54 protein-coding genes and 1 riboswitch (1 of these 55 running past the window's edge) are annotated in these 57,671 nt (G+C 53.5%); of the genes, 31 read left to right on the forward strand and 23 right to left on the reverse strand.

Annotated features, from left to right (window positions below; genetic code table 11):
• Nucleotides 1-548 precede the first annotated feature (548 nt).
• A complete protein-coding gene (locus AB1598_08960; GenBank protein MEW6145131.1) occupies nucleotides 549-1,016 on the reverse strand; it encodes a hypothetical protein in 468 nt (155 codons plus the stop codon).
• A gap of 572 nt (nucleotides 1,017-1,588) precedes the next feature.
• On the opposite strand from AB1598_08960, the gene AB1598_08965 reads away from it, so the two are divergent.
• Nucleotides 1,589-2,914, forward strand: a complete 1,326-nt coding sequence (locus tag AB1598_08965) for a deaminase (protein MEW6145132.1) — start codon at nucleotides 1,589-1,591, stop codon at nucleotides 2,912-2,914.
• A gap of 490 nt (nucleotides 2,915-3,404) precedes the next feature.
• Entirely contained in the window at nucleotides 3,405-4,373 is a 969-nt protein-coding gene (locus AB1598_08970) for a DUF4238 domain-containing protein (GenBank protein ID MEW6145133.1), read from the forward strand.
• A 37-nt stretch (nucleotides 4,374-4,410) separates the two neighbouring features.
• Here AB1598_08970 and AB1598_08975 read toward each other — a convergent pair whose 3' ends face one another.
• From AB1598_08975 to AB1598_08990, 4 genes are all read right to left on the reverse strand, one after another.
• Nucleotides 4,411-5,067: an endonuclease III domain-containing protein gene (locus AB1598_08975; GenBank protein MEW6145134.1), complete on the reverse strand. Its 657-nt coding sequence runs from the start codon at nucleotides 5,065-5,067 to the stop codon at nucleotides 4,411-4,413.
• Nucleotides 5,068-5,131: 64 nt separating this feature from the next.
• A complete protein-coding gene (locus AB1598_08980) occupies nucleotides 5,132-5,977 on the reverse strand; it encodes a M48 family metallopeptidase (protein ID MEW6145135.1) in 846 nt (281 codons plus the stop codon).
• Nucleotides 5,978-6,127: 150 nt separating this feature from the next.
• Nucleotides 6,128-7,312, reverse strand: coding sequence for an aminotransferase class I/II-fold pyridoxal phosphate-dependent enzyme (locus AB1598_08985; protein ID MEW6145136.1), 1,185 nt, complete (start codon nucleotides 7,310-7,312; stop codon nucleotides 6,128-6,130).
• A gap of 41 nt (nucleotides 7,313-7,353) precedes the next feature.
• Nucleotides 7,354-8,010: a TetR/AcrR family transcriptional regulator gene (locus tag AB1598_08990; protein ID MEW6145137.1), complete on the reverse strand. Its 657-nt coding sequence runs from the start codon at nucleotides 8,008-8,010 to the stop codon at nucleotides 7,354-7,356.
• 291 nt (nucleotides 8,011-8,301) lie between these two features.
• Here AB1598_08990 and AB1598_08995 point away from each other — a divergent pair, with 291 nt between their 5' ends.
• Together AB1598_08995 and AB1598_09000 are read left to right on the forward strand one after the other, a co-directional pair.
• A complete protein-coding gene (locus AB1598_08995) occupies nucleotides 8,302-8,886 on the forward strand; it encodes a hypothetical protein (GenBank protein MEW6145138.1) in 585 nt (194 codons plus the stop codon).
• A 348-nt stretch (nucleotides 8,887-9,234) separates the two neighbouring features.
• Nucleotides 9,235-10,950 (forward strand): ABC transporter ATP-binding protein, encoded by a 1,716-nt coding sequence (locus tag AB1598_09000; protein MEW6145139.1) that lies wholly within the window; start codon nucleotides 9,235-9,237, stop codon nucleotides 10,948-10,950.
• Nucleotides 10,951-10,961: 11 nt separating this feature from the next.
• Here the strand turns inward: AB1598_09000 and AB1598_09005 are convergent, their stop codons facing one another.
• Together AB1598_09005 and AB1598_09010 are read right to left on the reverse strand one after the other, a co-directional pair.
• Complete coding sequence (locus tag AB1598_09005; GenBank protein MEW6145140.1) at nucleotides 10,962-11,687, reverse strand: haloacid dehalogenase type II; 726 nt, start codon at nucleotides 11,685-11,687, stop codon at nucleotides 10,962-10,964.
• A gap of 25 nt (nucleotides 11,688-11,712) precedes the next feature.
• Complete coding sequence (locus AB1598_09010; GenBank protein MEW6145141.1) at nucleotides 11,713-12,135, reverse strand: thioesterase family protein; 423 nt, start codon at nucleotides 12,133-12,135, stop codon at nucleotides 11,713-11,715.
• 205 nt (nucleotides 12,136-12,340) lie between these two features.
• On the opposite strand from AB1598_09010, the gene AB1598_09015 reads away from it, so the two are divergent.
• The 6 genes from AB1598_09015 (at nucleotide 12,341) to AB1598_09040 (ending at nucleotide 18,059) form a co-directional block, all read left to right on the forward strand.
• A complete protein-coding gene (locus AB1598_09015) occupies nucleotides 12,341-12,544 on the forward strand; it encodes a PspC domain-containing protein (protein ID MEW6145142.1) in 204 nt (67 codons plus the stop codon).
• Nucleotides 12,545-12,668: 124 nt separating this feature from the next.
• Nucleotides 12,669-13,445, forward strand: coding sequence for an inositol monophosphatase family protein (locus tag AB1598_09020; GenBank protein MEW6145143.1), 777 nt, complete (start codon nucleotides 12,669-12,671; stop codon nucleotides 13,443-13,445).
• Between the two features lie 446 nt (nucleotides 13,446-13,891).
• Nucleotides 13,892-14,941, forward strand: a complete 1,050-nt coding sequence (locus AB1598_09025) for a DUF3298 and DUF4163 domain-containing protein (GenBank protein ID MEW6145144.1) — start codon at nucleotides 13,892-13,894, stop codon at nucleotides 14,939-14,941.
• Nucleotides 14,938-15,504: a hypothetical protein gene (locus AB1598_09030; protein ID MEW6145145.1), complete on the forward strand. Its 567-nt coding sequence runs from the start codon at nucleotides 14,938-14,940 to the stop codon at nucleotides 15,502-15,504. The genes AB1598_09025 and AB1598_09030 overlap by 4 nt, the downstream gene beginning before the upstream one ends.
• Before the next feature lie 82 nt (nucleotides 15,505-15,586).
• A complete protein-coding gene (locus AB1598_09035; protein MEW6145146.1) occupies nucleotides 15,587-17,251 on the forward strand; it encodes an FAD-dependent monooxygenase in 1,665 nt (554 codons plus the stop codon).
• Nucleotides 17,252-17,306: 55 nt separating this feature from the next.
• Complete coding sequence (locus AB1598_09040; protein ID MEW6145147.1) at nucleotides 17,307-18,059, forward strand: Mut7-C RNAse domain-containing protein; 753 nt, start codon at nucleotides 17,307-17,309, stop codon at nucleotides 18,057-18,059.
• A gap of 326 nt (nucleotides 18,060-18,385) precedes the next feature.
• Here the strand turns inward: AB1598_09040 and folK are convergent, their stop codons facing one another.
• From folK to AB1598_09055, 3 genes are read right to left on the reverse strand one after another with little or no spacing between them, the layout of a single operon-like run.
• Entirely contained in the window at nucleotides 18,386-18,781 is a 396-nt protein-coding gene (gene folK, locus AB1598_09045; GenBank protein MEW6145148.1) for a 2-amino-4-hydroxy-6-hydroxymethyldihydropteridine diphosphokinase, read from the reverse strand.
• Nucleotides 18,782-18,799: 18 nt separating this feature from the next.
• Entirely contained in the window at nucleotides 18,800-19,147 is a 348-nt protein-coding gene (gene folB / locus AB1598_09050) for a dihydroneopterin aldolase (GenBank protein ID MEW6145149.1), read from the reverse strand.
• A 12-nt stretch (nucleotides 19,148-19,159) separates the two neighbouring features.
• Nucleotides 19,160-19,873, reverse strand: coding sequence for an SDR family oxidoreductase (locus AB1598_09055; GenBank protein ID MEW6145150.1), 714 nt, complete (start codon nucleotides 19,871-19,873; stop codon nucleotides 19,160-19,162).
• A 247-nt stretch (nucleotides 19,874-20,120) separates the two neighbouring features.
• On the opposite strand from AB1598_09055, the gene ppgK reads away from it, so the two are divergent.
• The 8 genes from ppgK to pgl all read left to right on the forward strand — a co-directional run bounded on the left by ppgK (nucleotide 20,121) and on the right by pgl (nucleotide 30,716).
• Entirely contained in the window at nucleotides 20,121-20,891 is a 771-nt protein-coding gene (gene ppgK / locus AB1598_09060) for a polyphosphate--glucose phosphotransferase (protein MEW6145151.1), read from the forward strand.
• Between the two features lie 297 nt (nucleotides 20,892-21,188).
• Nucleotides 21,189-23,249: a transketolase gene (gene tkt, locus AB1598_09065; GenBank protein MEW6145152.1), complete on the forward strand. Its 2,061-nt coding sequence runs from the start codon at nucleotides 21,189-21,191 to the stop codon at nucleotides 23,247-23,249.
• A 70-nt stretch (nucleotides 23,250-23,319) separates the two neighbouring features.
• The gene (locus AB1598_09070) at nucleotides 23,320-26,145 is read left to right on the forward strand and encodes a bifunctional transaldolase/phosoglucose isomerase (protein MEW6145153.1); all 2,826 of its coding nucleotides are present in this window, start codon (nucleotides 23,320-23,322) and stop codon (nucleotides 26,143-26,145) included.
• A gap of 9 nt (nucleotides 26,146-26,154) precedes the next feature.
• Nucleotides 26,155-26,910 (forward strand): HAD family phosphatase, encoded by a 756-nt coding sequence (locus AB1598_09075; protein ID MEW6145154.1) that lies wholly within the window; start codon nucleotides 26,155-26,157, stop codon nucleotides 26,908-26,910.
• Between the two features lie 26 nt (nucleotides 26,911-26,936).
• Complete coding sequence (rpiA, locus tag AB1598_09080) at nucleotides 26,937-27,632, forward strand: ribose-5-phosphate isomerase RpiA (protein MEW6145155.1); 696 nt, start codon at nucleotides 26,937-26,939, stop codon at nucleotides 27,630-27,632.
• A gap of 31 nt (nucleotides 27,633-27,663) precedes the next feature.
• Entirely contained in the window at nucleotides 27,664-28,320 is a 657-nt protein-coding gene (gene rpe, locus AB1598_09085) for a ribulose-phosphate 3-epimerase (protein MEW6145156.1), read from the forward strand.
• A gap of 79 nt (nucleotides 28,321-28,399) precedes the next feature.
• A complete protein-coding gene (zwf, locus tag AB1598_09090) occupies nucleotides 28,400-29,938 on the forward strand; it encodes a glucose-6-phosphate dehydrogenase (GenBank protein MEW6145157.1) in 1,539 nt (512 codons plus the stop codon).
• 43 nt (nucleotides 29,939-29,981) lie between these two features.
• The gene (gene pgl / locus AB1598_09095) at nucleotides 29,982-30,716 is read left to right on the forward strand and encodes a 6-phosphogluconolactonase (protein ID MEW6145158.1); all 735 of its coding nucleotides are present in this window, start codon (nucleotides 29,982-29,984) and stop codon (nucleotides 30,714-30,716) included.
• Between the two features lie 25 nt (nucleotides 30,717-30,741).
• On the opposite strand, the gene AB1598_09100 is transcribed toward pgl, so the two are convergent.
• From AB1598_09100 to AB1598_09115, 4 genes are all read right to left on the reverse strand, one after another.
• Nucleotides 30,742-31,770, reverse strand: coding sequence for a deoxyhypusine synthase (locus AB1598_09100; GenBank protein ID MEW6145159.1), 1,029 nt, complete (start codon nucleotides 31,768-31,770; stop codon nucleotides 30,742-30,744).
• Nucleotides 31,771-31,948: 178 nt separating this feature from the next.
• A complete protein-coding gene (locus AB1598_09105) occupies nucleotides 31,949-32,980 on the reverse strand; it encodes an agmatine deiminase family protein (protein MEW6145160.1) in 1,032 nt (343 codons plus the stop codon).
• Nucleotides 32,981-32,990: 10 nt separating this feature from the next.
• Complete coding sequence (locus AB1598_09110; GenBank protein ID MEW6145161.1) at nucleotides 32,991-33,911, reverse strand: carbon-nitrogen hydrolase; 921 nt, start codon at nucleotides 33,909-33,911, stop codon at nucleotides 32,991-32,993.
• Nucleotides 33,912-33,989: 78 nt separating this feature from the next.
• The gene (locus AB1598_09115; protein MEW6145162.1) at nucleotides 33,990-35,312 is read right to left on the reverse strand and encodes an NCS2 family permease; all 1,323 of its coding nucleotides are present in this window, start codon (nucleotides 35,310-35,312) and stop codon (nucleotides 33,990-33,992) included.
• A 154-nt stretch (nucleotides 35,313-35,466) separates the two neighbouring features.
• Between AB1598_09115 and AB1598_09120 the strand changes: the two genes are divergently transcribed.
• Entirely contained in the window at nucleotides 35,467-36,213 is a 747-nt protein-coding gene (locus AB1598_09120) for a sulfite exporter TauE/SafE family protein (GenBank protein ID MEW6145163.1), read from the forward strand.
• 18 nt (nucleotides 36,214-36,231) lie between these two features.
• Entirely contained in the window at nucleotides 36,232-36,828 is a 597-nt protein-coding gene (locus AB1598_09125) for a hypothetical protein (protein MEW6145164.1), read from the forward strand.
• Between the two features lie 7 nt (nucleotides 36,829-36,835).
• Here AB1598_09125 and AB1598_09130 read toward each other — a convergent pair whose 3' ends face one another.
• Complete coding sequence (locus tag AB1598_09130) at nucleotides 36,836-37,621, reverse strand: glucose 1-dehydrogenase (protein MEW6145165.1); 786 nt, start codon at nucleotides 37,619-37,621, stop codon at nucleotides 36,836-36,838.
• 198 nt (nucleotides 37,622-37,819) lie between these two features.
• On the opposite strand from AB1598_09130, the gene AB1598_09135 reads away from it, so the two are divergent.
• Together AB1598_09135 and ispH are read left to right on the forward strand one after the other, a co-directional pair.
• The gene (locus AB1598_09135) at nucleotides 37,820-38,647 is read left to right on the forward strand and encodes an alpha/beta hydrolase (protein MEW6145166.1); all 828 of its coding nucleotides are present in this window, start codon (nucleotides 37,820-37,822) and stop codon (nucleotides 38,645-38,647) included.
• A gap of 139 nt (nucleotides 38,648-38,786) precedes the next feature.
• Nucleotides 38,787-39,737, forward strand: coding sequence for a 4-hydroxy-3-methylbut-2-enyl diphosphate reductase (ispH, locus tag AB1598_09140; protein ID MEW6145167.1), 951 nt, complete (start codon nucleotides 38,787-38,789; stop codon nucleotides 39,735-39,737).
• Between the two features lie 71 nt (nucleotides 39,738-39,808).
• On the opposite strand, the gene AB1598_09145 is transcribed toward ispH, so the two are convergent.
• The 6 genes from AB1598_09145 to AB1598_09170 all read right to left on the reverse strand — a co-directional run bounded on the left by AB1598_09145 (nucleotide 39,809) and on the right by AB1598_09170 (nucleotide 46,366).
• Nucleotides 39,809-40,318 carry a carbonic anhydrase gene (locus AB1598_09145; protein ID MEW6145168.1) on the reverse strand — a complete coding sequence of 170 codons (510 nt, stop codon included), beginning with the start codon at nucleotides 40,316-40,318 and terminating at the stop codon, nucleotides 39,809-39,811.
• Nucleotides 40,319-40,398: 80 nt separating this feature from the next.
• Complete coding sequence (locus tag AB1598_09150; GenBank protein ID MEW6145169.1) at nucleotides 40,399-41,517, reverse strand: RNA polymerase sigma factor RpoD/SigA; 1,119 nt, start codon at nucleotides 41,515-41,517, stop codon at nucleotides 40,399-40,401.
• 86 nt (nucleotides 41,518-41,603) lie between these two features.
• Nucleotides 41,604-42,221 carry a MarR family transcriptional regulator gene (locus AB1598_09155; protein ID MEW6145170.1) on the reverse strand — a complete coding sequence of 206 codons (618 nt, stop codon included), beginning with the start codon at nucleotides 42,219-42,221 and terminating at the stop codon, nucleotides 41,604-41,606.
• A 97-nt stretch (nucleotides 42,222-42,318) separates the two neighbouring features.
• The gene (locus tag AB1598_09160) at nucleotides 42,319-43,083 is read right to left on the reverse strand and encodes a nucleotidyltransferase family protein (protein ID MEW6145171.1); all 765 of its coding nucleotides are present in this window, start codon (nucleotides 43,081-43,083) and stop codon (nucleotides 42,319-42,321) included.
• Nucleotides 43,080-44,279, reverse strand: a complete 1,200-nt coding sequence (locus AB1598_09165; GenBank protein MEW6145172.1) for a galactokinase family protein — start codon at nucleotides 44,277-44,279, stop codon at nucleotides 43,080-43,082. Before AB1598_09165 ends, AB1598_09160 begins: the two co-directional genes overlap by 4 nt.
• Before the next feature lie 26 nt (nucleotides 44,280-44,305).
• Nucleotides 44,306-46,366, reverse strand: coding sequence for an ABC transporter ATP-binding protein (locus tag AB1598_09170; GenBank protein ID MEW6145173.1), 2,061 nt, complete (start codon nucleotides 46,364-46,366; stop codon nucleotides 44,306-44,308).
• Between the two features lie 228 nt (nucleotides 46,367-46,594).
• Between AB1598_09170 and AB1598_09175 the strand changes: the two genes are divergently transcribed.
• Nucleotides 46,595-46,897 (forward strand): Dabb family protein, encoded by a 303-nt coding sequence (locus AB1598_09175; GenBank protein ID MEW6145174.1) that lies wholly within the window; start codon nucleotides 46,595-46,597, stop codon nucleotides 46,895-46,897.
• Between the two features lie 12 nt (nucleotides 46,898-46,909).
• Here AB1598_09175 and tsaD read toward each other — a convergent pair whose 3' ends face one another.
• Nucleotides 46,910-47,947 (reverse strand): tRNA (adenosine(37)-N6)-threonylcarbamoyltransferase complex transferase subunit TsaD, encoded by a 1,038-nt coding sequence (gene tsaD / locus AB1598_09180; protein MEW6145175.1) that lies wholly within the window; start codon nucleotides 47,945-47,947, stop codon nucleotides 46,910-46,912.
• Between the two features lie 135 nt (nucleotides 47,948-48,082).
• Here tsaD and thiC point away from each other — a divergent pair, with 135 nt between their 5' ends.
• Nucleotides 48,083-49,984: a phosphomethylpyrimidine synthase ThiC gene (thiC, locus tag AB1598_09185; GenBank protein MEW6145176.1), complete on the forward strand. Its 1,902-nt coding sequence runs from the start codon at nucleotides 48,083-48,085 to the stop codon at nucleotides 49,982-49,984.
• A 114-nt stretch (nucleotides 49,985-50,098) separates the two neighbouring features.
• Here thiC and AB1598_09190 read toward each other — a convergent pair whose 3' ends face one another.
• Nucleotides 50,099-51,730, reverse strand: a complete 1,632-nt coding sequence (locus AB1598_09190) for a PQQ-dependent sugar dehydrogenase (GenBank protein MEW6145177.1) — start codon at nucleotides 51,728-51,730, stop codon at nucleotides 50,099-50,101.
• 77 nt (nucleotides 51,731-51,807) lie between these two features.
• Nucleotides 51,808-51,896: riboswitch (cyclic di-GMP riboswitch) on the reverse strand.
• A gap of 191 nt (nucleotides 51,897-52,087) precedes the next feature.
• On the opposite strand from AB1598_09190, the gene AB1598_09195 reads away from it, so the two are divergent.
• From AB1598_09195 to AB1598_09225, 7 genes are all read left to right on the forward strand, one after another.
• Entirely contained in the window at nucleotides 52,088-53,089 is a 1,002-nt protein-coding gene (locus AB1598_09195; GenBank protein MEW6145178.1) for a YhdH/YhfP family quinone oxidoreductase, read from the forward strand.
• A 351-nt stretch (nucleotides 53,090-53,440) separates the two neighbouring features.
• Nucleotides 53,441-54,826, forward strand: a complete 1,386-nt coding sequence (locus AB1598_09200; protein MEW6145179.1) for an ammonium transporter — start codon at nucleotides 53,441-53,443, stop codon at nucleotides 54,824-54,826.
• Nucleotides 54,827-55,021: 195 nt separating this feature from the next.
• Complete coding sequence (gene arfB / locus AB1598_09205) at nucleotides 55,022-55,447, forward strand: alternative ribosome rescue aminoacyl-tRNA hydrolase ArfB (GenBank protein ID MEW6145180.1); 426 nt, start codon at nucleotides 55,022-55,024, stop codon at nucleotides 55,445-55,447.
• A 170-nt stretch (nucleotides 55,448-55,617) separates the two neighbouring features.
• On the forward strand, nucleotides 55,618-55,839 hold the full coding sequence (locus tag AB1598_09210) for a hypothetical protein (GenBank protein MEW6145181.1): 222 nt from the start codon (nucleotides 55,618-55,620) through the stop codon (nucleotides 55,837-55,839).
• A gap of 101 nt (nucleotides 55,840-55,940) precedes the next feature.
• The gene (locus AB1598_09215; protein ID MEW6145182.1) at nucleotides 55,941-56,873 is read left to right on the forward strand and encodes a hypothetical protein; all 933 of its coding nucleotides are present in this window, start codon (nucleotides 55,941-55,943) and stop codon (nucleotides 56,871-56,873) included.
• 124 nt (nucleotides 56,874-56,997) lie between these two features.
• A complete protein-coding gene (ruvX, locus tag AB1598_09220) occupies nucleotides 56,998-57,429 on the forward strand; it encodes a Holliday junction resolvase RuvX (protein MEW6145183.1) in 432 nt (143 codons plus the stop codon).
• 3 nt (nucleotides 57,430-57,432) lie between these two features.
• Nucleotides 57,433-57,671 carry the 5' portion of an alpha/beta fold hydrolase gene (locus tag AB1598_09225; protein MEW6145184.1) on the forward strand. It continues 553 nt past the right edge of the window, so the window shows 239 of its 792 coding nt (coding positions 1-239); it begins with the start codon at nucleotides 57,433-57,435; its stop codon lies beyond the right edge, outside the window.

Genomic DNA, 57,671 nt, shown 5'->3' on the forward strand with positions numbered 1-57,671 from the left:
ATAGGAGCTGCAATGAGAAAACTGGTTCATATAATTTACGGCGTGCTTAAAAACAAGGTACCTTTCGATCCAAATTACTCTCTCAAATCCTCTTGACTTCCAAGACGGTATCTGAACTCGTTTCAGGATCTCATTTTTAAAATCCGTAGGAGCGGCTTCCAGCCGCGATCCCTTTGAAGCCTGCCAATCCCGACACTAATCAAGGATATGACATTTTCTGTTTATTCTCCTCTCCCTGGAGGTGGGGGGATTAAGGTGGGGGTGTACCTTAATTTAATAAATCAAACCATACTTGTTCGTAGCGGGTTCAATCGAAGGGCGGAATCTTTTATGAAAATAATCTTCGCCGGGAACTTCGCATCTAGGCACGGATACTCACACTCCATGCTAGTAATAGAAATATTAACTGAATTAATGTTCATGTCAGGTGTTGTGAAATTGAAAAGTCTAAATTTTGCACGTTTGTTAGGCCTCTTCATATCAGGGCTTAAATTACTTTGTATCTTTTCATTTATGATTAATATACCATTTCTAAAACTGAGTATAATTCAACCCGTACAAACCTCTCCAGTTGTACCGTCAGGTCGTTTACACCAAGCTCTACCACATACTCTATATGGAGTCTGCCCGGGCCACGGGAAATTGTTCTGTAACATTGTATTTGTTATGACACTAGACGAATTTCGGACAGTTTTTTGTGTAGTACGATTACCATCATTCCAAAAACCTGACATCCAGGCTGTTATTTCACCAGCATTATAGGGATTCCCGCCCCCATCCTGTTGATCGGACAACCATGCTTTACATTCTTGTTCTTGTTTATATGTATCCCACCACCTTCTTACTTGGCAATGTAGCCAAATAGTTTTTTCGGCGGTAGGATCGTAGAAAGGCATTCTATTTGTTATTATTTCTTCTCGAACAGGTTTTAAATGAACTCCCAACTTTTCTAGTTCTTTTTCAATGTTAAAATAACTTTCTGCTATTTGATCTAATGTTAGGGCTTTTTTCCTCATAACAAGTCCTCCTATTCGTGTTTAATTTATAATACGTTTTATACAAAAAATAGATTTTGTAGTATGATCTTGTATATTTTAATTTCTTAAGATACTAACTTGGTTTAGAGAAATTGTCAAGATTTGAGGACGGTTCTATAATACGTCTATTGTAAATGAGAGTTCTACATAATAATCCAGCCGTGACAGGAAATTGTATAAGTGGAGGTACTTATAGATAACCTAGCAAATGTTTTTCCACTATGGGAGTGTATACGACAAAATCAACATGGCGGAATTCAGGCCAGGTTATTAAAATGCAGATGCTGTACTTTTAAATAATAACAAGGTGCTTTATCTGTAAATATAATGATAATCTTGTTCAAACCTTTAAGATTTTCATGCGAAATTGTCTAGCTAGCATTAGTGAGCAAAAAGATAGCTATAATACTATTGCAGACTGCTATCATTTTAACTTACACATAAACTGTCATATTTATTAGTTTCCTGTAAAATGGCAAAAAAGTTGATTTAGAATTATATAGTTGCTGGTTTAATTTTTTGTCCTAATATTCTAATATGCAGAGTCAATAATGTGGACAAAATCTGATGATAAATACATGCAAATGGCGATGATCCTTGCCAATGAATGTAAGTCGGAAATACGAGCCGACCCTGCTCCAAAGGTTGGAGTGATAATCGTGAAAAATGATGTGACATTAGCAGAGGCATACCGCGGACAAGATAGTACTGGAGACCATGCCGAATTCGTTGCATTACACATGCTAAATGAGAAGCAAAGGAGGGGTGCTACTCTATATACTACTCTGGAGCCATGTGTAGGCCCTCGGACAGAAGGTAAGAAACCTTGTGCTCAGTGGATTGTAGAACAGGGAATAATAAGGGTTGTTATTGGTACTCTAGATAGGAATCCATATGTGCTAGGAAAAGGTTGGTGTCATTTGATCGATAATAAAGTGGAAGTTGAATTTGCACCTTCCATAATACAATTGGAAATTGAGAACAAAATTAATAGTGAGTACGTCAAGGCATACCGACGAAATTGGATCACCATTGCACCCAGACTCGATATGCAAGATTTTTTTAGCGCAACTGCACTTGCAATACGCATCGATAATCCAGCGGAACTAAGGGGAACTTTAAACGCTTTTCTTAGAGGCCCTAAAGCGACCAATGTCGGACTAATACGTGATGTCCTTGGTTCGATATCTGGGCAAGCGGAAAGAAGTGATAAGCCACAAAAAGTCATAGACGAAGCAACACAAGTTTGGCTTGATGCCTTGGATAGTAATCGAGAGGAAGCGGTTACGGCGGCAATATATCTTCGTGATATGATGATGTATTTTCGCCGATTCCCATCACAATTGACTAAAAGGCTAACTGCTCCGCGCCCACTAACGATGAGACTTATTTCTGCTCTCGCTCAACTTTCTTATGACCATAACACGCCGGTTCCGAGTGAAGATGCATGGCACGTTTTAACCGATCGTACCCAACCTTTGGCATTACGAATGATATCTGCTTGGATCATTGGCTTTAATCGTGGTTCTGCTGGTTCTGACCGGCATGGAGTATTCATAATCGGTACCAAGGTCCTATTAGGACTCACGGAAGAATTTGATAAACAACCACTCCCTCTCCAACAGGCTCTCTTCGAAGCCTTGGATATAATTCCACGTATTGGCGGGGGTGATACGGAGGTGCTTCGGGGTCTACGCAATATATTCGAAGGCGCTCAAGAAGAGGGGGCTTATAGACTGAAGATGCTCGCAGCACGTAGTTATCTTGATCACTATCCTGTACTGAGGAAATCTTTGGGCAAATCAAATGAACAATATGCCCAATATGAAAAACGTGCAAGGAAGATAGTCGAAGAAGATAAGATGCACGATGTGTAAGAAATATACATAACTTGCTCTGAACTTTATTTGGCTGCGGAGCTTCCCTAACCTCAACAGAATTTTCAAAGACATACTGCTTATAGAAGCTGAACCATGTGAAGGTTTCAAATTCTTTACTTCACACCCCATGCGGATCATACTCCAATGGGCACCCCGCGCATAGCGGTTCCCTCTTCCTGCAGTGCTCCTTCCCGAGCTTCACGAGAAGCGCATGGTATTCGTTGAACATCCCCGCGTCTTCCGTCAACGAATCTGTAAACAACTCGTGGATTTCACAGTGAGTTGTTTCCTCGTTCTCGCCCCCTTAGTTCAAGTATGTTGAGCTTTATTGTTATGATATATTGTTGTTGGATACTGTTTTTTCTTGGATATCTGCGTCCGGCTCGTCCCTCTGGGGATGACGGAGGCGTCGTATGAAAGCGATGATCTAAGAGTTTCCATAGTGGTCTAATGGTGAGATAGTCAAAACTATAGGATTAATCTATATATGAGCTCAAAACCAACCAAAAGAAGTCACTACTTACCACAGTCATATTTAAGGCCATTTTTGACCTATGATGTATTTTGGGTTTATTACAAAGGTAAAAATGAACCGATAGCTCAAACTCCTATAAACACTGGTGTCAAGAATAATATATATAATTTCAAAAAACCGGATGGATCAATTGATGATTCACTAGAAAAGGTGTTAAGTGGTATCGAGAATGATTACAAAATGATAAGCGATAAATTGCTACAGCCTAAATCTAGGCTAGATTCGTCTGATATTGAGAAGTTGGCAATTTTCTTTTCCTTTATAGCTACGAGAGTTCCAAGAAGTATCGAGCTTTCAAGAGAAATATATAAGGAACTCGTAATTCACAGGCTTAAAAAACTCTCAAAGAAAAGAGAAGAAATCGAGAGAGCAATTGAACATCTCAAACTGATGGAAGATGATGTGATATTATCAGTTGATCAATTTGAAGAATTTTGTAAGGATCCGGAAAAGAATTACAGATTGTCAGTTAATAAGACGCTGGCAATGGCATCTAGCATAGAACTATCAAGGGATATCTACCTTCAATTGATGGATATGAATTGGTGTCTATGTAGGTCACAATCTGATATTTTGTATGTAACCTCTGATGCGCCTTTGGTACCTCTTGCTTCACGTTACGATGGTTTGCCCCAAATCGGAGTAGGTTATGGACTTAGAGATGTTGAAGTTACTATGCCAATATCACCAACTTTATGTATTCATATGAGTCGTAAGCCATTACAAAAATACAGAGCGGTAAACAAGGATTTCGTCAAAGAGATTAATCGCCGGACATCTTGGAATGCCGAGAAAATGATTATTTCCTCAATAAGATCAAATAATGTCTATAAACTTAATTCTTGGGCATCCAACTCATTAACCCAACCAAAAATCGACAGGAATTGGTTTAGGCATATGCTAGAATTTTCGGATGTGTGATAATACTTTCTCTCATTGCCGATTCACTACACACTGTTCACACCCCATGCGGATCATACTCGAGCGGACACCCCGCGCAGAGCGGCTCCCTCTTCCTGCAGTGCTCCTTCCCCAGCTTCACCAAGAGCGCGTGGTATTCGTTGAACACCCCTGCGTCTTTCTCAAGCGAATCCGTAAACAGCTCCTGGATTTCATCGTACGAAGTCTCTACGGGCACGATCCCGTGCCTCGTGAGCACCCTCCACGTATACGCGTCCACGACGAATACAGGTATCGCCCCCGCATAGAGCAGTATGCTGTCCGCAGTCTCGGGCCCTATGCCTTTTATCGAGAGGAGCTTTTCTCTGAGGATGGATTTATCGACGGCGAACATCTTGTCGAGACTGCCTGAGAATTCATTCACCAGCATCGATACGAAGTTCTTTATCTTGACGGCTTTCTGGTTGTAGTATCCGGAAGGGCGAATGAGCCCGGCCAGTTGGTCCGTTTTAATCAGGCTCAGGTCCTCGACCGAGATCAGGTTCTCGCGTTTCAGGTTACCGATCGCCTTCTCCACGTTCTTCCACGAAGTGTTCTGGGTCAGTATGGCCCCGAGTATGCACTCGAGCGCACTCTCCCCGGGCCACCAGCCCTGCGGGCCGAATTTTCTGTGCAGCTCTTCGTAGAATTTCTTTATCCGTGCGCTCTTGGTCATTGTTTTTATCCGGGACAAACTATGCCGCAGTGAATAATATACACCGGGCACATCTGGAAGCGGGCTACTTCGTGATCGGGTTGTTCGGCGCTTTCTGGGACTGCTCGTAATATGGCAGCGCTTCCGGCAGCCATTTCTTGAGGTTGTTTATCCTGGTCCCGTATCCGGGATGCGTGGACAGGAATTCAGGGGGCTGCGGCTTCCCCTTAACGGCCGCGTCCATCCTTTCCCAGAACACTATCGCCTCTCTCGGGTCGTACCCGGCCTTGGCCATGTATATGAGCCCGATGTGATCGGCTTCGGCTTCCTGTGTCCTGCTGAAGGGCAGTATGCCTCCCACGGTCACCCCTATGCCGTAAGCCTGCATGATAGCCTCTGAAACCCAGGGGTCGCTCCCGCCGAGAGCCGCGCTCACTCCCACTGCACCTATCTGTGCGAGCACGTCCGTCGACACCCGCTCCCCTCCGTGGCGCGCCGCGACGTGCGCTACTTCATGGGCCATCACGGTCGCGAGGCCCGCGTCGTTCTGAGCCACGGGGAGAATGCCCGTATACACCCCGACCTTCCCTCCCGGGAGCGCGAACGCGTTTATCTGCTCGTCGTCGTTAAGCACCTTGAAGTCCCAGTTGTACTGCGGAGTGTCGGCTACGGCCACGATTCTCATTCCTACGGTGGTCACGGCCTCGTTGTACTGCGCGTTTGTCGAGACCTGCTCTTCCTTGAGCACTTCCTGAAACGCCGCAACGCCCATCTGGTTCTCTTCCGACTGCGACAGGATGATGAATTGGGATCTGCCCGTTACGGGTGCTTTGTAGCAGGCGATAACGATCGCGCCCGATATGATCATGACGAGCACGATCAGAAGCGGCTTGATTAATCTCCACGCGGGTTTTCCGGGAATCGGTTTCATATTATTTTAGTTTTATCGATTTGGGGACGATTTGCAATGCTGAATTATTATAAGCGTATAGCGGGAAAAAAAGAAGGCAGGCTTTTATCCCCCGTACCCGAATGTGTTGGAACGCCGGGGGATAAAGGCCCGCCCAAGTTTGATGCAGGTTTATGCGGTCTTTTTCAGGTCCGCTTTCTTCATCCTTCTTATGCCTTCGTCTATGTCCTCGTCCGAGCAGGCGTAGGTGACCCTCACGTAACCTTCGCCCTGGCTCCCGAACGCGGTTCCCGCGACTACGGCGACGCCTACCGTCTCGACGAGCCTGTCGGTGAATTCCTGCGAGGTCAGGCCCGTCCCGGTGATGTCCGGGAAGGCGTAGAACGCGCCGTCGGGCGTGTCGCACTGTATCCCGGGTATGGAGTTGAGCCCGGCGACCATCCGGTCCCTCTTCTTCTTGAGCAGCTCTCTCTTCTCGATAGTCCAGTCCTGGGGGCCCGCCATCGCGGCATAAGCGGCCTTCTGAATGAAAGCGGCCACGTTCGTAATCGAGTCCTGGAGGAATATCGAAAGCTTGTCGATGACAGGCACAGGCGCCACGGCCCAGCCTATCCTCCATCCGGTCATGGCGTACGTCTTGGAGAAAGTGTCTATAACGATCGTCCTTTCCTCCATTCCTGGGACTGCGGATATCGTCTTGTGCGGCTTGTCGTAAGTCACATGAGAGAATATCTCGTCCGATATGACCATCAGATTCGGGAATTTAAAGCAAAGCTCGGCAATTTCTTCGGGGTTCTCTACGAGGTGTCCGTTCGGTCTCTGCGGGGTATTGATGATGAGGAGTTTCGTCTTCGGCGTTATCATGCTTTCGAGCTTTTCCAGGTCGAACTGCCAGTCGGGCTTCGTAAGCGGCGTATGGTTGATCTTAGCCCTTACGTACTTCGCCCATACCTCGTCAGGCGGATAACCCGGATTAGGGAAAATCACCTCGTCCCCCTCTTCGAGGAACGTGAGTAGAGACATGGTCAGGGCGTGCTTGGCGCCTGCGGTCACGATCACTTCCTCGGGCTTGGTCTTTCTCCCCTCCCTCGTCATCTCGGCGGCTATGGCTTCCCTGAGCTCGGGCAGTCCCGGACCCGGATCGTACCTGACGTAACCGTCCTTGAGCGCCTGCACGGTAGCTTCCAGAACGTGATCCGGCGTGTAGAAATCAGGACCCTGATAGTCTCCTTTCTCGAAATGGATTATCTTCTGCCCGGTCTTTTTCTCCAGCTCCCGGGCTACCCGCATGCTGGCCCATTGCTTCGGGGGAACGAAATGGCTGATCTTGGAACTGAATGGATATGAGACTGCCATTTGTAATACCTCCTTGTTGATGAATGATTTGTGAATACCTGCTACTGCATCCTCGCGGCTTCGGCCTTTTCGTAACCGGGGGCCAGGATTCCCTCGGAAATCATAGAAAAAACCTCTTCCGCGATACTTTCCGCGCTTTTTTCACTTTTGTAGTAAAACATTACCGACCTCACGAGCCCGAATATTATGAGGGCCGTAAGCTCGGTGTTCGAAGGCCTGAAAGACCCTTCGTTTATCCCTTTCTCGAGTATCTTCTGATAGAGCTTTATTCTTCTGAGCCTCCAGTGCTCGGTAAACTCGTAGTGCTCCCTTATGAGGTGCGTTTCGTCCCTGCTGAGGATCCTCAGCACGTCCAGGTTCTGCAGGTAGAACTTGAATATAAGTCCGAGGAGCTTCTTGAGCTTCACAGGCGCGGGGTCGCTCTTGGCCGTTTCCTTCTCCAGTATCGACTCGATCTCCTCGTACGTTTCTTCCATTATTTCGAGATAGAGCTTTTCCTTGGAATCGAAGTAGAGGTATATGGTCCCCTTGGCGACGCCCACTTTCTCAGCAATGTCGTCCATGGTCACGTCGTGGTAGCTCTTCTTTGAGAAGAGGTTGGCCGCGGCCCTTATTATCTCCTCTTTCCGGCCTGTCTGCCTCACCTGCCTTGACTGCGCTCGCGCGTGTTCTTTAATCGATTTATGCGGTTTCGCCATTTTTACCCGTCACCCCGTGCTGAACTGACTAGTCAGTCATCAGATATTAGTATATCTAAAAATTTTTGTCAAGTGGTTTTTTACGGGGGTTCGGGTCCCTCCATGCCGGTCTGCAAATTTGCGATTCCGGCGTACTTCCGGTGAGCTTCCGGACTCCTTCCGGGCCCCTCCGGCCGGTCCCGGTCCCGGGTTTATCGGTTTACTGCATCCCATTACGGGCGGACAATTAATCTTGGATTTTTGATATTCGTGATGATAGAATTATCACTCAAAAAAAGAACGGAGGATTTCATGAGGGCTTCGAATTTGCTTTTGGTTCTGCTGTTCGCTTTTGGTTTAATCTGTGCCGGCTGCGAAAAATCCGAAGATAAATCCGATACCGGAACCGGAACTGCCGCGACCGGGCAGGCGGAGAGCGCGGGGGAAAAGGTCGAGGAGGCGGTTGAAGGGGTTGTGGAAAAGAGCGAAGAAATGCACGAGGCCCAGGTGGCGGAGCTCAGCAAAAAATCCCCCGGAGAGATAGCGACCGAGCTATGGACCCTTATTAATACGGAACAGTATCAGCAGTGGAAAGTGATGCCGGGCCCTAGCTCCTTCTACAAAAAAGACGACGATAAAAAGAAAACGTCCGTGAAGACATATGTTAATACCATAGCCTACGAGGCTATGGAGGAAAAAAACAAATCCCTTCCTCCGGGCTCGATCATGGTCAAGGAAAGGTATGACGACCAGGATCAGCTTCAAACGATTTCAGCGACGATAAACCTGGGCGGGAACGATCCCAAGGACATAAACTGGTTCTGGGCTCAATACTCCCCCGACGGAAAGGTGTTGAAATCCGGCCATACGGGGCCGGGCGTGAAATCGGCTCAATAACAATCAGAGCGTTTCTTTATTCGGGTAATTCCGCGCCGTTCGTATTCTTTAATTCCTTCCCCCTAAAAAGACGGTTCTGAGTGTGCGTAAGAACCGGTCGGACGTGCAACGAAGCTTATGTAGACAATTAACTTCAGCCTCAATGCCGCTTAAACCAAATTAGGCAAGGATGGGGGTGTCAACCTTTTATTCGGGCGGTTATTATCGTTTCATCAGATGGTCTCTGCATTCGGGGGTGGAGATTTTGTACCGTAGCCCTTCAGAATCCGGTCATTCCCTTCAGGTATACTAAGAGTCTCGCGGGCCTGCCTTTAGCTACATTCCGGGTCCGACGTATGACCTTGATTGATGAAAAAGAAGACCCTTTTTTCTCTGCTCCTTAAATATAAATATTCTTTTCTAGCGGGTCTCCTGGCGCTCTCCCTGGTAGATATCTGCCAGCTTTCCATACCATTGATCATCGAAAGAGTAGTCGACGCACTCACCCTCGAGGGCGCGGGAGTGAGCGATATCTCGAAATACGGCCTTTTCATGCTCTCGGTGGCTGTCGCGATGTCCGTATTCAGGTTCTTCTGGAGGTATTTCATAATGGGGGCCGCCCGCAGGATCGAGCAGTCTCTCAGGAACGAGTTCTTCTCGCACCTCCAGAGCCTCCACTTCGATTTCTTCTCGCGGAGGAAGGTCGGGGACCTGATGGCGCATACCGTAAACGACATAGAGACCCTCAAGTTCGCATGCGGCTTGGGAGTGCTCATAGCATACGACGGCGTTTTCCTCCTCATTTTTATCTTCGGCGCGATGCTCTACATATCTCCGCAGCTCACACTGTACGCGTTCCTGCCTTTCCCTATATTGGGCTTCCTGATCCTGAAATTCGGAAGAATGATAGAAGAGAGGTTCCAGAAGGTGCAGGACTCGTTCTCCGAGCTTACGGAGAGCGCGAGGGCCTCGATATCCGGGATCAAAGTCGTGAAGGCGTTCGTGCGCGAGCGCGAAGAGGTAAAGGACTTCGAGTCCTCGAGCGGGGCTTATCTCGAAAAGAACCTCCGCCTTATCAAGATCTGGGGCGTATATCAGCCGCTCATAACCTATCTCGCAGCCGTGGCGACCGTGATTTTTCTATGGCTCGGGGGCATAGACACGATAACGATGAACATCACCCTCGGGGATTTCGCAGCGGCGCTCCTCTACCTGACCATGCTCGCATGGCCGATGATGGCCATGGGCTGGGCTGTCGATATAATCAAGAGGGGAAATGCTTCCCTCAACAGGATTAACGACATACTGCTCGTCGGGCCGCAGCCCCCGTCCGAACACGGCGCGGTAGATATGAATATCGAGGGCTCGATCGAGCTTAAAGACCTGAGCTTTTCATATAACGGCAAAAGGGCGCTTAAGGACGTGACGCTCAAGATACCGGCGGGCAAGGCTGTAGGGTTCACCGGGGCCACCGGCTCCGGCAAGAGCACGCTCTTTCATCTCCTCACAAGAGTGGAGGAGCCGCCGGAAAACACGATGTTCGTCGACGGCGTCGACGTCAGGAAGATAAATAGGGATTCACTAAGGGAGGGGATAGTCTATGTCCCGCAGGAGACGACTGTATTCAGCGGCACTGTGCGGGACAACATCTCTTTCATGAATCCGGCGCTCACTGATTCCGACATCGAGAATGCGGCCAGGATCGCCGAGATATACGACGAGATTCAGGACTTCCCCGGCGGGTTCGATGCGCGAGTGGGCGAGAGGGGGCTCAGTCTTTCCGGCGGTCAGAGGCAGAGGATCGCGCTCGCGAGAGCAGTACTGCTGAAGCCCAGGGTGCTGATATTGGACGACGTGTTCTCCTCGCTCGATCTCAAGACAGAGAGTATGGTGCTCAGGAATCTGAGGAGGGAGATGAAGGGGAGGACGCTGCTCGCCATATCGAGCAGGGTGCCGTCTATAAGCGGCTTCGATGCGATAGCCGTGTTCGACAACGGTAAGTTAGTCGAGTACGGGACCCACAGCGAGCTCATGTCCAGAAACGGTATATACGCCGGTCTCTATAAAATCCAGACTTTCGAATAGAAGTATAACTTTCAGGCGCCTATCTTATCCGCGAGGTCGAGAAAATCACTGGCAATAACGTCAAACGGCAGACCTTCAGCGTCTTCGGTCCTGCCTGAAGGACCGAACTCGAGCGGTCTTGCGACGAACGCAGTTTTAAAGCCCACAGACCGCGCCGCCAGTAGATCGTCCGTGTGCGCGGCGACCATCATGACGTTCCGGGGATCGAGCCCGAGGAGCCCGGCCGCGGTAATATAGACTTCGCTATCGGGCTTGTAATGCTTCGACAGCTCCGAGGATAGAACACAGTCCCAGCTTATACCCGCGCGCTTCGCCATTTCGACGAGGAGGGAGACATTGCCGTTTGATAGCGTGGCGGCAATGAACCGTTTCCGTATACGCTCGATGCCCTCTACGGAATCGGGCCACGGATCGAGCCTGTGCCACGCACTGTTGAGGTTATCTTTCTCGTCTTCCGAGAGCCCTTCTATGCCGTAGCCGATGAGCAGCCTGTCGAGCACCATCCTGTGGAGCTTATCGATGCTCATCCACGGAAGCTCGCCGGTTCTGACCATGTTCATTGCCGGTGCGTATCCGCCGCGCCACGCATCCGCGAACTTCTCCCAGTCGGCTTCTATGCCTTTTGTCTTGCCGAGGGCGCCGCATTCCCGGATTATCGAAGACCTCCAGTCGACGACGGTGCCGAAAACGTCGAATGTCAACGCCTTAACCCCGGATATGTTCTCGCTCGCGCTCATTGGACGGGAATCCTTCGTCTCTCCGCTATTGCGGCTTCGCCTTCTTTTCGACCCTGGCAATAAATCTTTCGGCGTCGACTATAAACCTCTGGTGCGTGCCCTCGGTTATCACGTCTATGCCGTCGTGGGCGACGATCGAAAACGTGAGCTTCCTGCCGTCGACTTCCGTGAGCTCCCCCTTCACGTTCACCGTCAGCCCGGGCGGCGTCGCCGCGGTGTGGTTGAGCTTTACGTCTATTCCGACCGACTGCTCCCTCGGCCAGTCTATATGGTCGTTCACGAACCTGACGCACGCCCATTCTATAAGCCCTATCATGAACCCTGTGGAAAAGACCTTGGGCATCATCTGGAATTCCTCGGACTCGGGATATATATAGGGGACGGTTTTCGATTCCGGTATCGTGAAGTCGAACTCGAATCTCATTCCGGGCTTCAGCGTATCGCTCATTTACAAGTCTCCTGTCGCATTCTTGTGTTTAGTCCGGGCTGACCCCTCGCCGCCATAAAGTTCAATGCCTCGGCCCGGTTTTTTTCTATTATAGCCCAGAAGCGTCGATAAACAATTGACAGACGCGTTTAAAAATGAAATCAATTCGATAATCCGGGCATTATATTTAGGTATACTGCTTTATAACTGAATGCGGGGGTGAAACATGGCTGAAAACATGAAGAGACTTTACCGTTCCAGGACGGACAGGATGATAGCCGGCATATGCGGCGGGCTGGGCGAGATGTTTTCCATCGATCCGACGCTGATCAGGCTCATTTTCGCTCTAGTTGCGCTCTTTACGGTCGGCACCGCCGCGCTAGTTTACATACTGGGCTGGATAATTATTCCCGAAGCCCCGGTGGAGTAAGTCTCTTCGCAGGGCCCGGTCGATTGTCCTTGTGAAAATTCAAGTCTGAAAGGGGAAGGTAGGACTTCACGCCGGTTTTCAGCTTCTGTTCTTATCGGGACCGTCCCGTCGGGGGTGTATTTTGATGTATATAGGCGTCGCTGAAAAGGCCGCGAGAGAAGCGGGAGATATATTAAAAGCCAATCTTGGCAAAGTTAAGGATATTACGTTCAAAGGCAAGAACAGCCTCGTGACCGAAGTCGACACGCTGTCCGAAGAGACCATCGTCGAGTGCATAAAACGGAGCTTCCCCTCCCACGACATATTCGCCGAGGAGTCGGGCAGGCGCTCGACGGGCTCTGACCATGTCTGGATCATAGACCCGCTCGACGGCACGACGAATTACGCTCACGGTTATCCCTTCTTTTCCGTATCGATAGCCCTAGAGGTCGGGGGCGCGGTGAAGGCGGGCGTCGTTTACGACCCAGTAAAGGACGAGATGTTTTCCGCGGAGCTGGGGGGCGGGGCATTCATGAACGGGGAAGAGATACGTGTATCCGGCTCGACCCGCCTCGACGAGAGTCACCTCGTCACGGGCTTTGTCCATGACGATCCGGAAATGGTCGTGAAGAACCTCGGGCATTTCAGCGACTTCGTCTGGAGGGCAAGAGCGGTGAGGCGAGACGGCTCGGCGGCGCTAGACCTTTGCTACGTCGCGTGCGGCAGGTTCGACGGATTCTGGGAGCTCGGCCTCAACCCTTGGGATACGGCGGCCGGGGTCCTGATCGTGGAGGAGGCCGGAGGACTTGTGACAAACTTCACCGGGGACGAATACAGTATTTACGTCAAGGAAATACTGGCGTCCAATAGGGGTATCCACTCTGAAATGATCGAAGTCCTGTCCCTCGGCACACCGAAATAAAGAGCTCCTTCTTAATGATCTGTGCCCGTTGGGTAAAAATAAGGGTGAATCCTGAATTTCTTCAAAGATTCACCCTTTAGAGGATGGGGAATATGTTATGGCCGCGTTTGATAAACTATATGGACTGCTTACTACCCTTTGCCATTAACTTCATAAATACTCACTGATTCTATTATGCAATGTGTGTGCCAAATGCCCCAAAATTGTGCAGCATCTTGGTATTATTACATAATTTTCATTATTCAGTTGTCAAGAGTTATTCCTCCACCTTAAATCTGACAAATAATTTGTCATTCTTTGACAAAAGTTGTCAAAAGTCTGCGTGACGGATTCTGATAAAGTGTGACAATTGAAGGCAGCCGCGCCCGAATTACATAAGGCGCTTTTGCTCAAAGATTATTATAATATTCCAATTATAATCCTGTATCGAGTTCGGGGGGTACTGCATGGCTCAAATTACACTAAAAAACGCCTTATTATTGATGATTATTGCTATATTTTGTAATGGATCGGAATGGTTATACGCACAGCCCCAGCATGATACAGGAAAAGAAGCCCGTTATTACTATGTCGGCACGGTCGGTGACGACCTCTCTGTCCAGATGGAGCTGGTCATCGATTCGGGCGACGTCACGGGCTCGTATATGTATGACAAGGTCGGCGTACCCATCTCTCTTTCGGGAGAGATGGACCACGGATCTTCGGTTTTGACCCTGACCGAGCAGGACGACAAGGGACTGAAAACCGGGACGTTCAGGGGCAGCGTCAAAAGCGAAGGGAAGAGCTTCGGGAAGTTCATAGAAGGCCGATGGTCCAAGGCAAACGGGCTCACTACTCTCCCCTTTAAGCTCACGAAGGTAGCCGACTTCGTCACGACCGGCGTCAATGTAAAGGAAAAATACGAGGCAACCTATATGTACCCCTCGTTCATAACGGACACAAGAGCTAATCGTGAGATAAATGAAAGGCTCGAAAAGGAAGCGGCATCGGAGAAGAAAAAGTTCACAGCCGAGGCGGCGGAATTTTTCAGCGCTCAGGAATCTGCAGGGGAATGGCAGGAGGACTACAGCTACACCATTGAATATTACTCTCCGGAACTGATAAGTCTCTCGGGAGAGGTATTCTCCTACACGGGCGGCGCACACGGCAATACTTTCTACATGTCTTCCAACTACTGGATCAAAGACGGCAAGGCGCTTCTCGTCGGCTTGCCCGACCTCTTTACCCCGAAATCGGATTATATGAAAGTCCTCTCCGATTACTGCATCAGAGACTTGAGAAGACAGCAGGCGGGGTGGGTATTGAACGGAGAGCTTAAGGAGCTTAAAGCCGACGACCTGAGCGCGTTCGTTATATCGCCGAGGGGCATAACATTCGCTTTCGCTCCCTATGCGGTCGGCCCGTACGTCGAAGGGTCGTATTTCGTTACGGTCGGCTACGGGGAGATTAAAGGAGTCGCCAAAACGGATGGTCCCTTGAGGCAATTCTTAAAATGAACCAGCAATTAACCCGGCTTATCCGCGCCCGGGCCCTGACGGAGCGCATCGTGTGGGCGATTATCACGGGCTCGGTGGTGTTTTATTTCTTCATAGCATACGTTCTTGTGGGCAGTGGTCCCGGCGCGGCTGTTAACGTGGTGAGAGGTGCTGAGCCTCTCTTTTACGCGGCGGGCGCAGCCGTCGCCATATTCTCTGTCTATTATCGCCGACGCTCGTTTTCGCCTGAGCGTATGAGCGCGATTCTGAGCAAGTTCGATAGCGGAGCGGTTCCGGGCGAAACGCCGACGCGGCGCACCGGTTCGGACGTTATCGATGACATGAGCGCGTTTAACGATTCCGAGAAAAGGGCAATATTCCTCATGAACGAGTTGCAGAAGGCGTCGATAATTAACCTGATACTGAACGAGCTCGTGATAATAATAGGCTTCGTGCTCTCATTCCTGAGCGGAGATTTCATGAAGATCATACCTTTCGGGTCAGTGTCTCTCGTCTTGTGTTTCTGGATGTTTCCGAGGCCCGAATCGGTCATCGAGAAGTCCCGAAAATTATTTCCGGGATAAACGCCCGGGGATTTTACGTTAAAATTATCACAGACCGTAGTTTCTGTTGCGATAAAATCATTCGTTCGTTATGGAGATTCTCATGACTGATTCCGGTAATTCACATACTGATGTGTTGGTGGTAGGGGCCGGCCCCACGGGGCTCACGATGGCTTGCGAGCTCGCGAGGCACGGGATCACGCCCAGGATAATCGACAAGGCGCCCGCGCCTTCGGATAAGTCGAAGGCTTTCGGTATCCACGCGCGGACTCTCGAGGTGTTCGAGACGATGGGTATTGTGGATACGGTGCTCGGACGGGGGAATATCTGTAACGGGTTCGATATGTACGATCACGGAAAACCTCTCGCAAGCGTCGTATTCGACAGCCTTCCGACGAAATATCCCTATTTCCTGATTATTGCACAGAGCGACACGGAGAAGATACTGAACGCGCATCTCGAGTCCTACGGGATAGAGGTCGAGCGCGAGAAAGAGCTAGTCGGCATCGAGCATACACAGGATTCCGTCTCGGCCCGGTTGAGGTTGAAGGACGGCGCCGAGGAGCTCATCGATTGTACTTATATAGCCGGTTGCGACGGGGCCCACAGCACTGCGCGCCATGTCCTCGGCTTCGAGTTCAAAGGGGCTCCTTATCCGAATTACTGGCTCCTCGCCGACTGCGACCTCGACTGGAGGTACCCGCTCCACCATATGTCGGTCTTCATTCATCCCCTGGGCGTGACTGCGTATTTCCCTCTATACAGCGACAGAGGACGACTGATGTTCGAGCTCCCCGACGCTCCCGTTGACGAGGAGATGGCCGAGCCCGCGATCGAAGACGTTAGAAGACTCATGGACGAGAGGGAGATCGATTACAGGAGCGTCCGAAACCCGAACTGGCTCGCGTATTTCAAGCTCCACCACCGGATGGTCGATAAGTACGGTGAGGGCCGGGTGTTCCTCTCCGGCGACGCAGCCCATATACACAGCCCTATGGGCGGCCAGGGCATGAATACGGGTATACAGGACGCGTGCAACCTCGCATGGAAGCTCGCGCTCGTGCTCAAGGGCAGGTCGCCCGAGAGCCTTCTCGACAGCTACAATGCCGAGAGACACCGCGTGGGCAAGGGCGTAGTAAGCTTGACGGACATGGCTACCAAGATGGTAGGGATCCATAACCCTGTACTAGCAGCCATTCGGAACAAGCTCGTCGGCACCTTATCGAAATTAGACCCGGTTCAGGAAAAGCTGCTGACGACTCTCTCTCAGATAGAGATCAACTACAGGGAGAGCCCGATCGTCGGTGAGAGGTGGTATCAGCCTGATGCAATCGAGGGATACCACAACTACAGGCGCGACCTCGAAGCCGGGGAGAGGGTGAAGGATTATGCTCTAACAAGCCTCGACGGAAAAACGAGTTTGCGGCTTTACGGTCTCCTCAGGGATACAAGGCACAAACTTCTGCTGTTCTCAGGCGCCCTGCCCGAGGGTATGGAATTCGATGAATTGAGAAAAATACATAACACCATAGGATCCGAGTACAAAGACCTGATCGACGTTCATTTGATTGCGGGTACTCATGACCTCCCGTCCGGTTTCGAAAAGATGAAGTCGGTATGGAGCGATAAGGACTTGGGGATGCACCGGGACTTCGGCGCCGCGAAATCGAGCCTGTATCTCATACGCCCGGACGGCTACATAGGCTTCAGGAACGAGCCCGCGAGCCTGAGCGACCTGCTCGAATACCTCCCGGTAATATTTTTATGATCTACGCCGTTGCTCTCTGATATAATTACCGGTAACGGAAGATCAGGTTCGAACCATGCCTGAATACAGGGCGTATTTTCATTTCTATCGCGAGCTCCGCGATTTCTTCGCCGACCCCGGCGCCGCTATATCTGTAAAATACGATTTCGACGGAAAGCCGTCCGTCAAAGACGCGATAGAGGCGATAGGCGTGCCCCATACCGAAGTGGATTCGATAGTCGTGAACGGAGACCCGGCAGGCTTCGGTTATCATCTCGGGGACGGGGACGCAGTGTCCGTCTATCCTGCGTCATTAAGCCCCGAGATTCCGGCGAAGGTCCCGCTCCGGGGCGAGCCGCGTCCGTCGTTCGTCGTGGACGTGAATCTCGGCAAGCTCGCGCGTCTCCTGAGGATGCTCGGCTTCGATGCAGCGTACAGGAACAACTACACCGACCACGAAATCGCGGGGCTCGCCGGGAGAGAGGGCCGCACTGTGCTTACGCGCGACAGGAGGCTCCTCAGGTTCAGGGTAATCGAGCACGGCTACTGGCTCAGGTCGGACGACCCACGCATGCAGGTTAAGGAGGTAATCAGGAGGTTCGGCCTCGATCCCGTTATCAAGCCCTTTAACAGATGCCTCGAATGTAACGGCGTCATCGTGCCCACCGAGAAGGAGCAGGTCCTCGAGATGCTCGAGCCAAAGACAAAACTTTATTACGACGAATTCTACGTATGCTCCGATTGCGGGAAGATTTACTGGAAAGGCTCTCACTACGAGCACATGAACGCGGTACTGGAGGACATCAGGCGTTCGTATACAGGTTTTTAACTCCGCCCCTCGTGTCTTGTTGCTTATTGCGGCTTCTCTTCCGCTCCGGCCGGTATCGTGTGAACATCCCCAGGCATATGATCTCTCCTTTCCTCGCCCTGTCAACTAATATATCCCGCCCATTCGTCCTGATTGTCCGGCGAAACTTTACCCAGGTCGGGAGCTTGTCAAAAGAGATTAAATTTATTTCCCTCCTCCTTGAGGGGGGAGGGTTCGGAGCCTGCCCTGAACTTGTTTCAGGGTGGGGGTGTACCTTAATATTCCAGTCATTCTATATGAATCGATCGCGGCTGGCCTGTCCTGAACTTGATTCAGGAAAGCCGCTCCTACGGTTTCAAGCCCATCTCCGGCAATAGCTCCTTTATCGACCTCCTCAGGAACTCCCTCTCGTACACCTCCCCGTCGACGACCTCCCCGTTCCAGACTAGTATGTCGAGGTCTATCGCCCTCGGGCCGTGCTTATTGTCCGTTTTCACCCTCCCGAGCTCCGTTTCCAGAATCTTCAGCCGCGATTTCAGGCTGTCGGCGTCAAGCTCCGTCTCTATAAGGATCGCCCCGTTCAAGAACCTGTCCTGGTCCTCGAACCCGACGGGATCCGTCTCGACGAACGATGAGGACTTTATCAGCTTAAACTCGCCTGCTATCGCGTCTTTGGCTTTGCGGATGTTCTCTTGGGGATTTATGTTGGAGCCGAGTCCTATCACTGCCCTGTTCAAGTTCATGTCGAAACCACCGGAGTCTTATCTCGATTCCGAGTGCGTTACGGAGACCGAATCGGCGAACCGCAGCGCGCCCGGCTTATCCACCTTCGCGGTCGCCCTTCTCACCCTCCCGTCCTCGAGGATTATTTTCACCACGTTCCCTGCGATCCTTTCTATTAGGTTGAATTCTCCGTCCTCAATTTCGGAGATAATCTTTTTCGTCATGGACTTGTAGTCGACCGTAAAGGAAATATCGTCCTTTTCCATGGCCTCTCTGCCGTCAAATTCGATCTCTATGTTTATGACTACTTCCTGCTTTACCTTCTTCTCCCACTCGAAGACGCCGACGACAGTCCTCAGTCTCAGGTTCTCTATCTTTATAATCACTCTGCTCTCTCCTCAGCCGAGGTGCTGCCCGCCGTCTACAAACAGGCACTCTCCGGTCACGTAGTCGTTTTCGAGTATATATTTTAATGCCGTTATGACGTGGCCGGGATGTCCCGGCTTTCCCAATGGCGTATCCTTCGATATCTTCTTCAGATATTTCTGATCCTTTTCCGGAGGAGGGAGTATCGGCCCCGGACAGATTCCGTTGACGCGTATCTTTGGCCCGAGAGCTTTAGCGGCCATGAGGGTGAAATCCCTGAGCGCTCTCTTGCTAAGGTTGTAAACGAAGTGGCCGGATTCGATCCGGGAGACCCTCGTATCGAGCATGTTCACGATCAGCTGCGCGCTTTTTCTTCTGCCGAATTCCTGTGACAGGAAGAAGGGCGCTTTGAAGTTGAGGGTGAATTCCCTGTCGAACGATTCCTCCGTGACTTCCATAAATTTTATGTCTTCGAATAAGGAGGCGTTGTTTATGAGAATTGAGCAGTATGGAAAGGCCCGGAATACCTGTTCGATGAGGGTCTTCGTGTTTCTGATATTGGAGAGGTCTGCTTTGAATATCTCGCACTTTCTTCCGAGTGCTTTTATCTCATCCGCCGTTTTTCTGATTCCATTCACCGAAGTGTTGTAGTGCAGGGCGACGTCGTACCCCATGTCGGCAAGGGCAATCGCCATTTCCCTGCCCAGCCGCTTCCCCGCTCCTGTTATAAAAGCAGCTTTTTTCATTATTGTTTATGCTACGTCCTTATCTGAGCTCCGATTTTAGACACCGAGATTATAGCACAACGGGCGCTAGCGGATAAGCCGCCCGTGATGCGATGGAATAGCGATTCGGGTTGCTGCTTGCCTGTTCCGAGCGCAGGGGCCGTCTCTCCCTTGAGGACTGCATTTAATTATCGAGCAATGTTTCATATCCAGCACCGAATTGGTGTAGAATTAATCCGGTTGCGACAATCTCCGTAAAGGCGGACGCATGGCTAAAAAACCCGTAAAATCGAGCCCGCCTGTCCTCGGCATAGATATAGGAGGGACAGGGATCAAATCGGCCCCCGTCGACATCGACAAAGGCGTGCTGCTTGCGGAAAGATACAGGGTAGACACCCCTCATCCGGCGACTCCAAAGAGCATGCTCGAAGCCATAGGGGGCATAATCTCTCACTGGAACTGGAAGGGACCTCTCGGGTGCGGTTTTCCCGGCGTTATGAAGAGCGGGGAAGTCTATACGGCTGCGAACCTGTCGAAGAAATGGATCGGGGTCAATATCAGGGACGAGATCGAGAAGATATCGCCGCTTAAGGCCGTAGTGATAAACGACGCGGATTCGGCGGGCCTCGCCGAGATGAAGTTCGGCGCGGGGGAGAAATATAACCGGCACGGCGGCGGGGTCGTCCTCATGGTCACGCTCGGGACGGGCGTAGGCACCGCGCTCTTCGTCGACGGCCACCTGGTGCGTAACACGGAGCTGGGACACATAGAAATAGACGGCGAGGACGCGGAAAAACGCACGGCGGAGATTCACAGGGAGATCGAGGGCCTCAGCTGGAAGAAATGGGGTAAGAGGGTGAACGATTATTTACAGCACATCGAAAAGCTCCTGTCTCCCGACCTTATCATTATCGGGGGCGGGGTTAGCAAAAAGTCGGATAAGTTTTTCCCGTATATAAAGGTCAGAGCTCCGATCGTGCCCGCGAAAATGCTTAACGACGCCGGTATCGTCGGGGCCGCGCTCGCTTCCGAGCTTTAAAAACGGGGCTTTTCTTGCATTCTGGGGTTCGTTGTGTGATAATGGCATTGGTCGCAGCCTATATTTCCTAAATTTGTGACTCCGCGTTTCCGAGGTAGCAATTTGTTTCGCAGGGAAGCTCAAAGGCGCATATCGAAATGGATTTGTGAAGCCGTCCCTCAAATCATGCGTTCCTTCCGCGCAGGTATAATTGCAGATACGGCGACAACGGCGCGGACCGAGTCACTTTTCAGTTTTTATAGGTCTTAATACTATATTCATAATAATACTCAAAATTAATGGATGAGGAGAAGCGATATGGAGTCGAAACCCAAAATGAGCAGAGACAAGCTGGAGCAGCTCATAATAAACACGATAAGGACGCTTTCTATGGACGCTGTTCAGAAAGCGAATTCCGGTCATCCGGGTACGCCGATGGCTCTCGCTCCGGTAGCTTTCACGATCTGGGATAAATTCATGAAGTTCAATCCCAGGAACCCCGACTGGCCCGACCGCGACAGGTTCGTGCTTTCAAACGGCCACGCGTCGATGCTCCTCTACAGCCTGCTTCACCTGACCGGTTATAACGTTTCTCTCCACGATATAAAAACATTCAGGCAGCTCCACAGCAAATGCGCGGGCCACCCCGAATACGGCCTCGCGCCCGGGGTAGAGACCACGACGGGGCCGCTCGGCCAGGGGGTCGCTACGTCTGTCGGCATGGCGATCGCCGAAAAATGGCTCGCTTCTTATTTCAACAGGCCCGGTCACGAGATCATCAACTACAACATCTATGCGATATGCGGCGACGGCTGCATGATGGAAGGCATATCGGGCGAGGCGGCCTCGCTCGCCGGACACCTGGGACTCAACAACCTCATCTGGTTCTACGACAACAACCACATAACCATAGAAGGACACACCGCTCTCGCTTTCAGCGAGGACGTGGCCGCCCGGTTCATGGGATACAACTGGCACGTGCAGCGCGTTGGGGACGCTAACGACCTCGAGATGCTCGCTGAAGCGATAGAGAGGGCGTTCAAGGAGAACGAGCAGCCGTCCCTCATCATAGTCGACAGCCACATCGGATACGGGAGTCCGAACAAGCAGGACACGTCAGCGGCTCACGGGGAGCCGCTAGGCGACGAGGAGATACGGAAGACCAAGATAAATTACGGCTGGGACCCCGACAAAAAGTTCTACATCCCTGACGAGGTAAAGGAATACAGGGAAACCGTAATAAGGAAAGGCGCCGTATTCGAGGACGAATGGAATAAGAAATTCAGCTCGTACGAGCGCGAATATCCCGAACTGGCGAAACAGTTCCGCGAGCTTCAGGACAGAGAAATGCCAAAAGGGTGGGAGAAATGCCTCCCGGCGTTCCCTCCAAATCCCAAGGGGCCCGCTACACGCTCTGCAAACAGCAAGATACTGAATGCCATAGTTCCGGTGTACCCGTTCCTCTTGGGAGGAGCTGCAGACGTCGGCTCTTCCACAAAAACCTACATAGAAAATGCGAACAGCTTCGAGAAGGGCATCTATGACGGCAGGAACTTCCATTTCGGCATTAGAGAGAACGCAATGGGAGCCGTCGCGAACGGCATGGCGCTCAGCAGGCTGAGGCCTTACACTGCCACCTATTTCGTGTTTTCCGACTACATGAGGGCTACTATCAGGCTCGCGAGCCTGATGCAGATTCCCGTGACTTTCATATTCACTCACGACAGCATCGGTCTCGGCGAGGACGGCCCTACGCACCAGCCCGTCGAGCACCTCGCGTCCTTGAGGGCAATGCCCAACCTCGCCGTCGTAAGGCCAGCAGACGCCAACGAATTGAGCGTGCTGTGGAAATATATAATGGGTTCGAAAGACCACCCTGTAGCCCTGATACTGACGAGACAGGACGTCCCCACTTTTGACAGGAGCCTTTACGCCCCGGCCGAAGGAGCTCTCAAGGGCGCGTATATTCTCGCAGACAGCAAGCCCGGGCCGGACGTCATACTGATAGGCACCGGCTCCGAGGTCCAGCTATGCCTCGGCGCATACGAGATACTTAAAAAGCAGGGGATCAAGGCGCGCGTGGTCAGCATGCCCTCGTGGTCTCTCTTCGAGATGCAGACCGCGGATTACAAGGAAGAAATCCTCCCCTCGTCCGTAAAGGCCAGGGTGTCCGTGGAGATGGGCTCCACGTTCGGCTGGTGCAAGTATGCGGGGTCGGGTGATGAGAGCGGCTTTATCGGTATAAACACGTTCGGCGAGTCGGCTCCCATAGCGGACCTCCTTCCTGAGTTCGGCTTCACCGTCGACCATGTCGTTGCGAAAGCGAAAGAGGTCCTTAAGTCGAACGGCAAGAAAGTTAAAAAACCGTCAAAGAAATGATGTAGATTTAAGACTTGTTGTCACGCTCCGTTTTTATAGAACAAATAAATTCGTGAACGGGAGAAAGACGATGTCCAGAATAACGGATTTATCCAGACTCGGCCAGTCGATCTGGTACGACTATATCAGGAGGTCTTTCATAACCTCGGGAGAGCTCAAAGCCCTTATAGACGAAGGCTTGAGGGGTGAGACCTCGAACCCTTCCATACTCGAAAAAGCCATTGCCGGAAGCTCGGACTATGACGAGGAGCTCAAAGCCCTGGTCGAGCAGAACAAATCCGTGAACGAGATATACGAAGCGCTCGCATTAAAGGACATTGCGATGGCAGCCGACCTCTTCAGGCCGCTCTACGACAAGACGGACGCGGGCGACGGGTTTATAAGCCTCGAGGTCAGCCCCACCCTGGCTAACGACACGAACGGCACTATACGGGAAGCGAGGAGATACTTCGTCACTCTCGGGCGCCCGAACGTCATGATCAAGGTCCCCGCCACCAAGGCGGGCATCCCCGCAATCACTGAGCTCATCGGCGCGGGCGTCAACGTGAACGTGACGCTCATGTTCAGCGTCGAGCAGTATAAGGCCGTGGCCGAGGCGTATATCAGGGGACTCGAAAAGCTGGCCGCCGAAGGCCCGTCTATATTCAAGGGGCACAGGGTGGACAGGGTCGCTTCTGTCGCGTCGTTCTTCGTAAGCAGGGTGGACACCGCCGTAGACCCGGAGCTCGAGAAGATCGGGAACACTGCGCTACAGGGCAGGATCGCGATAGCGAATGCGAAGCTCGCGTACGACGAATTCAGGAAAACTTTTAGAGGCAAGCGCTGGAAGAAGCTGGCCGATGCGGGCGCGAGGGTGCAGAGGTGCCTCTGGGCGAGCACGAGCACCAAGAACCCCGCGTATTCCGATACGCTCTACGTCGACGAGCTTATAGGGCCCGATACCGTAAATACGGTCCCTCCGGCTACCTACAAGAACTTCAGGGACCACGGGAAGGCCGCCCTCACGCTGACGAGAGGCGTGAGGGAGGCGGAGCAGGACATAGCGAAGCTCGGGAAGCTCGGAATAGATTTGAAGAAAGTGACTAACAAGCTTCTGAGAGACGGCGTTCAGCAGTTTGCCGATTCCTTCACGACTCTGATGGCGAGCATAGAGCAGAAAAAGGAGCAGATACAGTCCGAGAAAAAACCCTACTCCGCGTCCCTCGGCAAATATCAGGCCGCGGTCGATAAATCGCTCGAAGCAATGCGTGACAACAACATCATACAGAAGATATGGAATTTCGATTACATGGTTTGGGAGGACGACCCGGCGGAGATAAGCAACCGTCTCGGCTGGCTCCACATACCGGAAGTTATGGTCGATGCGCTTCCGGGGATAAGAAAAGTCGTAAATGAGGTAAAGGCAGACGGCTATAAGAACGTGCTGCTCCTCGGTATGGGCGGCTCGAGCCTTGCCCCTCTCGTCATTCGCGAGACGTTCGGCGTCAAAAAAGGCTATCTCGACGTCGCCGTTCTCGACAGCACCGATCCCGGTGCCGTCCTCGAGCAGCGTAACCGCCTCGACATGTCGAAGACTCTCTTCATCGTATCCACGAAGTCGGGAGGCACTGCGGAGACACTCTCCTTCATGAAATACTTTTACAACGAGGTCTTGAAAGAGGTCGGGAAGAAAGATGCGGGAAGGCATTTCATCGCCATCACGGACCCGGGGAGCGGGCTCCAGAAGATGGCGGCTGAGCTCAAGTTCAGAAAGACGTTCCTGAATGATCCCAACATCGGCGGACGGTACTCGGCACTTTCTTTCGTCGGCATACCGCCTGCGGCTTTCCAGGGCGTCGACCTCGACACTCTCCTCGCACGGGCGATCACGATGCTCCACAACTGCGAGAGCTGCAACTGTGCCGTGGACGGGGATAACTCGGGCGCGTGGCTTGGCGCGATACTGGGGGAGCTCGCCAAGGCCGGTCACGACAAGGTCACGCTCGTCGCCTCACCGCCCATAGAGAGCTTCGGCTCATGGGTCGAGCAGCTCATAGCCGAGAGCACGGGCAAGGACGGGAAGGGAATACTCCCCGTCGACAGGGAGCCTCTCGCCCAGCCCGAATTCTATGCGAACGACAGGCTCTTCGTCTATCTCCGCCTGAATAGTGACAGTACCTACGACAGGCAGGTAAACGCCCTCGAGAAAGCGGGCTATCCGGTCGTGCGTATCAATCTCAGGGACATCTACGACCTGGGAGGCGAGTTCTTCAGGTGGGAGATGGCAATCGCCGTAGCCGGCATGATCATAGGCATTCATCCTTTCAACCAGCCGAACGTGGAGGCCGCCAAGGTCCTCGCGCGCAAGATGATAGCGGAGTATCAGAAAAAGGGTAAGCTGCCGGTACTGAAACCGACCCTCAGCGAATCCGGAATAACCGTCTACTCCGATTTCAAAGCCCCCGGTTTGGAGCAGGCGCTTAAAAAATTTCTTTCGTTCGCCAGGCCCGGCAGGGACGAATCGAAGGGGAGGAGCTACGTCGCGCTCCAGGCCTATGTCAAGCCCTCGGACGAGACTTACAACGCCCTCCAGAAGCTCAGGGCGAAGATAGAGAAGCAATACCGTCTGGCCACGACCGTGGGGTTCGGGCCTCGGTTCCTCCACTCTACCGGACAGCTCCATAAGGGAGACGCCGGACACGGTCTCTTCATCCAGTTCACGTCAGATAAGCCCGAGGACGCCCCCATACCGGACGAGGCGGGCAAGAAAGCCTCTTCGATAAGCTTCGGCGTGTTCGTAAACGCCGAGGCTCTCGGCGACCGCCAGGCGCTCCTCGACAGGAAGCGCAAGGTCATAACGTTCCACCTCGGCGAAAACGTCGTAAGCGGTATTAACAGGCTTGCGAAAATACTATAAGAGGGCAAAGTGATAAAGGCGCTCATTTTTGATCTCGACGGCACGCTGGTGCAGACTGAGGCACTAAAGGCGGAGTCATACGCCATGGCCGCGGTCGAGCTCGATAAATCTCTTACCGAAGACGAGGTCATAGACGCTTTCAAGGACTATGTCGGCCTTACCCGCAAGGAGGTTGCGTCGGGTCTGATCAAGAGGTTTAATCTCGAGGACGCGGCTAAGGCGAGGATGAAGGAATTCCACGTCCGAACTCCCTGGCAGGCCTATGTCGATATCAGGCTCGGGACCTATTTCAAGATGATCTCCGATCCGAAAGTATTGAAAGCGCACCTCTGCCCCTACAACTTGGGTCTCCTCAAATGGGCCCGCGGCGAGGGTTATCCGACGGGCCTCGGTACGATGTCCCATAGGGAAGAAGCCGACCGCGTGCTGGACGTCCTCGGCATAAGGCCGGAGTTCGATTTCATAGCCACCATTCAGGACGTCGAGCACGGGAAGCCCGATCCCGAGATATATAACCTTCTGGCCGATGAGCTCAAGGTCCCCCATGCGGACTGCCTCGTCGTCGAGGACTCCGCGTCCGGAGTAGAGGCGGCGCTGGCCGCGGGCATGAACTGCATCGCGGTAACGACCGATTTCACGAGGGAGGGGGTCCACAAGATTCCCCCCGCCGGAAACCTCCGCGTTGTGGATACGCCTCCCGCGCTCCTCGATACCGCGAAGGGATTTATCAGCGAGCTTAACTCTCGGAAGGAGAAAACAGGATGAGCGGTTCTCCCTCCCCAGATCAGAATATGCTCCAGGAGAGGCTCAAGAAAGAAGCCGGCATTAGCTCCGTGGATCTGGTGCGTCCGGGGATGGTCCTCGGCCTCGGCACCGGCAGCACCGCGAAGTACGCACTCGAAGAGATAGCCCGGAGACTCGGAGACGGGCGGCTCAAGGACATCGCGGGCATACCGAGCTCGCTCGAAACTGAAAAAAAAGCAAGAGAGCTCGGCATACCGGTGATCTCGTTCGACGATAAGCAGGAGATAGACCTGACCATAGACGGAGCAGACGAGGTCGACCCCGGGCTCAACCTCATCAAAGGCGGCGGCGGGGCGCTCTTGAGAGAAAAGGTTCTCGCGCAGTCGAGCAGGCGTAACGTCATGATCGTCGACGAGAGCAAGCTTTCGCCGATGCTCGGCACACGCTGCCCGGTGCCTGTCGAAGTCATACCCTTCGCGTGGAAGCCCGTGGCGAATTTTCTAATGTCCCTCGGCGCCGAGCCCGTTTTACGTATGAAAGAAGACGGATCGCCCTACACCACTGACCAGAATAACTATATAATTGACGGTAGATTCGGTCCGATTCCCGACATCGAGAGCCTGGCTCAGAAGCTCGGCCAGCGGGCGGGGATAGCGGGATACGGCCTGTTCATAGGCACTGCAAGCGAGGTCATAGTCGCGACAACACACGGCATACGCTATCAGAAGCGGAAGGATTCATAACAATAGACTCGTAAGGACGTACGCGAATACCATGGTGATGATCGAACCTTCAATACTATCTGCGGACTTTACCAGGCTCGGGGAGGCGGTCAAAGCGGCGGAGGAAGCGGGAGTTGCCTGGATACAGATAGACGTGATGGACGGGCGCTTCGTACCCAACATCAACTTCGGGCCCGGCGTGGTGGCCGCCATAAGGCCGCTTACGAAATTAAAGCTCGACGTCCACCTCATGATAGTCGAGCCCGAGAAATATATAAATATATTCGCCGAATCGGGAGCCGACCGCATCATAGTCCATCAGGAGGTCTGCTACCACCTCCACCGCGTGCTCGAGTCCATCAGGGAGCTCGGCGTGCAGTCGGGCGTGACCCTTAACCCCGCCACACCTGCCTCCTCTATAAGCGAAGTTCTGGAGCTCGCCGACTTCGTCCAGGTGATGGGAGTCAATCCTGGTTTCGGCGGGCAGAGGTTCATATGGAGCCAGTTAGGCAAGATTCGCGAGATAAAAGAGATGCTCGGCAGGAAGGGGCTCGACGTCCCTATAGGCCTCGACGGCGGAATAGACGTCGAGACGGCTCCCGAGGCGGTGCGGGCCGGTGCTGCTGTCCTTGTCGCGGGATCGAGCGTTTATAACGACAAAGGCACGGTGCGGGATAACGTAAAAGCTCTGCTCGACAGTGTACGGTGAGACCCTCCGGCGTTGTGATTCGAGCGGAGGGATTATAATTGTGGATGACGAATACAAATAAGACCGAGAGGTAAGCAAGATGGCACAGGAAAACGGCTGTATAATCGCGATCTTCGGGGCTTCCGGGGATTTGACCAAGCGTAAGCTCATGCCCGCACTCTATGCGTTATTCAGGCAGAAGCTCCTCCCCGAGAATTTCGCCATACTCGGCACGAGCAGGTCTCCGTTCACGGACGACGCATACAGGAAAAAAATAATCGAGGACGTCGTCACGTACGCGGGCATCAAAAAATCCGAGCAGAAACAGCTGGAGCCGTTCTCGAAGCACGTCTATTACCTCGCCATGGACGCGACTGACGTAAACCACTATGACGACCTCAGGGAAAAACTGTCAAAGATAGACGAAGCCGAGAAAACGGGCGGCAATTATATTTTCTATCTGTCCACGTCTCCGAGCCTCTACACCTCTATCGCAAAGAACCTCGGGAAGAAAGGGCTCCAGAAAGAGGGGAAAGGCTCGTCGTGGCGGCGGATAATCGTGGAAAAGCCTTTCGGCAGGGACCTTGCTTCCGCCGAGGCGCTCAACCACGACCTCCAGAGGATCTTCAAGGAAGGACAGATATACAGGATAGACCATTATCTCGGCAAGGAGACCGTGCAGGACATATTCGCTCTCAGGTTCTCAAACGGCATCTTCGAGCCCCTCTGGAACAGGAACTACGTGAGCCGCGTCGAGATCACTGCGGCCGAAACGATAGGCGTCGAAGAGCGGGGCGGATACTACGACCACTACGGCGCGCTCCGGGACATGATACAGAACCATCTCCTGCAAGTGCTCGGCACGGTCACCATAGAGCCCCCTTCGTTCTTCGACGCGATAGACGTCCGCAATGAGTCTATCAAGATATTCCAGTCTCTCAGGCCCATAAAGCCCGAGGACGTGGACAAGTACGCGGTAAGGGGCCAGTACACGGAGTCCGTGATCGACGGTAAGAAAATAGCCGGATACAGGCAGGAAAAGGACGTAGCCCACGATTCGATGACCGAGACTTTCGTCGCGCTCAAGCTCTACATAGACAACTGGAGGTGGGGCGGTGTGCCGTTTTACCTCCGCACAGGGAAATGCCTGCCCGCCCGCGTGAGCGAGGTCGTTATAGAATTCAAGAAGACCCCCCATCACCTCTTCACCCAGGAAGAGCTGTGCTCGGCGAAGCCCAACCAGCTCATCATACGCATACAACCCGACGAAGGGATTCTGCTCCGGTTCGGCATGAAGAAGCCGGGGGCGGGATTCGACATTGAAGAGGTCGGGATGGACTTCCACTATTCCGAGCTTGCGGATGCATACATACCCGAAGCTTACGAGCGGCTCATACTCGACTGCATCATGGGCGACGCGACGCACTACGCGCGCGCTGACGCCGTGGAGGCGTGCTGGAAGTTTGTCGATCCCATACTTAAGGCATGGGAGGACGACCCCGAAATAAAGCTCTTCGGCTACCCCGCCGGCACCTGGGGTCCACCCGAAGCGAGGCACCTCTTCGATGCTCCTGATGAGGACTGGAGGTATCCGACCGACCATCTGACGACCGACGGGGATTTTTACGAGCTCAAATAACCTGTGTATGAATTTTTCATGATTGTGAAAAGCAGGAGATGGAATGAAAAAGGAAATTTACCTCTTCGACGATATTACGGCACTGGCGAAGCGCCTCGCTGAGGATTTCAAGACGGCTCTCGCTGCGAAGGCGGCTTCGGGAGAGTCCCTGATCGTGGCGCTCTCCGGAGGGCACACGCCCAGGGCCTTTTTCGAGGTGCTGGCCGCGCCTCCTTACGGCGACGGCCTCCCCTGGGATAAGGTCGTTCTCTTCTGGGGAGACGAGCGCTGCGTCCCGCCGGATAACGACGAGAGCAACTTCAAGATGACCTACCTCTCGCTCTTGTCACATATCAAGATCCCCGGGAACAATATCCACCGCGTGTTGGGTGAAAACCCTCCCGATGAAGAAGCCGTTCGTTACGCGGAAGAGATAAAGAAGAACGTCCCCGCGGGCGTGAGCGGTTTTCCCTCTTTCGACTGGATATTCCTCGGCATGGGAGAAGACGGGCACACGGCTTCGTTATTCCCCGGAGCCCCGACTTTAAATGAGAAAGAGAAGATTTGCGTGGTCGCAACTCATCCTCAGACCGGGCAGAAGAGGGTGAGCGTCACGTTTCCTGTCCTCGACGCCGGAAAGAGGGTTTCGTTCCTCGTCGCGGGGGAGGGAAAAGAGGCCGTGCTCAGGGAGATTCTGGAAAACCCCGGGCAGAGACTGCCTTACCCGGCTTCCATTGTGAGCCCTACTGACGGCGTCCTCGAATGGTACGTGGACAGGGCCGCCGCCCCCTGGCTCTAGTCAAGCCGCGGACACTCTCTGACAATCAAAACATTTTGCTGAAATTTCTGGGCTTCCTCTGTTTCCATTTCCCGGTCTGATAGGCGTTCGCCACTATTAACGGGACGACAGTCGTAGCCTCGGCATAGACCATCTGCTCGTAGACTGTGCTGACCTTTCCCCAGGACGAAGCTTCCTTAAGCGTGGACGAGCTGCAAGCGCCGTCCCTCACGTCGGCTACGGTGATCTGAACGGCATATTTATGCACCGGCACGTCGAAGCCCAGCACCTCGGCCGCGACGACTGTGTCCTGCGCGAAGTTCTTGGGCACGCCTCCCCCCACCATGAAGAGGCCGCTCTCCTTGGAAGAGATCTTTATTTTCGTAAGCTCGAGGAAGTCCTTCGCGCTGTCTATCGACACGTGGGAGTCGGGGTTATTCCACTGGTGGAACACGAGACCGAACCCTGCGGACGAGTCCGTGAAGGCGGGGCAGAATATCGGCACGTTGTGCTCGTAGGCCGCCTGCACGAGGGAGTTCTTCTTCTTTGCGTGCTTCGTGAGCCATTTTCCCATCTCGCGTATAAATTCCCTGGAAGAGTACGGGCGGTGTTCGAGAGAGTCTGCAATCTGGGCGACAGTCCTGTCGCATGCCTGGAGCTCGTCTTCGTCAATGAACGTGTCATAGATGCGGTCGATGTAGAGCGACCTCAGCATGCCGTCGTCTATGAAAGGCGTTCCGGCGTAGTGGCTGAAGCCGAGGGCCTCGAAAAAGTCCATGTCAACGATGGAAGCGCCCGTTGCTACTATTACGTCCACCATGTTGTGCTTCACCATGTCGACGTATACCTGCATGCATCCGCCCGCCGAGGTCGAGCCCGCAAGCGTGAGCCACACGGAGGCGTTCTTGTCGGCGAGGTTCATGTTGAATATGTCCGCCGCCCTTGCGGCGTCTCTCGAAGAGAAAGACATGCCCCTGTACGCGTCGATTATCTGCTTGCCGTCGATCTTCTTTATATCGACGTGCTTGATCGTCTGTTTTAAAAGCTCTTTCTTCGTGGTCTTTGTCTTGGCCATTTGCCGTTTCTCCTTTACCTTCCCGAATAGAGATATGTATCCCTCTATATATGCACCTGCGGGGGATTGTCAAGCACCCGGGATGGAATTATTATTTTTTTTCTGCGGAAAATACTTTTCTTCTTCCGACTTGATTGACCCGCAAATATATTATAGCCGTATATATCCTTGTCAAAGCTCACGCCGGCTGCTGCTGTGTAATGCAGTGTATAGCGCCGCCTCCGTAAATAATATCGCTGCAGTCTATGCCTACGACTTCGCGTCTGGGGAAGCATCCCCGGAGTATTTCGAGCGCCTTGCGGTCGTTCCCGTCGTTGAACACCGGGGCGAGTACTACCGTGTTGCCGATATAGAAGTTCGTGTATGAAACGGGCGCCTTGCTCCCGTCCTCGTAACGCACGTGGGGCATGGGGAGCCTGATCACCTCAAACGGCCTGCCGTCCGTATCCGCAGCCTCAGTCAGAGTCTTGTGATTTGACTGAAGCGCCTGGAAATTCTCATCGTCCGGGTCGTCTTCGAATGCGCAGACTATCCTGCCCGGTGCGACGAAGCGGGCGATCTCGTCTATGTGCCCGTCCGTGTGGTCATTCACGAGCCCCTTTCCGAGCCATATCGTTTTCCTTACGCCGAGGTAGTCTCCCAGGCACTTTTCAATATCGGCCCTGGTCTTCACCGGGTTCCTGTTCTCGTTGAGGAGGCACTCCTCCGTCGTGAGACACACTCCCAGGCCGTTTACGTCTATAGCGCCCCCTTCGACGATAATCTCAGCCTCTTCGACCGGCAGTTTTTTCCATCCGCCTATTTTTTCCGGTATAGCTGCGTCCTTAAGCAGCTCCGGAAACTTGTTTCCCCACGCATTGAAGAGCCATTTCGTTATAACGGTATTCCCGGAGCCGTTTTTAACGAATATCGGCCCCGTGTCCCTCAGCCAGACGTCGGCGTAATCGGTGACGTGGAAATTTATTTTCGTCATATCGATGTCCGCCGATTTAAGCATTCCCTGCGCCCTCTCTTTCATCTCCTCGTCCAGCACCAGAAGTTCCGCAGGCTCGCTCTCGTGCAGGGCGCTCAGTATCTTTACGAACGCGGCCTCCGCTTTCTCCACCCTGTCCGGGAACGTGATCTCGTCGTAGGGCCAGGCGAGCCATACGGCCGAGTGCGGCTCCCATTCCGCGGGCATTCTGTATGAGGGCTTCTTCTTGTCGTTCATGAGCGGCTGACTATTTCTGACGGAGCGCCTTCTTCATGTCTTTGTAGTGCTCTACGTCTTTTAATTTCTTGGATTTCTTTACCAGCTTGCCGGAGACAAGCCCCTTGTATGTATCCGGCCTCCGGTTGCGGAGGAACCCCCACCCCTCTGAGTAAAATTCATTCCGCTCGAGGTCGAGCTCCACGATCACCGTTTCCTCTTTCGTCGCCGAAGCGCGCTTGAGCACCTTCCCGAACGGGTCGCATACGAACGACTGCCCCCAGAATACCATCCTGCCTTCGCGTCCGACGCGGTTCACTGCAGCGACATAGACGCTGTTCGAGATCGCGTGTCCCCTCTGCACGGTCTCCCAGGCGTCGTGCCAGTTCCCCTCGGCGTCGTAGCCGGTGATGTTCCCTATGGCCGTCGGATAGAAAATTATCTCGGCCCCTTTAAGGCGCGCCATGCGGGCCGCCTCGGGGAACCACTGGTCGTAGCATATGAGCACAGCGAACTTTACGCCGCCCGACTTGAATACCTTGTACCCCGCCCGGCCCTCTTCGAAATATTCCTTTTCGTAAAACCCCGGGTCCTGCGGTATGTGGACCTTGTTATACCGGCCTTGAAGCTTCCCGTCTTTCCCTATCACGACGGCCGTATTGAAATATTCCCCGCCCCTTTTCTCGTAAAATGGCACGACGAGCGTAACGCCGGATCTCCCGGCGGCTTTCCTCATCTCGCTCACCGTATATCCCGCGGCGCTTTCCGCGTAGTCGTCCTTCTTCTTCTTTTCCCACTGCGGGAAATAAGGCGTCTGGAAGAGCTCCTGAAGCGCAATGATCTCGGCTCCCTTACCGGCGGCTTCGCCTATCCTGTCGATCGTCCTTGCGACATTCGACCGGACGTCTTCCGAGACCTTGCTCTGTATGAGGGCAATCGTCACTTTTTTCATAGGATTAATTCTACAGTTTACTCTGGATATAGGAAATAAAAACCGGCTTAATACGGCGTTAACAATCGGGTATAGACCTCATTCAAGCCATATATAACGTGCTATAAACAGCACGGCGAAGAGGTATAGGAGCCAGTGCACGCTTTTCCCTTTCCCGCTCACCAGCTTTAACAGCACGTACGAGATAACGCCGAACGATATACCCTCCGTTATGCTGAACGCGAGCGGCATCATGACAAGAGTGAGGAATGCCGGTATCGATTCCGTGTAGTCGTCCCAATCCACGTTCACGATGTTTTTGAACATCATTGCGCCCACGATTATCAGCGCCGGGGCGATTACGGGATAGAGCGTCGCGTTGCCGGTCACGTATCCGGCCCCTATCATGTGCACGAGAGGGCTGAAGAATATGGCGAGCAGGAAGAGTATCGCCACTACGATACCGGTGAGCCCTGTCCTCCCTCCTGCCGATATGCCCGACGCGCTTTCGATGTAGCTAGTGACGGTCGATGTTCCCAGCACCGCGCCTCCGCACGTGGCTACCGCGTCCGAGAGCAAGGCTTGTCTCGCCCTCGGGAGATTCCCCTCCTTCATGAGCCCTCCCTGCTGGCTCACACCTATGAGCGTCCCTATCGTATCGAAGAGGTCGAGGAAGAGGAATACAAATATCACCGTGATGAGGTGAGGGTCCTTGAATACGTTCGGTATTTCGAGCTTGAGGAGTGTGGGAGCGATTGACGGAGGCGCCGAAATGACGCCCTTGAATTCGACTATGCCCGTAAGGAACCCCGCCGCCGCTGTGACCAATATGCCTATGAGTATGGCCCCCCTTATTTTGAGCACGAAGAGGACCGCCATGACGACGAGCCCCAATATCGCAATAAGGGTAGGTTTCGACGTTAGGTCGCCGAGTGTCACGTAGGTAACGGCGTGCCCCGTTACGATCCCCGACCATTCGAGCCCTACCAAGGCGATGAGAAGCCCTATCCCGACGGGTATGCCGTTCTTGAGGCATCCCGGCAGCACGTTCATCAGGGTCTCCCTGAGCCCTACGGTGGAGAGCAAGATGAAGACGAGGCCGGCGACGAAGACGGCCCCGAGGGCTTCCTGCCAGGAGTAGCCGAGCGTGAGCACTACAATGTACGTGAAGTAGAAGTTGTGTCCCATCGCGGGAGCGAGTGCGATAGGGTAGTTCGCGAGGAGCGCCATGAGCACCGTGCCTAGCGCGCTCGAGACGCACGTAGCCACCATTACCGCCCCCGGGTCCATCCCTGCTGCGCCCATGACAGCCGGCTGGACGAATATGATGTACGACATGGTCATGAACGTCGTGAGGCCGGCTACCAGCTCGCGGCTGGGGTTCGTATTCTGCTCTTTCAGGGCGAATAATCTTTCGAGCATGCGGGCAGACGCGCGTTATTAAAATTTTAGTTGTCATTATCACACGATGACGAGTATTATGTCAATCAAGGATAAAGGGAGGAAGGGCTTTAACCGGTCCCGGCTCTTACGGATAAATTCTTCTCGATGAACAAGGTTCTGCTGCGCTCGGATCATGCCTGAATATATAGAAATTCTCATCCTCTTCGGTGTGGGGCTCCTCGCGGGCGTAATCAACGTTATGGCCGGCGGCGGCTCCAGCCTTACGCTGCCCGCCCTTATATTCATCGGTCTCGACAGCGCTGCCGCGAACGGGACTAACCGAATAGGTATCTTGCTCCAGGGCATTTTCGCCACGCTCTCATACCGGAAGGAAAATATTTCGGAGATAGAGAAGAGCGTGAAGCTCTCCCTGCTCACGCTTCCGGGAGCCGTGCTCGGCGCGCTGCTCGCCCTAAAGATAAGCAACGAGTGGTTCGACAGGATACTCGGCATCGTCATGATAGGCGTTATCGTTTCCATGCTCCTGCCACAGTCCGGGCTGGAAATTTCAGCCGGTAGAGAAAGAAAATCATGGCTCATATACCCGGCTATGTTCGCAATAGGCTTATACGGAGGGTTCATACAGGTCGGGGTCGGGTTTCTGATAATGGCCGCGCTATATCACCTGTTGAGGATCGACCTCATCCGCGTGAATATGCACAAGGTTTTCATAACTATGTTGTACACGGTGCCCGCTTTATTGATCTTCGTATGGTCGGGTAATGTGGACTGGCTCCTCGGGCTCTCTCTCGCGGCCGGGAACGCAATAGGCGGCTGGTGGGCGGTGCGCTTCTCAATCAAGGGCGGCGAGAGGGTTATACGCTACGTCATGGTGCTCGCTATCTTCATCATAGCGCTCAAGTTGCTCGGGATTATCTAGGGATATATAGTTTCAATTATGGAATTAGGAGAGCTTGCCGCCGAGGTTCGCTCGCGTGCGAAGACCTTCCCCTATATAATAGCCGTCGACGGGACCATAGGGAGCGGGAAGAGCTACATCGGCGGGGAATTGGTGAAAGCACTTTCTCTGGGTGCGCTTCTCATCTCGATGGACTTATTTGTCCGTATACCCAGGTCTGAATGGGACAGGAAAATTGAGGAAGGAAACATACGCCTCCGCGACTGGTACGATATTGGGAAAGCGCGGGATATTCTCCTCGCTATAAAATCCGATCGAGGCCTCGATTGCAGGGACCTGTACGATGTTGAAACGGGGACCATGCGCGGGTGCATTTCGATCGATCCCGGAATGTACAAGTATTTCATTATCGAAGGGCTCTTCTCTATGGACGATGAGCTCGACGGGCTCGTTGATCTGGGGATTTTCGTGGATACGCCCCGGGACGTTGCGCTTGCGAGAGCCGAATCGAGGGACGAATCGAAGCGCCACCTCGACCCTCACGGCTGGCTCGAGAAGAAAGAGATATTCTACGACGGTTACCTCCCCTACATCGAAGGGCACAGGAAAAAAGCCGGTATCGTTATCGGTGATTGATTGCTGTTCACGCTTTGAAGTCGGGCTCGTCTTTCCCCAGATAGACCGACATGGCCCCGCCCTCGACGAATATGGTTTGCCCGGTTATATATGAGGCCTCGTCCGTCGCGAACATCACCGCGGGCGGCACCATGTCTTCCGGTTTTCCTCTCCGTCCCTCGGGGATTCCCTTCGTCATGTATTCGTCGTATTCCGGGTTCTTGGACGCCGAGAGCGGCGTTATCGTCGATCCCGGGCCTATGCAGTTCACGGTGATGTTGTAATGGGCGAGGTCTACGGCCATCACCCTGGTCATGTTTATCATCGCCGCTTTCGCCGCATGGTAGGCGACAGAGACTGGGTGCATGTCCATTGCTCCCGCGACCGAGCCGATGTTGATTATCCTGCCCGGAGTACCCTGCTTGATTACCTGCCTTGCGAAGCTCTGGGACAGAAAAAAGGCGCTCTTCAGATTTATGTCCATCATCTTGTCCCAGCCCTCGGGCGTCACGTCGAAGATGGTCTCGCGCCTTGCGTATCCTGCGTCGTTCACCAGTATATCGACCTTGCCGAAAGTATTTATCGTCTTGTCCAGCAGTTCCTGATGCTTGCCGAGATCGGAGACGTCGAGAGTGTAATACATGGCCTGGCCGCCAAGGCTCTCGATTTCCCTTACCACCTCCAGGCACGGGTCCTCATGCAGGGCCGCTATCGCGACTTTAGCTCCTTCCCCGACGTATCCGAGCGCGATCGCCTTCCCGATGCCGGAAGACCCTCCCGTTATTATCGCTACTTTGTCTTTTAATCTCATCATGATACCCTCTTTCGGTGATTTGTCCGGGGAATGCCGGTAATCTTACAGTCGGATCCGGGATACCCCTTATCTCTATGAAATCCAAAGGGACAAATTTAATAAATTGATACTACAATTGTCTATAAAATGGAAGACCGGGCTGCGAGTGAGATAATCAGTTAAGCATGTGCCCTGTAGCATCCGGCAGGAGGATAAGAGATGAAAGCTGAACATTTCAAGCTGCTCGGACGCGAAATTTTTATCAGGTACAGGATAAGCGGGGGCAAAAACACTCCGGTATTATTCATACACGGCATTGGTGAGTCCGGGAGGTGTTTCTTTGACGCCTTCGACCTGCCGAAGAAATACGATATTATAGTCCCCGATCTCCTCGGTTTCGGTAAAAGTGAAAAAGTTAAGGACAGTCCCGATTATTCATTCTCGTCCCAGGTGAAAATTCTCAGGGAGATCATGGGCCTCTTCGATCTCAAGGATATAGCCCTTGTCGGCCATTCTTACGGCGGAGTGCTCGGGACTTTATTGTGCGGGGACGATGATGAAGGCAGTATCAAAAAATTCGTGAACATCGAAGGGTGCATAACGCGGGACACACTGGTCTTGTCGACGAGTGCCGCGAATGCGTTTGAGGATTGTAAGGGCAATGTGTCGGAATTCGGCAAATGGCTCCGTGAAGGAGGTTTCAGGAAGAGTGTTCTCGAGGATAACGAGAGCCCTTCGACCATAAAGTATTTCGATTCCGTAATAGAGTGCGACCCCGAGGCATTCGCCCAAACGGCGGTTGAATTTATAAAGAGGACAGAGGGCGAGGACGAGCAGGGCAATAATGAGCTTTCACTCGCGTATAAAGGGCTCCGATTGCCCAGAATCTACTGCGCGGGAGCGAGGCCGGTCATGGATTCGACCAAGAGTTTTTTATCCCGAAATAATCTTGAATGGAGGGGGTTTAACGTCATCTCCCACTGGGTGATGCTCGACGCGAAAGAAGAATTTTACGCCTTCCTGGAAGGCTATATCGAATCTTGGTGAGCGATAATTGTGTAGTGATAGCGTTGTGTTAGAGAGACACGAGTAGCTTGAAAACTCTTATGGAAGTCATAGAAGATACGCCTCTTTTACTGTAAAGAACCCGACTCATCGAGTATTATTAATGTGGGAGTAGATACATATGCGTGTCATTGTAGCCAAGCCTAGGGGCTTTTGCGCCGGGGTCGACCGCGCTATAGAGATAGTCGAGCGCGCTCTCGAGATGTACGGTCCTCCCATATACGTCCGTCATGCGATCGTCCATAACAAACGCGTGGTTGAGTCCCTCAAGAACAAGGGAGTCAGGTTCGTCGAGGAGCTCTCCGAGATCGACCGGAAAGGGGCGAAGGTGATATTCAGCGCCCACGGCATAAGCCCCGCGGTACGCGATGAAGCTGAGAGGATGGGCCTCGAAGTTGTAGACGCGGTCTGTCCCCTCGTGACGAAGGTGCACAACGAAGTCAGGCATTACGCCGACCTCGGGTACACGATTATCCTCATCGGCCACAGGAACCACGTGGAGGTCATAGGGACGAGCGGCGAGGCTCCCGACAGGGTAGTGGTCGTGGAGTCGGTCGCGGAGGCCGATGTAGTAACGGTCGAAGACCCCGAGAGGGTCGCCTACGTCACGCAGACCACTCTCAGCGTAGACGACACGAAAGAAATCCTCGAAGTCTTAAAGAGAAGGTTCCCTAAAATAATGAGCCCGTCCAAGCTCGATATATGCTACGCCACCCAGAACAGGCAGGACGCTGTCAAGGCGCTCGCGGCGCAGGCGGATATTATTTTCATCATGGGCTCGCCCGAAAGCTCCAATTCGAACCGCCTCGTCGAGGTTGCGAAGTCGAGCGGCGTGAAGGACGCCTATCTCATCGAAGGCGCGGACAATCTGAGAAAAGAGATGTTCCGCAAAGGCCTCGTCGTAGGCCTCAGCTCGGGCGCATCGACGCCCGAGACCGTAGTGCTGGAGGTGATCTTGCGCTTGAGGGAATTCGGGGCCGATGAAGTAGAGGAGCTCGACGGCAAGGAAGAGCACACGAGGTTCCCTTTCCCGGATACGATACAGTTCAAAACGGCGTCCGAGTCAATGTAGCAGGTCTCGGGTCGCGTTCATACGTGGCGGGTTTAATTCCTGTCGTCCCGGTTCCTCACTGAAAATTATTTTCAGCCGCATTCGATCTCCGTAAGGAGTCCTGTTTCTATATCGTACATAAATCCTGTGACTAGAACTTCGGGAGGCGTCAGGGGGTGGGCCCTCAACCTCTTCACATCGTCCCTTACGCTTTCTATCCTGTCCCCTATGGTAAGCCAGTTTATGTAATCGCCTTCGCCCGATTCGAACGATGCATTCGCTATGCCCGCCATCTTTTCGTTGGTGAGGCCCTCGATCCCGCAGCCCGTGTGGTGAATGACGAGCCATTCGTTAGTACCCACGAGCCTGTTGGATATTATGAGCGACCTGACCGCATCGTCGCTGGCTCTCCCCCCTGCGTTTCTGATTATGTGCGCGTCCCCGGGTTTGAGGCCTGCCAGCCGCATGGGCTCAATGCGCGCGTCCATGCACGTCAGTATGGCGATTTTCCTCGACGGTACGATTCCAAGCTTTCCCTTCTCGCCGAATTCCCTTGCGTATTCCCTGTTGGCGCTCAGTATCCGCTTTATGTTCTCGCTCATGGCACCTCCTTGGCGTTACCGGAAATCGCGGGTCTCCGGTTACAATATCTGAATTTAACGGTGTGTTTAAAACGGGGTGTTTAATTCAGGAATTCCCTGAGAACACTGCTTCGCTCGGAGGCGGCCAGTTTGCTTAGGGCGTCCTTTTCGATCTGCCTTATCCTTTCCCTGCTGAGGCCGTATTTGTCCGCGATCTGCTCGAGCTTGTGGTCGTTTTCATAATCGATGCCGAACCTCATCATTAGCACGTCCCGCTCCCTATCGGACAATAATTCGAGCGAGTCCCTTATCTCCTCGTTGATCGACCGGAGGGTCAGATAATATTCCGGTCTCTTCGCACTGGGGTCGGACGTGATATCGAGGTATGATTTCGAGTCCTCGGTCCCCGGAAGGAGCTCGAGCGGTACGACCAGGTCGTTCCCCCTGAGTATAGTGCTTACGGCGTCGAGCGGGATGTTCGTTTCACTAGCGATCTGCTCGGGCATCGCGTTCTTGTCCGTATTGTGCTCGAGCTTCGCTTTTGCCCTGAATACCTTGGCTGCGAGCTCCTGGAGATATACCGGGATGAGTATTATATGCGTCTGCTCCATTACGGCTCTCGACAGAGCCTGGTGTATCCACCACGAGGCGTAAGTCGAGAACTTGAACCCCTTCGTATGGTCGAATTTCGTTACCGCTTTCATGAGCCCGATGTTCCCTTCCTGGATCAGGTCCGTGAGAGGCAGCCCCCTCCCTGTGTACTTGTTCGCGAGCTCGATAACCAGCCTGAGGTTCGATTTGACGAACTTCTCCTGGAACTGTCTTGACTTTTCGCTGTACGACCTCGAGAGCGCGTCGAGAATATATTCAGCCCTGCGCGGGATACCTTTCCCCGGCTTCGTCTTGTTATTGATGCGTCTCGTGATTTTCCTGGCCCCGGTTTCGCAGAGCTTTATCTTCGCCGCTAGCACTGCCTCGTCGCGCTTGGAGAGGAGCTTCTCATCGTTAAGCTCTCTAAAATAAGCGTAGAGGAGCCTGTAATTAGGATCCGTGATGTCTCTCCCGTTCTTGAAAAATCTGCTCCCCGGCTCTTCTTCCTCTTCCGGCTCCTCGTCTTCATAGCCGGAACCGTACGCGTCGTCCGAAACGCCGCCCGTATCGAAGTCCTCTGCGCCGAGTTCGCTTTCGTCATTTGTATATTCGAGCTGCTTTAGCTTCATCGAGGTTACGTTTCCTGAGCAAAAGAATGCTTAGCGTTACTAATATTTAGGTCACCTAAATAATAATACTAAAAAAATTTAGAATATCAATTGAGAGTTTTTTTGAAGTGAGGACATTCCTTACAGATTTCCTCTTCACCCAGGAGTATGTGAAGGTTTTCACAATAGTGGGGCTTTAGCTCTCCTAAGTGACTGTTTCGTTTGAAAAAACAGCATTCTGTGCAAATATCGCCCGAAAAAATAAGTCCCCTTTCCATGAGTTTCTCGGAGATTTTGAGCAAGAGCTGCTCCAATATCTTCTGCTCTTCAGGGTCGAAATCCCTGACGATTTCTTCGATCTCGTACCCGATATCTTCTATATCGCCTACGACCCTCTCGCCCTCGGGCGTGAGCGATATGTGAACCCTCCTCCTGTCTTCGGGGTCCCTCGACCTCAATATGAGTTTTTTCCTTTCAAGGGAATCGATTACGCCGCTCGCGGTTGCGGGGGTGCAGGTCAGGTACCTCGCAATGTTCCCTATCGTTATGGCGTCTTTTCTCGTGTAGTTTATGAAGAGGAGGGATTTGACCTGAGCCGGCGTAAGGTGCTCGAGCCTGCTCTTGTCCCAGAACAGATTCTTCACCGCCTGCCCTATGTGGAATAAGGTTCTTGTTATCTGCCCGCCTATATTTTTCTGTCTGTAAACAGGATCGAAAATAGACATAAGCTCGCCTTACGTTTAGCATACCTAAATATTTACAAAATTCACGAAGGCGGATAGAGGCGAGAGCCGGGGTTATGGATACGATGCCGCGGGCTATCTATAAAATGACCCGCACCTCTGACAGGATTCTTTTCGCCCTCTCGTAGGACTCGATAGTCCCAATGTCGATCGCTTCCCCCTCCGTCCGTATCGCATAGACCTTGTCATGCAGAGCAAGATAGGAGATGAAGTATCCGATTTCGTCTTTTGCGCCCTCCGACGACAGGTATGCATGGATAAGATCGAGCGCTTCCGGCTTAAGAAAGTAGAGAGCAGGACAGGCGAGGTCCGAGGGCGGGTCCTCCGGCTTTTCATGGAACGCGAGAACGCGGCCGTCTTCGTCTATTTCGAGCACCCCGGTTTTTCTCAGCCTTTGCCTCTCTTCGGTCGGCAGTGCAAGAACATAGCTTCTATCGCCGCTCAGGAATTTCTCCCAGAAGGGTTCGAGCGGGAAGCGGAAGATGTTGTCTCCGGCAGCGACGACGGTTCCCTTGCTCCATGTGATATGACGCACGGCATATCCGAGGTCCCCGGCCGCGCCCAGCCTGTCTTCCGCGCGCCTTATTCCGTCGTTAAGGATATAGAGGCTTATTCCCCGCTCCGTGATCTCTCCGTTTTTCTCTTCGCCCCACGCGAGAAACCGCCCGAAGAAGCGGTCGTTCGTCACTACGGTGATGGAATCCAGTCCTCTGAAACCGAGTATCTGTCCTATAAGGTGGTCAATGACGGGCTCTCCGGCGATATCGAGGAGTGCTTTCGGGAGTTCTTTCGTGAGCGGGTGCATCCTCGTCGCGAATCCCGCGCAAAGGAGAATCGCATTCATATGAGCCTTATCCCGTCGTCGGATTCGGCGAAGTATGCGGCTGCATCCTTACCCGTTTCGGGATGTTGCTTTATATATCGTTCCACGATAGCGGCGGCCGAATCGTTCGGGAAGTCTTTACTCACGAACGCGGTTACGGAGCCGCCGTATCCCCCTCCGTTGAGCCTGCTCCCGAAAACGCCGTCCGTAGAGCTTACGATCTCCTGGAGCGATACGAGCTCGGGGCTGCCTGCTTCGTAATTTACGAACGAGCTCTCGCAGGATTCGTTCATTAGCCGCCCGAACGCCTTCATGTCTCCCCTGTTCCAGGCGGCGATTCCCATCGTCACGCGCTCCGATTCGGAAAAGAAGTGCTCCGCCCTCCTCCTGAGCTCCTCCGGGAGTTTCTGCGATTTTTCACGGAACACGGTCTCGGGAATATAAGAGAGAGTCTTCGCCGACCGGAGCCCCCCCATGATCCCGAGAAGGCCGGCCGCCTTTCTGCATTCGTCGACCCGTGTATTGAACCCCGATGAAGTGAGCTCGCGCGGGATGCCGGAGTATACGATCAGTATCTTAAAGCTGTCCCAGTTATGCGGTCTCGGATAGGCCGCCGTATGTCCCGTAACCGTATCGATGTAGAGGAGGCTGTCTTTTTTCCCGTAGACGATCGACGACTGGTCGAGTATGCCGTTTGATAGCTTTAGGTAGTCGTTCTCGATCCTGCTGTCTAGCTCTACATACTCCCCTGGCCCGAGCTCGAGGCCGTTAACATGGGCGAGCGCTTTAAGATATGCGAGTCCCGAAGAGGCGGACGAGCTGAGCCCGGCCGCGGGGAGCGTACCCGAAAGCGCGCCCGTGAACCCCCTCTCGATACACTTGTACTCGCGGAGCGCTTTCGCCGCCCCCATAGCGTATCTCCCCCAGTCGTCCCTGCCGGGGGCTTTTATGTTGTCGATGCCGAACTCGGTTACCCCCGGGTAATTCATGCTGTAAAGCCGCACTCTCTTCTCGTCGTTCGGTATGAAAGCGAGCACGCTCCTTGCATTTATCGTCATGCCGAGGACGGGTCCCCCCTGGTGGTCGATGTGAGCGCCCAGCGGGGAAATGCGGTAGGGGGAAACGACTGTATTCAAATGAGATTCGCTGAAGCTCTCTCTTCTTTTTAAATATGATGCGGCTTCTTCCGATTGTCTTTCGAGGGTAATGAATTCCATAGCGCATAAGCTCCGCTCAAGGGCGGTCAATCCGTCAGAAGTGAAAAACGGTGTAGCTCGTTCTGAAGCTTGTAGAGGTTATAATATATCCCCTTTCTTTCCAGCAGGCCCGCATGCGTGCCGATCTCCGAGATCTCGCCCTTGTGTATGACCATGATCCTGTCCGCGTGCCTTACATTGGATAACCTGTGCGCGATTATGAGCGTCGTATGGTCACGGCCTTCGTTCCTGAGCTCCTTCTGTATGTTCCTCTCGATCCGTGCGTCTATGTTCGAGGTCGCCTCGTCGAGTATCAGGAACCCGGCGTTTTTCGAGAACGCCTGACCGAGCGAGACCAGCTGCTTTTCGCCCGATGAGATCGCGCCACCGTTCGCCGTTATCCGGTCTATCGTTATCGCCTTCGTGAATTCGTCGGCCTCCGTATCGGATATATTCTTCCCGAATAGAAAGAGGTCCTGAAACACTGCGGATATATTTCGTCTCAGGAACTCCGGGCTCAGTTCCCTTATGTCCCTTCCGTCGAAGAGTATACGACCCCTGTCCGCGTCGTAGAATCTCAATATCAGATTGACTATGGTCGTCTTGCCCGACCCTGTAAGCCCGACGAGCGCAACGGTCTCTCCCGGCTCTATCGTGAACGATACGTCCTTAAGCACCCAGTCTCTGCCGTTGTATGAGAACCAGACGTTCCTGAATTCGAGCTCTCCCCTTACCGGCACGTCCCTTATTCCCTCTTTTTGCTCCGGTTTGACGTTTACGAGGTCGTACAGGTTTTCGCTCGCGGCCGTTGCGGACTGGAATATGTTATACCTTTCCGCGAGCTCCATGATGGGGCGGAAGAGCATTCTCACGTAGTACAGGTATGCGAGCAGCGCTCCCAGGGTGAGCTCGAGCTTGAGCACGCCGAGCCCCCCGTACCAGAGTATGAAAGCGACCGTGAACACGCTCATGAACTCGATAAAGGGCCTGAAGGTCGCGTATACCCACAGCTGGTCCATGTTCGCCTTGAAGTTTTCCCTGTTGGTCTCTTTGAATTTCTCGAAATTCTCCATTTCCCTGTTGTAGAGCTTTATCAGCACGATCCCTCTCACGCTCTCCTGTACGAAAGCGTTCAGCTTCGCGATCGACCTCCTCACGTCCCTGTAGACGGTCTTGAGCCTCATCCTGAAGAGCCCCGCGAAGAACATCATTATCAGCGTAAAGAACGCGACGAAGAGGGTGAGCTCCCAGTTCATGTGGAACATGATTATGATGACGCCCGCGACGACCAGGACGTCCTTGATGAACTGCACGGCTACAGACGTGTACATTTCGTTTATCGCGTTCACGTCGTTAGTGACCCTGGTCGTGAGCCTGCCGACGGGATTCTTGTCGAAGAACGTCTGCGGGAGGCTGAGTATGTGGGAGAATACGTCGGTCCTCATCCTGTGCATTATCTTGTGCCCGGAATAATTGAGGAGGTAGGTGAAGAGCGAGCTCAGGATGAAAATCCCGGTAAGACAGGCGAACACGACAGCCGAGAGCGAGATGACCTCCTTTATAGCATCGCCTCTCAGCAGGAGCAGGTCGTCCCTCCCGAGCTCCTTTAGCGAGGTGTAGCTTATATAATCGACTCCGCCCGCGTGTTCGAAGAGCGCGCTCCTCTCTTTTATGATTTCATTTGCGCGCGCGAGCTTCTCTTTGTCGAATCGGGCGGGGTCTACGACTAGGTATCTCTCTTCGGACACCGTCCCGAGCTTTTCGAGGTCGGTCCTGTCGGCGTTATCGAGCCCGGACATGTCTATGAGGTATGAATGTCCACCGAGCGGGATCATGAGAGAGGGGTATCTTTCCCTGACGGATATTTCGAACTCCCTGTTCCTCTCGCTGTCTTCGAAGAGCGCGACGCCCCAGGACGGGTAGATGTATTTATCGACTGCGATCTTCGTTATGTAAGGGACTGCGAGCTCGAGCAGCGCGGTCAGTATCATGAGCGCGAGAGCGGCTGCCATCAAAACCCTGTGGGGTCCGGTGAAGCCGTAAAGCCACCTGATAATGCCGAGGTCGTCTGTCCGCCTCCCTCTTCTTGATTCCTCGGTTTCCGTCACTGCCAACGCGGTTCCTCCCCGGATGAGCGCTTATACTCTGATATGCGTTATAGTTTAACAGGCTGTCCTGCTGGTTCGGGATTCGAGCGGTCTTCCTTCTTCCCCTTTGTAAAGGAAACTCATCTTCAGTAGTATAATTCTATTCGCTTGCAGCGGAAAATCAAAGCTGTCTGGCAGTATAGCTGATTGCAGTCGGAGATTATCTTATCGATTACGACGGAGGCATTTATGATCAAGCACATAGTGATGTGGAGGCTCAAGGATTCAGCCGCCGGGGCTTCCAAGGAGGAGAATGCGAGGAAGCTTAAAGAATCGCTCGAGGCGCTTGACGGCGTCATAGACGAGATCATGGCGATAGAGGTCGGTATAAATTTCAATGCCTCACCTGCTGCTTTCGACGTCGTTCTGTACTCCGAGTTCGAGGACAGGGAAGGGCTCGAGGCTTATCAGAACCATCCTGAGCATCTCAAGATCGTGGATTTTGTGGGTGAGATACGCTCCGACAGGGCGGTCGTCGATTATGAGTACTGATTCCTGGAAGGCTTACAGTCCTGAAACCATACCCCTCCCTCTTATATACCTGGGCCTGGAGGTCGAATAGGGGTTAATGTTGAGGCCCGAGGTTTCCCCACGCCTTAGCCTGGCCGCGCCGAGCGCGCCTATCATTGCGGCGTTGTCGGTGCAGTATGCGGGAGACGGTATGCGGAGAGTGATCCCTTCCTCCCCGAACCTCTCTTCAGCGAGCGTCCTCAGTCGTGAATTACAGGCCACCCCGCCGGCCATAACGACGGATCCGACGCCCGATCCTTTGGCTGCGAGCAGCGTTTTCTCGGTCAGTGTCTCGGCTATCGCTTCCTGGTAGCATGCGCATATATCCCTCAACTGCTGATCGTCCGGGTCGGGGTTTCTCCTCATGTGATACACGAGAGAGGTCTTGAGACCGCTGAAGCTGAAGTCGAACGACGTCGAGCTCTTGAAGGGTCTCGGAAAACGTATCGTCTCGGGGTCTCCTTCCCTCGCGAGCCTGTCTATCGCGACCCCTCCCGGGTATTCGAGCCCGAGCACTTTGGCAGCCTTGTCGAACGCTTCCCCCGCCGCGTCGTCCCTCGTTTTTCCGATGAGCTCGAATTCCGTCGGATCCTTTACGAGGTAGAGGCTCGTATGCCCGCCTGAGACGACAAGGCCTACGAACGGGAACTCCACGTCGTGCTCGAGATGCACGGCGGAGAGGTGCGCCTCGAGGTGGTTCACGCCTATGAGGGGGACGCCGAGTCCGTATGCGAACGCCTTCGCAGTCGAAAGCCCCACCATGAGGGAGCCTATGAGACCGGGCCCGTTCGTAACGGCTACGCCTTCGATCTCTTCCCTTTCCTTGCCTGCAGCGTCGAGCGCCTTTTCGATGACTGCGAGGATAAGCTCTACGTGTTTTCTCGATGCGATTTCCGGCACTACGCCGCCGTATTCCTTATGAATATCGACCTGGGATGCGACTACGTTCGAAAGCACTCTCTTCCCGCCCTCGATAACGGCTGCTGCCGTCTCGTCGCAGGAGGTCTCTATGCCGAGGATCAAATTGTACATGACCATTAGTTTACAGGACACCCGGACGTTCACAAATTCCGGCTTTCATTGCGCTTTTCCGCCGTTACTTTTATACTATATTTCAACGGTCTGGCTCTGTCGCTTTGCGTTTTTACATCGAATTAAGGGAGTGTTATGGGAATATCCACCAAGAGGGAAAAAATACCGGATCAGGGGCTCATATCGCGCGACCCGTTTCCGAAGTCGAGGAAGGTTTACGTAAAGGGCAAGCTCCACGATATTCGTGTGGCGATGCGCGAGATCGAGCTCGAGGACTCTTACCCCATGCCTGGCGCCGCGAAGCGCCAGTATAAAGGCAATGCTTCCATAACTGTTTACGACACTAGCGGCCCTTACACCGACCCCGCTGCGGATATAGACGTCCGGAGAGGGCTCCTCCCGCTGAGAGAGGAGTGGATACTCGGGCGCGGGGATGTCGAAGCGCTCCCCGATTTTTCCTCGAGGTTCGCGAGAGTTTCCGCGGGCGGGGCGAAGATACTGGGCATCAAATTCAATAACACGAGGAAACCGCTCCGGGCAAAGGCGGGCGCTAACGTGACGCAAATGCACTACGCGAGGAAGGGCGTTATCACCCCCGAGATGGAGTATATAGCGGTAAGGGAGAACCAGAGGATAGACGAGCAGCGGGGGACGCTTGGAGAGCTCGCGAAATTCCACGCCGGCGAGAGCTTCGGGGCCGCTATGCCGTCTACACCGATCACTCCTGAATACGTGCGGAAAGAGGTCGCCCTCGGAAGGGCTATAATACCCTCAAACATCAACCACCCCGAGTCCGAGCCCATGATAATAGGCAGGAATTTCCTCGTCAAAATCAATGCGAATATCGGTAATTCCGCCGTGACGTCGAGCATAGAGGAAGAAGTCGAGAAGGCCGTCTGGGCGTGCAGGTGGGGCGCCGATACCATCATGGACCTATCGACCGGCAAGAACATACACGAAACGAGGGAGTGGGTGATCCGGAACTCTCCCGTTCCCGTAGGCACGGTCCCCATTTACCAGGCCCTCGAAAAGGTAGAGGGCAAGGCAGAGGACCTCACCTGGGAAATATTCAGGGACACGCTGATCGAGCAGGCCGAGCAGGGGGTCGATTACTTTACGATCCACGCTGGCGTGCTGCTCGGTTACATACCGCTCACGGCGGGCAGGGTGACGGGAATAGTTTCGAGAGGCGGCTCTATCATGGCAAAGTGGTGCCTCGCTCATCACAAGGAAAGCTTCCTCTACACGAACTTTGAAGAGATATGCGAGATCATGAAGGCCTACGACATAGCTTTCTCCCTCGGGGACGGGCTCAGGCCCGGCTCCATCGCCGACGCCAACGACGAAGCCCAGTTCGCGGAATTAAAGACTATAGGCGAGCTCACGGATATCGCGTGGAAGCACGACGTCCAGGTGATGATCGAAGGCCCGGGACACATCCCCATGCACATGATAAAGGAGAACGTGGACAAGCAGCTCGAGTATTGCCGTGAGGCCCCATTCTACACGCTCGGGCCGCTCACCACGGACATAGCGCCCGGATACGACCATATTACCTCCGCCATAGGGGCTGCGATGATAGGGTGGTACGGCACGGCCATGCTCTGCTACGTCACTCCGAAAGAGCACCTCGGGCTTCCCAACAAAACGGACGTTAAAGAGGGCGTAATCGCTTACAAGATCGCCGCTCATGCGGCAGACCTTGCGAAGGGGCATCCTGCGGCCCAGATAAGGGACAACGCACTCAGCAAGGCGAGGTTCGAGTTCAGGTGGAATGACCAGTTCAACCTCTCTCTCGACCCTGATACCGCCCGCGAATTCCATGACGAGACGCTCCCTGCCGAAGGGGCAAAGGTGGCTCACTTCTGCTCTATGTGCGGACCCAAATTCTGCTCCATGAAGATAACCCAGGAAGTAAGGGATTATGCCGAGAAGCACGGCTTCTCGGAGAAGGAGGCCGTGGAGAAGGGCATGGCTGAGAAATCGAAGGAATTCGGCGATTCAGGGGGCAAGATCTATGTCCCCGTCGATGAATGATGTCCTGTCCCGGATGGGCAGCGGATAAACGTTGCGTCCCGCATCCCGCTGTCACCCTCCGCTAAGTCGCCCCCTAAAACTCGCCGGGCCCATCCATAGAACCGTTAGGCCGAATCACCTGAAAAAAGGGAAAAAAGGACTGGAACCGCCTCCGGTCGAGCCTCCCGAGCTTCGTTTTATCGACTGTTTTACACGGTTTGAAATCTTGCAGTTCCCTGAGCTCTCCACCCTGGACTGCAGGTAAAGCGTCCTTCCTCCGAGGCTTCTCGACAAGCTGACGTTGATAGTGGCTTTCCCTGTCGAATCGGCTGTAGCCGTGCCGAGTGATGACGGCCGTCTGAGGTCGAGCGATTTCCCGCTGCAGACACCCGATGTGATCCTTGTCCTGCCGGTGGACGTCGAATAGTAGAAGGTCACGCGAGATCCCCGCTGTGCGCCGGTCACGGTCAATGTGTTTCTGACGCCGGCGGTGCCGGGATTCAAAGTGGAAAGGGTCGGGTTCGCCGATGGGGGAGGAGTGGGTGCGGGGGGCGCAACTGGAGTCGGTACTGGTGTCGGGACAGGCGTGGGCTGGGGCAGCGAGCTCTTGTCCACGATCTTGAATATCTCCCCGTCCCTGTCGACTATATAAATCTCCCCTTTATCGTCCTCGCCGAAAGACGAGATGTTGTTGATGGTTTCCCCGGTGATCGGCTTGAGCTCTGCAGTACGGTCCGTGAACTGCGTGACTGTGTTCCCGCTCCTGACGAACGACCATATCTTGCCGGTGCAGAAATCGCCGAAGAAATAGGTTCCGTCGAGCTCCGGTATCGCGGCTCCCCTGTACACATAGCCTCCGGTCACGGAGCAGTTTCCTCCTGAATGCGTGTAATCGTGGAGTGGAATTGTGAGCTCAGGCGAGTTACAGGTGCATCCCGAGAGTCCCGTGCACTCCTTGCCTTCCATGCAGCGCCAGCCGTAATTCTCACCGCCCAGGCTGTTCCCCGGCTGGAAGCTTATCTCCTCCCTCGACCCCTGTCCGACGTCCCCTATATACAGGTCGCCGTTTAACCGGTCGAAGCTGTACCTCCAGGGGTTCCTGAAACCCACGGCCCATATAGTGTCGAGGAAATTGGGTATGCCGCTGAAAGGGTTGTTCGCCGCGGCCGAGAACGTAGTCCCGTTTCCGACATCGATCCGGAGCATCTTCCCGAGCTCGGTCGTCCCGTCCTGCGCCCTGTTGCCGGGGTCGAAAGAATCCCCGCCGTCTCCGAGGCCGATGTAGAGGTGATCGTCGTTCGGGCTGAACGCGAGCATTCCTCCGTTGTGGTTCGAGAAGGGCTGCGCGACCGTCATCATGATCAGCTCGCTGCCGGGGTCCGCCACGTCCGGGTTGGCCGAGACCTTGTATCGGGCGATGACCGTGTTTCCGGAATTGTCCGTGTAGTTGACGTAGAAATAACCGTTACTCGCGTAGTTCGGGTGAAAGGCGAGTCCGAGCAGGCCCCTTTCACCGCCGCTCCCCACTTTGGGATCAATATTTAAAAAGGGGGTGGCGAGTACTGCGCCGTTCTTGATTATCTTGATCGTGGCCGTTCCCTGCTCGACTATGAAGAGACGGCTCGAATCCCCGGCAGGGGTTGTCAGGTAAAGGGGCTGCGAGAAGCCCCCCGCTACTTTGACCGTGGTGAGCTCCGCACCCGGTGAGGCATAAGCGGGTAATATCGCCAGTACGGAGATGATAAGGAATTTCAGATACGCGCTCATGACATATACCCCCATGTGCCAGTCCCTTTATCCGTGGGCAAACAGGAGCTGCGGCGTATCCGCAGATTCGTCCACACTTCGGTAACCAGTCTACCCTAGGCGCTTTCAGGCCCTTAGGTCTTGGGTTTTGCGTCCCACCTTTTCAGATGGTTTGCCGTTTCGGATTAGGACATTGTTTTGTATATGCAAATAATAACATCACTATATATTGCAATCAACAAAAATTTATGAAGAGATCCGGCACCATTCGGCCGGTTTGCCCTTGCGGAATATTCGGTCATATTGTTATATGCCGTACCAATGGAAGGGCCGGATAACGGGCCGGTCCGATTGATAAAATAACAGGGAGGGATGCCGATGGGCGTGAGGAAGTTCAAAGCGCTTGTAGTCGAAGAAACCGGGAAGGATAAATTCCAGAGGTCGATCAAGGAGAGGTCTACGGATGAGCTGCCGACGGGAGATGTGCTCGTCCGCGTTCACTACTCTTCGCTCAACTATAAAGACGCACTCTCAGCGACCGGCAACAGGGGCGTAACGAAAAATTACCCCCATACGCCCGGCATAGACGCCGGAGGCGTCGTTGTGGAGAGCGGCTCGGGTGACTTCAAACCGGGGGAAGAGGTCCTGGTCACGGGCTACGACCTCGGAGCAAACACTCCGGGCGGCTACGGGGAGTACATACGCGTGCCCGCGGGCTGGGCGGTTAAGCTCCCGAGCGGGCTTTCGCTCAGGGAGAGCATGATTTACGGTACGGCGGGGTTTACCGCGGCTCTCTCCGTTTATAAGCTAGAGGAGTACGGAGTGGCCCCCGGAACGGGGGAAGTCCTCGTTACGGGAGCAACAGGAGGCGTCGGAAGCATAGCGTCGGGTATCCTCGCGAAGGCTGGTTACGACGTGGTCGCTTCAACCGGGAAGACGGACCTGAAGCAAATGCTTCTCGATCTCGGCGTAAAAGAGGTGATAAGCAGGGAGGATGCGAGGGATATGTCCGGACGCCCCCTTCTCAAGGCGAGGTGGGCGGGGGCGGTGGATACGGTCGGCGGAGATACCCTCGCTACCGCGATAAAATCCGCGAAGCAGCACGGAGTAGTCACGTGCTGCGGCAACGTGGCCTCTGCTGACCTGCCCATAAACGTTTATCCGTTCATATTGAGAGGTGTTGCTCTCGTAGGCATAGATTCCGCGTACTGCCCGATGGACATTAGAAAAAAAGTCTGGGCCAAGATAGCCGGCGAATGGAAGATCGGGAAGCTCGATACCATTACGACTGAAATTACGCTCGCCGATCTCGATAAATATATCGAGCTTATACTGAGGGGCGGGCAGGCGGGGAGGGTCGTCGTCGGTCTGGCCGGTTAGGGGACGGAGGAACAAATTTTCATTCGGATTTAAGCACGTGCCTTCCGGCATTAGGGATGCCCGGCTCCGGGAAGATGCCATGTTCAATTTTTAGAATACGCTGCTTAACTTTTAGGCATTGTAATTCATTTCACAATACGTAACCCACTCTGATCATTCGATCATGCTTAAATTTGCAGCTGGTATGTTGTTTGCAACCGATAATATAATAGGCTGGAGGTTCCGCAATAAACATGAATGGTTGCATCCTGATATTCCCGGATTCGCCTTTTATGCCTGTGGGAGCCGATGTTTCCCCTAATCAGGATATTGAAATTATGTGCTCGACCGTCACACAAAGGAGGAATTACAATGAGAAAGATTATTCTTAGGAATTCGTCTTTGCTTCTCCCTGTTATCGTGTTTTTGTTGTGTTTGTCGGACCCGGGTTTATCACTGGCTCAGGAAGGGCCTGCGATCGACACCGGCGATACGGCCTGGATGCTTACATCCTCGCTGCTGGTATTGATGATGACGATTCCCGGGCTGTTTCTGTTCTACGGCGGCTTGGTGCGATCCAAGAACGCCCTCGGGACATTCATGCACAGCTTCTTCATCACCGCGCTTGTGTCCATACAGTGGGTGGTCATCGGATATACGCTGGCGTTCGGTCCCGATATATCGCATTTTATCGGCGGGCTCGATTTCCTGGGGTTGAAGGGTGTTGGGGCCGCGCCGTCAGACGTGTGGGCCACGACCATCCCGCATAACCTTTTCATGGTTTATCAGCTTACATTTGCCGTTATAACAGTTGCTCTTATCACGGGCTCCTTCGCCGAGCGCGCGAAATTCAGCACGTTTATCGTCTTCGTCCTCCTGTGGACGACTATCATATACGACCCGCTCGCCCACTGGGTTTGGGGGGGCGGCTGGATAGGGGCCATGGGCGCTCTCGATTTCGCGGGCGGAACCGTAGTGCATATCAGCTCGGGTGCTGCGGCCCTTGCGGCGGCCATAATGTTCGGAAAGAGGATCGGATACGGACGGGAGCCTATGGCGCCTCATTTCCTGCCGTACAGCGTGATCGGCGCCTCCCTTCTCTGGGTAGGCTGGTTCGGGTTCAACGCCGGAAGCGCCGTCGCTGCAAACGGTCTCGCCAGCACGGCGTTTGTTACGACCAATACTGCGACCGCGGCAGCGGTACTCGGCTGGGTGTTCGTCGAATGGATAGTCAGGGGCAAGCCCACAGTGCTCGGCGCTGCCTCAGGAGCGGTTGCGGGACTCGTAGCTATAACGCCTGCCGCCGGATTCGTGACACCGATGGCTGCGATACTAATCGGGCTAGGCGGCGGTATCTTCTGCTTCTTTGCGGTTAACCTGAAGCCGAAGTTCGGTTACGACGATTCCCTCGACGTAGTCGGCGTGCACGGCGTAGGCGGGACCTGGGGTGCATTGGCGACCGGACTCTTCGCCACTACAGCCGTTAATTCCGCCGGGCGCGACGGCCTTTTTTACGGCAACCCGGAGCAATTGTGGATACAGCTTATCGGCGTCGTAGCCACATGGGTGTTCTCGTTCGTGGGGACTATGATTATTCTGGCTGTGCTCAAGGCTGTAATGGGACTGAGAGTGTCGTCCGAGAAGGAAGCCGGGGGGCTCGACCTCGGCGAGCACGGAGAGGAAGCCTATTCCGGATTTCAAATGGCTCACGGGTATGGCATCCCCGAGCACGGTGCAAGGCTCACTGACGAGGAATAATATTAGATGATAACATGAGCGGCGGGATCCCTCGGTCCCGCCGCTAATTTAAGAAAGACCTCAACCGAAGTCGACCCTCCGCGACTGCCGTTATCTTTCGAAACGAGCCTACTGACCTGTGAGAGGCAGTATATATGCCGGGGCGGAGACCCCTCCGGCCTTGAATAATTGACCGCGAGCGCATAAATTCTAGTTATGATGCGGATCACGCCAAGCGTATACCTTGACGAGAGTGAAATTTCGTTCGGTTTCGTCCGCTCTTCGGGCCCCGGCGGGCAGAACGTGAACAAGGTCTCGACGGCGGTCGAGCTCAGGTTCGATGCGGCCAATTCCCGGAGCCTCCCCGAGGAGGTCAGGGAGCGGCTGATAAAGATAGCGGGCAGAAAAGTAACGAGAGAGGGTATTCTCATAATCGAAGCGCGGAGGTTCAGGACGCAGGATAAAAACCGCACAGATGCGGTTGAGCGTCTTGCCGGCCTGATACGGAAAGCCGCAGCCGAGCCGAGAAAGAGGCGCAAGACAAGACCCACACTTCAATCCAGGGAAGAGAGAATGAAACGAAAAAAGCTCCGCGGTCAGGTGAAGAAATTAAGAAAACCTGTAATCTCCGTTGCGGACTGATTTTTTCCCGCGTGATAAATAATCACGTATTTTACTAAAAAGATTGAATTCGTTATGCCGCCGGCAATGTCGGCGTGAAGTACATCGGGAATAATAAATCTGCGGCTGAGACCCGTGAGATTTGCCTAGGCTCATAATCCCGTTACAATAAACGCTGAATAAGATTCGATATGGACTCCGAAAATACTGATCAGAAGAAATGCAGGTGCGGTTATACGAGGAGCCACCCGTGGATTGTGCCCAAGCCGAGCTATACGCTATGGGGATGGATACTTGTCGGGTTCGGCATAAGCCATCCCCCGGTCGCGGTAAGTTTCGAGTGCGACAAGTGCGGCGAGGTGTTCGAGAGGATTACCGACCGCGAATCGCTGAAACAACACATATACCGTTAAATACCGCTCAGGGTCGACGAGCGTGATATATATCCGCGCCTCGATAATCGTCCGGGGGGGGTCCGTTTCAGACAGCCGGGTTAATAACCGGGCGGCCTTATATGATTAGACGGTCCACTGGCCTGTTTATACGCCTTAATCACACTCTCGTAATAATTGCTGCGCTCGCTGCGTCCGCGGCGCTCCTCCCTTCATGCGATTCTGCGTGCGTTACGGTTCCTCAGGCCGAGCTTGAGAAGATCGGTGCGCTTATTTTCAGGAACGAGTGCGGGGGGAAGGTGGAGAACCTCACGGCCTGGAACGACGGCGAAGAATTCGCTTCGCTCGGCATAGGACATTTTCTCTGGTATCCGGAGGGGAAAGAGTACCCCTTCCACGAATCGTTCCCTGTTCTTTTTGAATTTCTGCAATCCAAAGGCGTCCGTGCTCCCGGATGGATGAACGAGCTCCCTTCCTTCGATCTGCCGTGGAGCTCACGGAGCGAGTTTTACGGTGACTTCGATTCCGAGCGCATGGTCTCTCTCAGGAAATTCATGCTGGACACCGTCCCGCTTCAGACCCTCTTCATTGCGGAGCGGATGGAACAGAGCCTGCCGAAGATGCTTGAAGCGGCCCCTCCGGGATCGAGGCACAATATAAGGAAGCAGTTCTACCGTGTGGCCGGCTCTCCTATGGGTTTCTACGTGCTCGTTGATTACGTGAATTTCAAGGGGGAAGGCACGTCGCTCAAGGAAAGATACAACGGGGAAGGATGGGGGTTGCTCCAGGTGCTTGAAAATATGGACGGGGACGGGGCGGGACCCGAAGCCCTCCGTGAGTTCTCCCGGTCGGCCGAGGCGGTTCTCGAGAGGCGGGTGCGGAATTCGCCCCCTCTGAGGAATGAGAAAAAATTCCTCCCGGGATGGATGAACAGGCTCAAGACATACGGGCCCGAAAATATGGAATCGTATACGGCAGTGAGCGGGAATAAGAAGGAATCACCCGTCGAAATCATATTGGCTGTGTACAGAAAGCTTGCTTGCGGAATGATGTAGTACCGCTGACGTCGGGCGGCGCTCTCTTTTATTTGCGGATCAAACCATACATAATAATCTGGCTTCATCATTATGCGGCAGCGGTTTCGCTATATTGGCAATTTTAATGATACGCGGACGGTCAATGCGGATATTAGCCCTAGACGTAGGTACCAAGACAATAGGCGTCGCCGTAAGCGACGAGCTCGGGATTACGGCGAACGGGGTCGCTACGTTACGCAGAAAGGATATCGAGCACGATATGGCGGAGCTCGGCAGGATCATCGAGCGGTATTCTCCTTCGGAGCTCCTCGTAGGCGTCCCTTACAGGAGCGACGGCAGCGTGGGTAAAAGGGGGGAGGAGATAATGAGGTTCGCCGGGATATTAAAGGACGCCTTCAACATCCCCGTCACTTACTGGGACGAGAGTTTTTCAACAGCCGACGCCGAGCGTTTTCTCATAGGCGCTGACGTAGGGCGGAAGAAGAGAAAGAAGGTGATAGACAAAATGGCCGCCGTATATATACTAGCCGAGTACCTCGAATCGAAGAGGTCTCAGAAGAAGGGGGATCAATGAACGATGCCGTATGCTCTGGCTAACGGTATGAACATATATTACGAGGTACACGGGGAAGGGTATCCTGTCGTGCTCATCGGGGGCCTCGGCAGCCAGGTCGAGAGCTGGGCGACGCAGGTGCCTATATATTCGAAACACTTCAAGGTGGTCGTGTTCGATAACAGGGGCGCCGGCAGGTCTCAGAAGCCCGAGGCGGGTTATACGACCGAAGACATGGCCGACGACGCCGCTCAGCTTATGGA

The organism is Thermodesulfobacteriota bacterium (genome assembly GCA_040754335.1).
Classification (GTDB): Bacteria; Desulfobacterota_D; UBA1144; order Nemesobacterales; family UBA2774; genus 2-12-FULL-53-21.

Coding starts and splice junctions, on each gene's coding strand:
- AB1598_09020 (MEW6145143.1), top strand. CDS start 12,669: ATGTATATAGGCGTCGCTGAAAAGGCCGCGAGAGAAGCGGGAGATATA.
- ispH (MEW6145167.1), top strand. CDS start 38,787: ATGCGTGTCATTGTAGCCAAGCCTAGGGGCTTTTGCGCCGGGGTCGAC.
- thiC (MEW6145176.1), top strand. CDS start 48,083: ATGGGAATATCCACCAAGAGGGAAAAAATACCGGATCAGGGGCTCATA.
- zwf (MEW6145157.1), top strand. CDS start 28,400: ATGGCACAGGAAAACGGCTGTATAATCGCGATCTTCGGGGCTTCCGGG.
- AB1598_09165 (MEW6145172.1), bottom strand. CDS start 44,279: ATGGAATTCATTACCCTCGAAAGACAATCGGAAGAAGCCGCATCATAT.
- AB1598_09110 (MEW6145161.1), bottom strand. CDS start 33,911: ATGAAAAAAGTGACGATTGCCCTCATACAGAGCAAGGTCTCGGAAGAC.
- AB1598_08960 (MEW6145131.1), bottom strand. CDS start 1,016: ATGAGGAAAAAAGCCCTAACATTAGATCAAATAGCAGAAAGTTATTTT.
- AB1598_09190 (MEW6145177.1), bottom strand. CDS start 51,730: ATGAGCGCGTATCTGAAATTCCTTATCATCTCCGTACTGGCGATATTA.
- AB1598_09120 (MEW6145163.1), top strand. CDS start 35,467: ATGCCTGAATATATAGAAATTCTCATCCTCTTCGGTGTGGGGCTCCTC.
- AB1598_08995 (MEW6145138.1), top strand. CDS start 8,302: ATGAGGGCTTCGAATTTGCTTTTGGTTCTGCTGTTCGCTTTTGGTTTA.
- AB1598_09010 (MEW6145141.1), bottom strand. CDS start 12,135: ATGAGCGATACGCTGAAGCCCGGAATGAGATTCGAGTTCGACTTCACG.
- ruvX (MEW6145183.1), top strand. CDS start 56,998: ATGCGGATATTAGCCCTAGACGTAGGTACCAAGACAATAGGCGTCGCC.
- AB1598_09200 (MEW6145179.1), top strand. CDS start 53,441: ATGAGAAAGATTATTCTTAGGAATTCGTCTTTGCTTCTCCCTGTTATC.
- AB1598_09000 (MEW6145139.1), top strand. CDS start 9,235: ATGAAAAAGAAGACCCTTTTTTCTCTGCTCCTTAAATATAAATATTCT.
- AB1598_09145 (MEW6145168.1), bottom strand. CDS start 40,318: ATGAGCGAGAACATAAAGCGGATACTGAGCGCCAACAGGGAATACGCA.
- AB1598_08965 (MEW6145132.1), top strand. CDS start 1,589: ATGTGGACAAAATCTGATGATAAATACATGCAAATGGCGATGATCCTT.
- AB1598_09040 (MEW6145147.1), top strand. CDS start 17,307: ATGCCTGAATACAGGGCGTATTTTCATTTCTATCGCGAGCTCCGCGAT.
- AB1598_08990 (MEW6145137.1), bottom strand. CDS start 8,010: ATGGCGAAACCGCATAAATCGATTAAAGAACACGCGCGAGCGCAGTCA.
- AB1598_09125 (MEW6145164.1), top strand. CDS start 36,232: ATGGAATTAGGAGAGCTTGCCGCCGAGGTTCGCTCGCGTGCGAAGACC.
- pgl (MEW6145158.1), top strand. CDS start 29,982: ATGAAAAAGGAAATTTACCTCTTCGACGATATTACGGCACTGGCGAAG.
- AB1598_09070 (MEW6145153.1), top strand. CDS start 23,320: ATGTCCAGAATAACGGATTTATCCAGACTCGGCCAGTCGATCTGGTAC.
- AB1598_09115 (MEW6145162.1), bottom strand. CDS start 35,312: ATGCTCGAAAGATTATTCGCCCTGAAAGAGCAGAATACGAACCCCAGC.
- rpe (MEW6145156.1), top strand. CDS start 27,664: ATGGTGATGATCGAACCTTCAATACTATCTGCGGACTTTACCAGGCTC.
- ppgK (MEW6145151.1), top strand. CDS start 20,121: ATGGCTAAAAAACCCGTAAAATCGAGCCCGCCTGTCCTCGGCATAGAT.
- AB1598_09030 (MEW6145145.1), top strand. CDS start 14,938: ATGAACCAGCAATTAACCCGGCTTATCCGCGCCCGGGCCCTGACGGAG.
- AB1598_09210 (MEW6145181.1), top strand. CDS start 55,618: ATGGACTCCGAAAATACTGATCAGAAGAAATGCAGGTGCGGTTATACG.
- AB1598_09175 (MEW6145174.1), top strand. CDS start 46,595: ATGATCAAGCACATAGTGATGTGGAGGCTCAAGGATTCAGCCGCCGGG.
- AB1598_09135 (MEW6145166.1), top strand. CDS start 37,820: ATGAAAGCTGAACATTTCAAGCTGCTCGGACGCGAAATTTTTATCAGG.
- AB1598_08970 (MEW6145133.1), top strand. CDS start 3,405: ATGAGCTCAAAACCAACCAAAAGAAGTCACTACTTACCACAGTCATAT.
- AB1598_09130 (MEW6145165.1), bottom strand. CDS start 37,621: ATGATGAGATTAAAAGACAAAGTAGCGATAATAACGGGAGGGTCTTCC.
- AB1598_09100 (MEW6145159.1), bottom strand. CDS start 31,770: ATGGCCAAGACAAAGACCACGAAGAAAGAGCTTTTAAAACAGACGATC.
- AB1598_09160 (MEW6145171.1), bottom strand. CDS start 43,083: ATGAATGCGATTCTCCTTTGCGCGGGATTCGCGACGAGGATGCACCCG.
- rpiA (MEW6145155.1), top strand. CDS start 26,937: ATGCTCCAGGAGAGGCTCAAGAAAGAAGCCGGCATTAGCTCCGTGGAT.
- AB1598_08980 (MEW6145135.1), bottom strand. CDS start 5,977: ATGAAACCGATTCCCGGAAAACCCGCGTGGAGATTAATCAAGCCGCTT.
- tkt (MEW6145152.1), top strand. CDS start 21,189: ATGGAGTCGAAACCCAAAATGAGCAGAGACAAGCTGGAGCAGCTCATA.
- folK (MEW6145148.1), bottom strand. CDS start 18,781: ATGAACTTGAACAGGGCAGTGATAGGACTCGGCTCCAACATAAATCCC.
- AB1598_09150 (MEW6145169.1), bottom strand. CDS start 41,517: ATGAAGCTAAAGCAGCTCGAATATACAAATGACGAAAGCGAACTCGGC.
- tsaD (MEW6145175.1), bottom strand. CDS start 47,947: ATGTACAATTTGATCCTCGGCATAGAGACCTCCTGCGACGAGACGGCA.
- AB1598_08985 (MEW6145136.1), bottom strand. CDS start 7,312: ATGGCAGTCTCATATCCATTCAGTTCCAAGATCAGCCATTTCGTTCCC.
- AB1598_09215 (MEW6145182.1), top strand. CDS start 55,941: ATGATTAGACGGTCCACTGGCCTGTTTATACGCCTTAATCACACTCTC.
- AB1598_09055 (MEW6145150.1), bottom strand. CDS start 19,873: ATGAAAAAAGCTGCTTTTATAACAGGAGCGGGGAAGCGGCTGGGCAGG.
- AB1598_08975 (MEW6145134.1), bottom strand. CDS start 5,067: ATGACCAAGAGCGCACGGATAAAGAAATTCTACGAAGAGCTGCACAGA.
- AB1598_09155 (MEW6145170.1), bottom strand. CDS start 42,221: ATGTCTATTTTCGATCCTGTTTACAGACAGAAAAATATAGGCGGGCAG.
- AB1598_09105 (MEW6145160.1), bottom strand. CDS start 32,980: ATGAACGACAAGAAGAAGCCCTCATACAGAATGCCCGCGGAATGGGAG.
- AB1598_09035 (MEW6145146.1), top strand. CDS start 15,587: ATGACTGATTCCGGTAATTCACATACTGATGTGTTGGTGGTAGGGGCC.
- AB1598_09015 (MEW6145142.1), top strand. CDS start 12,341: ATGGCTGAAAACATGAAGAGACTTTACCGTTCCAGGACGGACAGGATG.
- AB1598_09005 (MEW6145140.1), bottom strand. CDS start 11,687: ATGAGCGCGAGCGAGAACATATCCGGGGTTAAGGCGTTGACATTCGAC.
- AB1598_09195 (MEW6145178.1), top strand. CDS start 52,088: ATGGGCGTGAGGAAGTTCAAAGCGCTTGTAGTCGAAGAAACCGGGAAG.
- arfB (MEW6145180.1), top strand. CDS start 55,022: ATGATGCGGATCACGCCAAGCGTATACCTTGACGAGAGTGAAATTTCG.
- AB1598_09025 (MEW6145144.1), top strand. CDS start 13,892: ATGGCTCAAATTACACTAAAAAACGCCTTATTATTGATGATTATTGCT.